Source organism: Nitrospirota bacterium (assembly GCA_035516965.1).
Taxonomy (GTDB): domain Bacteria; phylum Nitrospirota; class UBA9217; order UBA9217; family UBA9217; genus MHEA01.
In genome coordinates this window covers 1-57,671 of record DATIZR010000064.1, presented here as the reverse complement: position 1 = coordinate 57,671, position 57,671 = coordinate 1, and the positions used below count along the sequence as shown (strand labels likewise).

Here is a 57,671-nt window from a genome sequence, read left to right as displayed (position 1 = left end):
CAGGCAGGGCCGGCCGCGGAATAAGGCAGCGGCGGAGAGTGTGACGCTGTCTGTCCGCATCCAGCCGCGCGCTTCGAAGAACGAGGTCGTCCGCAGGGAGGACGGGGGCATCAAGATCAGGCTGACTGCCCCGCCCGTGGACGGCGCGGCGAACGAGGCCCTGATCCGGTTCCTCGCGGATACTTTTTCCGTATCAAAGTCCCAGGTCGAGATCGTTTCCGGTCATACGTCGCGTGACAAGATCGTCAGGATCATCGGGATCGGTACGGAAGTTGCGGAGCGGCTGTTGAATTGTGCCGGGAAATAGAGTACTATATTATTGTTGGAATAGTGATTTGGACGCGGGCCGCGCTGAGAGGCACAGGGATAACTTCCCTCCCCTAACAATTATCCCTTCATGCGCCTGTTGACGCTGTCTGTGTCCGGACTCTTGATTCAAGCGGCAAGGGCCGTATCCTGTTCATCAAAAAAGGGGGCGACAGGTTTCGACGGGGACACAGAGGTCAGGAGTTGCATGCCGAGGTGCCATGGGGCTCGTAAAACACATGGTAAATAACAACTGCCAATAACGAACTGGCACTCGCTGCCTAATTAACTAGTCAGCGCGTTCCGCGGCCGGCGCCTGAACTGCCGCAGGGACGTCACAAACCAGGCTGGTCTTCCCGACTTCGTCCGGGGCGGGAGGATAAGATAAACCGGGCTGGCTGACTCCGGAGCTTTCCCTGAGGCGCCGGAAGAGGCGACAGCTATAAATGAGGGGATAAGCATGTATGAGCTTCTGGCTGACGGTTTTCGGACGTGGGTTCGAATCCCACCGCCTCCACCATTTAACATCATCGAGAGTCACGCGCGGCGACCGATGGCAAACAAAAAGGAGATAAGAACATCTTATCTCCTTTTTTATTTCAGCGGGACCTGTGCCGCGCCACATGAAGCGGGAAGTTCATTGCAAGCGAACGTGCTCATGCTTCGGACCGTTTGCGGTCCAGACCACACGCGATCGATCTTCTGTTTCGCATCGCACGGCTCTGATGAACAGCGAACGCCCTTCCCGGTGGAGAGTCTTCGCAAAACGACATGCATGCTGCCGGACCGGACGCTGGCAGATTCCATTCAACCTTATTCCTCTCTCGGTGTCCCATTATATGCAAAAAATACCCGTACAAGAAGGAGAGAACAATGGATGCACGAAATCAGCCTCGGAACATGAAGATTGTGTGGGTTTTGGGAACGATCGTTGTGCTCGGATTATCGTTATCCGCGCTTCCTATGGCCTTTGGCGAATCAAGGCCGTGCGCGGATGACATCGCCAGGTTGTGCAAGGACGTACAGCCGGGCAAGGGCGGAATCGCACGATGTCTGAAAGAACACGAAAATGAGTTGTCTCCTTCCTGTAAAGAGAGGATTGCTGTTGCGAAAGAGCGAAGAACGGAATTCCGGGACGCCTGCACCGGTGATGTCCAGCAATTCTGCAAGGACGTGCAGCCAGGCAAGGGCGGCATTGCGAAGTGTTTGAAGCAGCATGAGAATGAGCTGTCGCCGGCCTGCAAGGGAATGGTTGCACAGTTCAAGGACAGAAAATAGAGTGTGCCGCTCCCTGATGTATGCCGGATACAGAGCAAGGCGGCATTGAAGCGGGTACTCCCGCCTGCTTCTCCGGGGTAACCGGCACGCGGAGCTGGTCTCATCATAGTTCTTGCGCCCGATTCACAGCAGCAGGATGCCGGCGCGTGCGTGGGATGGGTTCCCGCGGAAGACCGGTCTTGTTCCCGCCTTGATGCCGGCATTGTCAGTGCCATGATCAATATCCCTTCCACGCTCAAGATCTCATTCCGTGCGCTCCGCGTGAACAAGATGCGCTCGGCGCTCACCATGCTCGGAATCGTCATCGGCGTCGCTGCGGTGATCGCCATGGTCGCAGTCGGCACGGGCGCGAGCAGGCAGATCGCTGAGCAGATATCGAGCATGGGAAGCAACCTGCTCATTGTCATGCCCGGATCCACGACCTCGGGCGGGGTGCGGATGGGGGCCGGGACGCAGTCCACGCTGACCATGAACGACGCCGAGGCCATCGTGAAAGAAAGCTCATCGGTGGAAGAGGTCGCGCCCACGCTGGGGGGCGGCGCACAGGTGGTGTACGGCCACATGAACTGGTCGACCACGGTGACCGGCACAACGCCCGGTATGTTGACGGTCAGGGACTGGTCGCTGGCCATGGGACGGCCATTCACGGACCAGGACGTGAGAAGCGCGAGCAAGACCGCGATCATCGGCCAGACCGTGGCCGACAACCTTTTCGGGGACCAGAACCCGATTGGCCAGAGCATCAGGATCAAGAACGTTCCCTTTATCGTTACGGGAGTGCTGTCAATCAAGGGCCAATCGAGCCAGGGGCAGGACCAGGATGACGTTATCTATATTCCCGTGACGACGGCGCAAAAAAAACTCTTCGGCGCACAGTTCCCGGGCATGGTCAGGATCATCATGGTAAAGGCCAAGAGCGCGGAAGACCTGGCGTCGGCCGAAAAACAGATAACCGACCTGCTCAGGCAGCGGCACCACATCGGCCAGAAGCAGGACAACGACTTTACCGTGAGGAACCTCACCCAGATCATGCAGGCCCGGGAGCAATCCACGCAGGTGATGACCTTGCTGCTGGGCGCGATCGCGTCGGTTTCGCTCCTCGTCGGTGGTATCGGTATCATGAACATCATGCTCGTTTCGGTCACCGAGCGGACCCGCGAGATCGGGATACGCATGGCTGTCGGAGCGAAGACGATGGACATCCGTCTCCAGTTCATCGTCGAGGCGCTCACGCTCTCCCTTATCGGCGGTACCATAGGGATTCTCACGGGATTGTCCGCGGCAATGATGCTCTCGTACCTCTCCGGCTGGCCCACGGTCGTTTCTGCCCTCTCCATCGTGCTCGCCTTCGGCTTTTCGGGATTCATCGGGATCTTCTTCGGCTTCTACCCGGCGTACAAGGCGTCGCTGCTGAACCCGATCGATGCGCTGCGGTATGAGTGAAGCATCTGACATTGACAAACAGGCGCGTTCGAGGTAGCATCACCAGTGCCTCCCGCGGAGGTACCGTTCCTCGATACAGCGAAGAGCGCAGCCTCGATCCCGTACCGCAGAAACGTGAAAACGAATATACCTCATGAGGGCAGAGAATGAATATGCAGCAGGATACCGGGAACAACAAAGGGTCGGAACGAAACCGTCTGGCAGCACTCCTGACGCGCAAGAGGGTCGGGGCGCTTGCGATCGTCCTTCTGGTCATCGGGCTGGCTGTCTTTTTTGCAAAAGGCGGTCAGAAGGCGTCGCGCGCTGCCCAGAGTCCGCAGGCCTCGCCCGGCACACCCGTCACGGCGGTGCCGGTGAAAAAGGAAGACCTCGGAGTATACCTTTCGGGCCTCGGCGCGGTCACGCCGCTCAACACGGTAACGGTGAAAAGCCGGGTTGACGGCGAGCTGATACGAGTTCTATTCAGGGAAGGCCAGGTCGTGAACAAGGGAGAGCTTCTGGCCGAGATCGATCCGCGGCCTTTCGAAGTGCAGCTTACCCAGGCAGAAGGAGCATTGGCCCGCGATCAGGCGCAGCTGCAGAACGCCCAGCTTGACCTGGAGCGATATAAGGACCTGGTCAAGAAGGACCTGATCCCCAAACAGCAGCTCGATACCCAGGAGTCCCTGGTCCACCAGAATGAAGGTGCGGTCAAGGCCGATCAGGGCCAGATCGATAACGCCAAGCTTCAACTTGTCTATGCACGGATCACTGCTCCGTTCAGCGGCCGCATCGGCCTGCGCCAGGTGGACCCGGGCAACATTGTACATGCGAACGACGCCGGCGGGCTTGCGGTTATCACTCAGATGCAGCCGATCTCGGTGATCTTTTCCCTGCCCGAAGACAATCTCTCGCAGATATTGGGCAAGCTCAGGAGCGGCGCACGGCTTGTGGTCGAGGCGTATGACCGGGAGCAAAAGCGGAAGCTCGCTACCGGAACACTTCTGACCGTTGACAACCAGATCGACCCGACGACCGGCACGGTAAAGCTCAAGGCCGAGTTCCCGAACAGCAATTATGAGCTCTTTCCCAACCAGTTCGTGAACGCACGCCTGCTGGTCTCGGTCGAGCGCAATGCCATGATCGTTCCGGCGGCGGCCATCCAGCGGGGCCCGCAGGGGACCTCCGCATTTGTGGTGAAGTCCGACCAGACCGTCGAGATGCGCCGCATCATCCTGGGAGTGGTCCAGGAAGGCAACGCAGCCGTCACGTCCGGCTTGTCGGCGGGCGAGCTCGTCGTGGTGGACGGCGCGGAGCGGCTCAGGGACGGCAGCAGGGTGGAGCTGAAGAGCCAGAACACGGGCACGCAGCAGCAAAGGCAGAGCAAATGAACATCTCGCGCATCTTCATCGAGCGGCCGGTTGCAACTACGCTCCTGATGATTGCCATTCTTTTGGCGGGTGCGGTAGCGTACAAGCAGCTGCCGGTCTCGGCCCTGCCCGAGGTCGATTACCCCACGATTCAGGTCCGTACGTTCTATCCCGGCGCAAGCCCCGATGTCATGGCATCCTCGGTGACGGCCCCGCTCGAGCGGCAGTTCGGCCAGATGCCGGGGCTCACGCAGATGACGTCGGCAAGCTCCGGCGGCAGCTCGGTCATTACCCTCCAGTTCAGCCTGGACCTCTCCCTGGACGTTGCCGAACAGGAAGTCCAGGCGGCCATCAACGCGGCCTTCACGTTCCTGCCGCGGGATCTTCCCACCCCGCCGGTGTACAGCAAGGTCAACCCCGCGGACACGCCGATCCTGACCCTGGCCCTCACCTCGGACACGCTGGCGCTTCCGCAGGTCGAAGACATGGCGGACACGCGCTTCGCGCAGAAGATCTCCCAGCTCCCGGGCGTGGGGCTCGTCTCGATCAGCGGCGGCCAGCGCCCCGCGGTCCGGGTCCACGCCAACCCCACGGCCCTGGCGGCGTACGGGCTCACGCTTGAAGATTTGCGTACGGCCATCACCGCCGCGAACGTCAACCAGGCCAAGGGGGGCTTCGACGGGCCGCGCCAGGCGTACATCATCGGCGCGAACGACCAGCTCCTGACGAGCAAGGACTACCGGCCGCTGATCGTGGCATACCGGAACGGCGCGCCGGTGCGGCTGTCCGATGTGGCCGACGTGATCGACGACGCTGAGAACGTGAACCAGGCGGCCTGGGTCAATACGTCCCCCGCCGTGATCGTCAACATCCAGCGGCAGCCCGGCGCCAACGTCATCGAGGTCGTCGACCGGATCAAGAAGCTCCTGCCGCAGCTCCAGAGCGCGCTTCCCTCATCCATCAGGGTCACCATCCTCACGGACCGCACCACGACCATTCGCGCGTCGGTACGGGACGTGGAGTACGAGCTTTTGCTGGCCGTGGCACTGGTCGTGCTCGTCATCTATCTTTTTCTCCGCAACCTTCCGGCGACGGCCATCCCGGGCGTCGCAGTTCCGCTCTCCCTCGTAGGGACCTTCGGGGTCATGTACCTCGTGGGGTTCAGCCTGAACAACCTCTCGCTCATGGCGCTCACGATTTCCACGGGCTTCGTGGTCGATGACGCTATCGTCATGATCGAGAACATCTCCCGCTATGTCGAGGAAGGGGAGCCGCCGAAGCAGGCGGCCCTCAAGGGAGCGAAGCAGATCGGCTTCACCATCCTTTCGCTCACGGTCTCGCTCATCGCCGTGCTCATCCCGCTCTTGTTCATGGGCGACGTGGTCGGACGGCTCTTCCGGGAGTTCGCCATCACCCTGGGCGTAACCATCCTCATCTCGGCAGTCGTGTCGCTGACTCTCACCCCTATGATGTGCGCGCGGATCCTGAAGCACGTGCCCGAGGAGAAGCAGGGTAGGTTCTACCATGCCTCGCAGCAGTTCTTCGACCGGGTCATTGCCGAGTACGGCAGAACGCTGCGATGGGTGCTCAAGCACCAGACGGCAACGCTTGTTGTCGCCGCGGCCACGCTGGTCCTGACGGTGCTTCTCTACCTCGTCGTCCCGAAGGGCTTCTTCCCGGTCCAGGATACGGGCGCCATCCAGGGCATCTCGGAGGCTCCGCAGTCGATCTCGTTCACGGCAATGGCCGAGCGGCAGCAGGCGCTCGCCCGGGTGATCCTGAAGGACCCCGCGGTCGAAAGCCTCTCGACCTTCATCGGTGTCGACGGGACCAATACGACGCTGAACAGCGGCCGCATCCTGATCAACCTCAAGCCGCTCGAAAAGCGGGACGCCAGCGCGACCGAGGTGATCAGGCGGCTCCAGCCGGAGCTCGACAAGGTTGAGGGGATAGCGCTCTATATGCAGTCCGTGCAGGACCTGACCGTGGATGCGCGGGTTAGCCGCACCCAGTTCCAGTATACCCTCGACGACCCCAATACCGATGAGCTGAACGACCTCGCGCCCAGGGTGGTCGCCATGCTGCGCCAGCGCCCCGAGCTGCGCGACGTGAGCAGCGACCAGCAGGACCGGGGCCTCAGGGTCGCGCTTGCCATCGACCGGGCGAGCGCGTCGCGGCTCGGCATCACGCCTCAGCTCATCGACGATACGCTCTACGACGCCTTCGGCCAGCGCCAGGTGTCCACGATCTTCACAGAGCTGAACCAGTACCGCGTTGTGCTCGCGGTCAAGCCCGAATTTAACCAGGGCCCCGGGGGGCTGCAGTCGATCTACCTACGCGGCGCGGGCGGGGGACAGGTGCCCCTGGGCGCGATTACCACGGCGCAGGAAACGACTGGCCCGCTGGTCGTGAACCGGCAGGGGCAGTTCCCGGCCGTGACCACGTCGTTCAACCTGGCGCCCCGTGCATCGCTCGGCGAGGCGGTCGACGCGGTCGAGGACGTGGCACGGGAGCTCCAGCTTCCCGCGAGCATCCGGGGGAGCTTCCAGGGAACCGCCCAGGCGTTCAAGGCCTCGCTCACCAATGAACCCCTCCTGATCCTTGCCGCGCTGGTGACCGTGTACATCGTGCTCGGCGTGCTGTACGAAAGCTATATCCATCCGATCACGATCCTCTCGACCCTGCCCTCCGCGGGTGTTGGTGCCGTGCTGTCGCTCATGCTCTTCCGCTCGGAGCTCTCCGTAATCGCGATCATCGGCATCATCCTCCTGATCGGCATCGTGAAGAAGAACGGCATCATGATGGTCGACTTCGCGCTGGAAGCCGAACGCAAGGAAGGCAAGGGTCCGGAAGAAGCGATCTACCAGGCCTGCCTCCTCAGGTTCCGTCCGATCATGATGACGACCATGGCCGCGATCCTCGGGGCGCTGCCCCTGGCCGTGGGACACGGCGTGGGCTCCGAGCTCCGGCGTCCTCTCGGCATCTCGATCGTGGGCGGGCTTGTCATCAGCCAGGTCCTGACGCTCTATACCACGCCGGTCATTTATCTCTGGTTCGACCGGCTGGCGAGGCGTTTCAAAAGAACGTAGGGGTCCCCGGGCCTCGTGCCCGCCCAGGGGCAACAAAAGCGCATACTGTGCCCGCCAGGGGCAACCACGAGGGTTGCCCTACGAGTTCATCGTAAGAGAAGACATGAACATCTCCGAGCCCTTCATACGAAGACCCGTCGCGACAACGCTCCTGACGATCGGCCTGATCCTCTCCGGCGTTATTTCCTTCCGGCTTCTCCCGGTATCGCCCCTGCCCCAGGTGGATTTTCCGACGATCTCGGTCCAGGCGGCCCTGCCCGGGGCGGACCCGGAGACCATGGCCACCTCGGTGGCCGCGCCCCTGGAGCGCCAGTTCGGCCGCATTGCTGGCGTGGCGGAGATGACGTCGACGAGCAACCGAGGCTCGACCAGCATCACTCTCCAGTTCGACCTGAACCGTGACATCAACGGCGCGGCCCGCGACGTGCAGGCGGCGATCAATGCAGCGCGCGGCGATCTCCCGTCCAATCTTCCCGCCAATCCGACCTACCGCAAGGTCAATCCTTCGGACGCCCCGATCCTCATTCTGGCGCTCACGTCCGATACAACGAGCAGGGCCCAGATGTACGACGCGGCCTCGTCTATCCTTGCGCAGAAGCTGTCGCAGGTGGAGGGCGTGGGTCAGGTGTTCGTGGGGGGGAGCTCTCTTCCCGCGGTCCGGGTGGACCTGAATCCCATGGCGATCACCAAATACGGCATCAGCCTTGAAACCGTGCGGAACGCGCTGGCCAGCACGAACGTTAACCGGCCAAAGGGACAGGTATCAAGGGATGATGCGACCTGGGAGATCCGCACGAACGACCAGCTGAGGGGGGCGGAACAGTACCTGCCGCTTGTCGTCGCCTACCGGTCGGGCGCGGCAGTGCGGCTGGCGGACGTGGCGAACGTCCAGGATTCGGTGGAGGATGTGCGGGCGGCCGGGTTCGTGAACGGCAAGCCGGCCGTCATGGTCATCGTGTTTCGCCAGCCGGGAGCAAACATCATCGAGACCGTAGACAGCGTCCGGTCCCTGCTGCCGCAGCTCGAGGCGTCGCTGCCGGGCTCGGTCAGACTGTCGGTGGTTCTCGACCGCACCCCGCCGATCCGGGGCTCGCTGCATGACGTGGAACGAACGCTGCTCATTTCTGGCGCGCTCGTGATCCTGGTGGTGTTCTGGTTCCTGCGGAACCTCCGGGCCACGATCATCCCGGCGGTCGCCGTTGCCGTGTCCATCATCGGCACCTTCGGGGTCATGTATCTGTTCGGCTACTCACTGGACAACCTGTCCCTCATGGCGCTCACCATCGCGACGGGCTTCGTGGTCGACGACGCCATCGTTGTGCTCGAGAACGTCACGCGGTACCGGGAAAAAGGGGAGTCGCCGTTCCAGGCGGCCCTGTCCGGGACGAAAGAGATCGCCTTTACCGTCCTGTCGATGAGCGTCTCGCTCGTCGCCGTGTTCATCCCGATCCTGCTCATGGGCGGCATGGTCGGCCGGCTCTTCCGAGAGTTCGCGGTCACGCTCTCGGCGGCGATCACGGTCTCGCTCCTGGTCTCGCTCACCGCGACCCCCATGATGTGCGCCACACTCCTGAAGCCCGAACGGAAGCGCGAACACGGGGCCCTCTACCGGGCGAGCGGGCGGATGTTCGACTGGATGCACGGCAGCTACGAACGGAGCCTGCGCTGGGCGCTGGGGCACGCGCGCCTCATGCTGGCGCTGATCGCCCTGACGCTCGCGGCCAATGTGATCCTGTTCGTCCTCGTTCCGAAGGGCTTCTTCCCGGAACAGGACACCGGCCGCATCGCCGGCACGATCCAGGCGGCGCAGGACACGTCGTTCCAGGCCATGCAGGGGAAGCTGCTCCAGATTGTCGACATCATCAAGGACGACCCGGACGTGGACTATGTGATAGGGTTCACCGGCGGCGGGGGCGGGGGCGGGTCCACGACGAACACGGGGCGGATGTTCATCTCGCTCAAGCCCTTCGACAAGCGAAAAGCGACCGCGGCCGAGATCATCACGCGGCTCAGGAGGAAGCTCGTGAGCGTGCCCGGCGCGCCGGCCTTTCTCCAGCCCGTGCAGGACCTGCGAATCGGCGGCAGGATCAGCAACGCGCTCTACCAGTACACACTCCAGGGGGAGAACCTGGCCGAGCTGAACGACTGGGGCCAGCGGGTGCTCCAGAAGATGCGGACCCTTCCCAAGCTCGTCGACGTGAGCAGCGACCAGCAGAACCGGGGGCTGGAGGCCACGCTGATGATCGACCGTGCCACGGCCTCGCGGCTCGGGATCACGCCGCAGCTCGTGGATGACACGCTCTACGACGCCTTTGGTCAGCGCCAGGTCTCGATCACCTACACGCTCCTGAACCAGTACCACGTGGTCATGGAGGTCGATCCCCGGTTCTGGCAGCGTCCCGACACGCTCAAGGACATCTATATCCCCACTTCTGGCGGCTCACAGATACCGTTAAGCGCGTTCACCCATTACGAACCCACGGCCACGTCGCTTGCCGTGAACCACCAGGGCCAATTCCCGTCGATCACCACGTCGTTCAACCTGGCACCCGGCGTGGCGCTTGGCGAAGCGGTCACCTCCCTCGAGAGCGCCAAGCGCGAGATGGGAATGCCCGTGAGCATCAGGGGCAATTTCTCCGGTACGGCCCAGGCGTTTAAGGATTCCCTCGTGAACGAACCGCTGCTGGTCCTCGCGGCACTCGTGTGCGTCTACATCGTGCTCGGCGTCCTGTACGAAAGCTATGTCCATCCGGTCACCATCCTTTCGACCCTTCCCTCGGCCGGCGTGGGGGCTGTGCTCGCCCTGATGCTCTTCCGCACGGACCTCTCCGTCATCGCGATCATCGGCATCCTGCTCCTGATCGGCATCGTGAAGAAAAACGGGATCTTGATGGTAGACTTTGCCCTGGAGGTCGAACGCAGGGAGGGAAAGAGCCCGGAAGAGGCGATCTACCAGGCCTGCCTCCTGCGGTTCCGGCCGATCATGATGACGACCATGGCTGCGCTTCTGGGGGCGCTGCCCCTTGCGGTAGGCCACGGCGTGGGGTCCGAGCTTCGGCGGCCGCTCGGCATTGCCATCGTGGGAGGGCTCATCTTCAGCCAGATGCTCACGCTCTACACCACGCCCGTTGTGTATCTCTACCTTGACCGGTTCAGGATCTGGTTCGGCCGGGTCCGCGGAGAACATCGGCAGCGGACGAAAAAAGGAGTACCGGATGCCATGACGTGACAAGCGATCGTCTGTTCTCCATGAAGAAACCCTACTCAGTAGCCTTTTTCTCACGACTCAGCCATAACGCTCTCTGCCTGTTCACGCCCTTCTTTCTTGAACCTGCTATACTGGTTTATAAATAACTCTTCAGCCGGGAGGCTCCGATGGCACAGAACAGAAAGATCCGGAAGGTATTCAAAAGCAAGCCGACGATCGAGGGCGCGGGGGTTCACTTGAGGAGGGTCTTCGGAAACAGCGAAGTGCCGCATTTCGACCCGTTCCTGCTGCTCGACGACTTCCGCAACACCGATCCCTATAGCTATATCAAGGGCTTCCCGTGGCATCCGCACCGGGGCATTGAAACGATCACTTACATCCTGAAGGGCGACGTCGAGCACGGCGACAGCATGGGCAACAAGGGCGTGATCACCACGGGCGATATGCAGTGGATGACCGCGGGGAGCGGCATCATCCACCAGGAAATGCCGAAGGGGGACGACGACGGCGCGATGGAAGGGTTTCAACTATGGGCCAATCTTCCGAAGTCTCACAAGATGATGGGCCCCCGGTACCGGGATATCAAAAGCGCGCAGGTTCCGGAGGTGGTGACGAAGAGCGGCGCGAAGGTCAAGGTCATCTGCGGGACCGTAGATGGAAAGCAGGGACCGGTCCGGGACATCGTGATCGACCCCGAATATCTCGACGTGACCATGCCGGCCCTCTCCGAATTCGTCCACCCGACCAAGCGAGGCCACACGGTCTTCGCCTATGTGATTGGCGGGAAGGGCGTGTTCTGCAACGAGAAGAACCCCTTTGCCTATGACGTTGAGGGGGTCAACTACTTTGACATGGAGCGCGAGCCCTACATCCACAACGGAACGGCGGTTCTCTTCGGCGACGGCGATCAGGTAACGGTTTCGGCACAGGGCGAGCCGCTCCGTTTTCTGCTCATTTCAGGCAGGCCGATCAAAGAGACGGTGGCGTGGTACGGTCCGATCGTGATGAACACGGAGGAGGAGCTGCGCGTTGCCTTCGAAGAGTACCGCGACGGCACCTTCATCAAATGAAATAACCCGCCATGGCATTCAACGGGTGCCTGACGTTGAACCGGGAGGCGGGAAGAATGGTTGACTGCATCGCAAGACTTTGCAGCAATTAAACTGACTTGATAATAAAGCGTCATCCCCGCGCGTGGGATCAGGGTACTGCTTTCGAGAGGTGTCGCTTGAGTCGCCTGGCTCTCCTTCACGCGGGAATGACCGTTCCTCGAAATTCACCAATCCTTTGTAGCACAACCCCGGTCTGTTTTATAACAGGACTCAATAGCTCCTCTCTATTTAACGATAGCACCGCCCCCGATGGCTGTCAAGGCCGGGTGAGGCGGCATTGAAGTATTCTCCATAATTCCAATGCTTATACGAACTGTTTCAGGGACAGCCTAAGGCGATCTTCTGCGAAGGAGCTTTAAAGAGCGCCCCCGAGTGTTACAAAAGTGCGACATCCGTAAAAAGAGTACGCGCGCGCAGGTAAGCCATTTCTTTTCCCAGGCCGCTATGATATAGTTCAGAATGCACTGCTGGTCGTAATCAGGCAGGGAATAGACAAAACAGGGGGCCGGAATGAGGAAAATGTCATGCCGCAAAGGATGCGGCGCCTGCTGCATCGCGCCGTCGCTGTCGTCACCGATTCCGGGAATGCCCAAAGGAAAGCCGGCAGGAATCCGGTGCGCGCAGCTTACCGAGGACAATTGCTGCGGCGTCTTCGGCGGCCCTGAGAGGCCGCTGGTGTGCAATTCGTACCAGGCGACAGGAGAGTACTGTGGCACGACCCGCGAAGAGGCAATCAACCTGCTGAACGAGCTTGAACTTTTGACCAGCTGAACAAAAAAATAATCCGGAGAGATGCCGCGGAGAGACGGGTAGATCGAAAAACGAGCGGAGGGCGGAGCAATGGGTTTTATCGAACGTGCGGTCAATCTGTTGAAGGGTAAAGAGGAGCGCCCGTTGACAGAAAAACCGGGCAGGAACGACCCCTGCTGGTGTGGAAGCGGTAAGAAGTACAAAAAGTGCCATCTGTCCGAAGACGACAGGGAGCCGGCAAAAAGCTGCTCACTGAACTGCGGACCGTCGTGAGGCTCATGAGGGAGCTGAGTTTCAGCTCTGTGTGAGAGGCCGCAAGGAGGATATCTTCATGGAAGGCAAGCGGGTTCAGGACAGCACCGTGACCATGGCGCAGATGATGATCCCCCAGGACGCCAATCCGACGGGCAACGTGCACGGCGGGGTGGTCGTGAAGATCCTCGACGAGGCGGCAGGCGTGGTTGCCGCCCGCCACGCGCGGGCGAACGTCGTGACGGCGTCGATCGACCGGATGGACTTTCATCATCCAATATTCGTCGGCGACCTCCTGTTCTTCAAGGCGAGTCTGAACCTCGTGGGCAGGACTTCCATGGAGATCGGCGTACGCGTCGAAGCGGAGAACCTGCTCACCGGCGAAGTGCGCCATGCGGCATCCGCCTATCTGACCTACGTGGCGCTTGATGAGCGCGGCAGGCCGAAAGAAGTTCCGCACCTCATCCTGGATTCGGAAGAAGACCGCCGCCGGAACCGGGAGGCCTCGAAACGGAGGGAAGTGAGGCTTGCGGAAAAGAAGAGCGAAGCCGGATGCCAGCGGGAGCCGGACCGCTGCAAATGACGTCGGATGGAAGGTTGCACAAAAAAACTTTTTCGCACGTCGGTTACATTTCAGGCTGTGCTACAAATCTTGGCAAGGTGGACGGGATCCTCTGCCAGGCCTTGAAAGAGAATAGCGACCGTGCCTCGCGCCAAAGACAGAACGCTCGATGAGCTATCGTATTTGAGGGCCGAAAACAGACGGCTTCGCGCGGCCCTCAAGCGCCTCACCCCAAGCCTCGCCATGCTCCTGAAGCGGCGGGGCTTCCTCATCTACAAGAAAGAACCTTCCGAAGACCTTCTGATCCCGGCAAAACGTCATATCAACCGTTTCTATCAGATGCTGTACAAATACTCCTTCCGTCTCTTTCTGCGCGACGTGATCAAGCATCAGGAAAAGTTCACGCTGGAAGACGTGACCCGGTATGCAAGTGCGGGAGTCACGAGCAGCTATCTCGAGCACCTGCTGTCCGTGAAGCTTGTCCGGAAAAAAACCGGAGGCTACATCCTGCCGAGGAGGCCGATCAGGAGCTTCGGCACCACGCTGGAATGGTACGCAGCCGAGGTGCTGAAGCAGGAGTTCGGCGCCGAAGTCGTCTGGGGAGTGAAGTTCAGGCGGCCGAAAGTCGGCGGCGATTATGACGTGATAGCGAGGATCGACAGCTCGCTCTTCTACCTCGAGGTGAAATCATCGCCACCCAAGCAGATCTACGACCGGGAGATCGCGGCGTTCCTGGACCGGGTGGATGACCTGGCGCCGGAGGTCGCAGTCTTCCTGATGGACACGGAGCTGCGGATGAAGGACAAGATCGTACCCATGTTCGAAGCGGAGTTCGCCCGAAGATACGCGTACCCGCCTGAGACGGTGCGCATCGAGCGGGAGCTCTTCCAGGTCATGGACCGGATCTTCATCATCAATGCCAAGGAGGATATCGTGCAGAACATCCGGACGGTCCTCTCCCGATATTACCGGATGAGGCGCGGGGGGCAATGACGCAGGGAGACAGGAGGCTAGGCAGCGGCCAGTTTTTTATCGACATAGTCTCGAACAGAAGCCACTGCCAACGCTATATCCTCTTTTTGCGGAAGGGTCTTCGCGATCCCGTCTATAATGGACCGTTCCCGGACAAGCTCAAGGGAGCGCACGAAGTTCAGGTCGAAGATCCAGGCAAGCTGGAGCAGCTTGAAATCGTTCAGGGTCCTGAGGGACTTGAGCAGCACGAGTTCCCTCTTCCTGAGCGACGAAAGCGCCTCGGCTGAGTATTCGGGCGTGTCGGGCAGGCCCAGGGCCGCGGCATTTGCCCGGTCCTCGTTCCGCTGCGCATAGTAATCGATGAACACGCGCCAGATGTCGAGCTTGTCCGCATCGCGGACCATCCTGAGGAAGAGAAGGGTCTCTACGTCGAGGCCTTCGGGTACCGCCAACGCGTTATGGAGCGTCACGGCGTGTACAACGAGGTCGCGCTTGTTTCGGGGAAGGTTCCTGAGGACGTTTTCCTTCACGAGCACGCTTGCGCCCAGGGCCGCATGGTTTGTCGAGAGGTCGTCGCGAAAGGTTTTGTATCGATGATATTGGGGAAAGCGGCCGACATCATGAAAGAGCGCGACGGCCTCGGCCAGGGCGGCCCTCCCCGGGTCGAGACCAAGGTGTCGCCCAATCTCGGCCATGTTCTCGCATACGCAGCGCGTGTGCTCTTCCTTGAGCACGATGTTCTTCTGGTCTTCCGGGACAGGCGTGTAGAATGACCTGCAGTATTCGGAAAACCATTTCCTTAGGTTGTGTAATTCCTGCCGGTCCATGGTGGGACTCAGTGTACTGGAACAGGAGCGCGGCGTCAAGCAGCAGGAGTGAAGGCCGAAGGCGAGGTCAAAAGCATCTCACGCGGAGGCGCGAAGTGATAAGCAAGTGTCAGCTCCGTGCCCTCTGTGGTAAAAAAAGGAGGTTCTCGTCATGCTCATCAGAGAATTGAAAGATTGCCCGGAATTCATCGCGGGTGATAACTGCATCTTGCGCGAGATCCTGCACCCGGACAAGGCGGACCTCTCGCTCCGCTACAGCCTTGCCCACGCAATCGTGAAGCCCGGCCTCACGACCTGGAAGCACCGCCTCCGAACATCGGAAGTCTACTATATTATTGAAGGCGAGGGCGTCATGTACATCGATGATGAGGCTTCCCCGGCCAGGCCGGGATCAACGATCTATATCCCGCCGAAGGCGATGCAATGCATCCAGAACACCGGGGGGAAAGATCTCGTTTTCATCTGCATCGTGGACCCCGCGTGGAAGAAAGAGGACGAGGAGGTCGTGAGGGAGGCATGATCCGTTCAGGAAGTATTGGTCCATTCCCAAACGCCTGACAGAGACATCGGTCGTTATGGCAGAAAAGAAGCGGTTTGAGAACATCCTGTAGGGGCACCCCTTGTGGGTGCCCATCATGACTTATTGCATTGTTGTGGACGGATGCGATTCCATCTTTCCTGCCTGTCCATCGCGTATAGTACACTTTTCCACGAACTCCTTCTTTGGATCCGATAGATCATAACAGGCGAATCGAAAGCCGACAGGCCAGTAAATGTATGCATAGGGGGGCCAAAAGATTGATGTGATCCTGAAACCGGACGGCAGCTTATCTTTTTTAATGATCTTGTCATCCTGCAGGAGAGTGTATTGTATCCCGGCGATCGAGTTCCAGAAAAACGGTCTTCGTTCGAGCTTCGAGCGCCCTTCTTCATCGTGTGCATTAAAGACAACGCGTTCGCCGTTAATCATCAAATCTGTATCCGGCGGAAGGATGAAGCTTGCCGCTGTATGGCAGCCGGAAAGAACAACTATCATGAGCAGCGTTGAAAAAGCATATCCTTTCATAAGTCCTCCTACCGTTTTATTCTTATTTAAAAAGCAACCACAGAGAACGTCGAGGAAATACTGAAATAGTAGTCGGGTGCGAGAAAACATATACCTCACCCCTCGGCGCCAGCGTAGTTTTGGAGAAGTTCTAGCCACAGAGTTCATAGACTTTTTTGAACATCTAAGAGATTTCTTCTCAGTGTTCTCTGTGGTTAAGTTTGTGGTTTCAACCTCGCCGGGGCACTACACTGATCGATCCGCTATTTTCGAGTATCGCCGACTGGACCTCCTCAGAGGAAGCGCAGCCCGCCTTGCGTAGAGCAGCATTCAGCTCATGGTGTGTGAGCTTTGCGGCCGCCATGACCTCTTCAAAAAGTTTGCCGTTATGGATGAGGACCTGCGGACGTCCCTCGATGATGGCCTCCAGCTTCTTGCTGCGCCACGTGGCGAGGCTGACGAGGTAGTTAAGGGCGATGAGCGTCGCGGCGGAAATGAGGCCGCCGATCAACGAATTGTCCCCCGCGTTCATCGAGTTCTGGACGGCGTTCGACAGCACGAGCAGCAGGACCAGGTCGAACGGCGCCAGCTGGCCGACCTGCCGCTTGCCGGTAATGCGCAGAAGAGCGAGAAGGAAAAGGTAGACGACAATGCCTCTCAGGATCAGTTCCCACCACGGTACGGACATGTTGAACATATGGCTCTTTCTCCGGAAGGTAGGTTAACGTGCGGCATGACGAGCGCGGGTTATAGCGCCCATCTCGATGCGCCCGTTGGATTAGTGTCGATTCGGGCTGCCCTCGACCTCCAGCAAAAAAGTTCTGAAACGCGATAATCTCATTACGTTCATTGAGAACAGTGGATTTTATTTTGATCAATCCTATTCTTTTCCTTAATTTCTTTTAATCTTTTTTTGTTATAGGATCAATGATAGGAGCAAGTAATTTTGTCATCTCATTATATATATCTAAAACAGCCTTTATTTCTTCCGGATTTCCATGCCAAGTTACTTCGTAATATTTTGAGTTAACAGTTAGACCGAGTGACGCACTTATATTGCTTGGCTGATGGTATTCAATTTTTTCAAAATCTATCTGCCTTAAACGTGAATATAAATGCTTTGCATCTTCGATATTTACTTTTCCTACTACTTCTTCTCTATTATTTTGTGATGGCATGACAAAAGAAATTATTTTTCTCGTAACGACGCCATCCTGATTAACTGAAAGAATATGGTGTGTTGCTGCAAAGCCACCACCAGAACTTTTTGAAATAGTAAAAGTATCTGCTGCACCACTGAGACTTACTAAAAAAATGAAAATCATAATCGGTGCAGAAATCAATCCCAAAAATAATCGCATTTTGCCTCTCTGGATCTAACCGTATATCAAGCGACAAAATGAGTCTATCAGAAATCAATTTATTGCACAACGAAATTGACCATCCTATTGCTATTGTTCTCTTGACTTGTCGGTCATTGCTGCTTGGAGCGCGGCAATCTCGCGGTAAAGATTATTTCATCGCTTCGCTCCTCGCATGACACGCGATGAAGTGCGCCATGCCTCGATTTGATAATAATGGCAATAAATAATTTTCATGCTATAATCCCGCATGCGTTTCATCGCCGACCTCCACGTCCATTCTCACTACTCCCGCGCAACGAGCAAGGACATGTCGCCCGAAGGCATCTGGAAATGGGCACAGCTCAAGGGTATCTCCGTGATCGCGACCGGAGACTTCACGCATCCCCAGTGGCTGAAGGAGCTTGATCAGAAGCTCGAACCTGGAGGCAGCGGCCTCTTCACGCTCAAAAAGGAATATCAGACCGATGATGTTCCTGCCTCCTGCAAGGCCGATGTCTCGTTCATCCTTTCGGCGGAGGTCAGCTGCATCTACAGCAAGAACGGGAAGACGCGGAAGGTCCATTCCGTCATCCTCGCGCCGGACTTGTCGGCCGCTGCCCGGCTGAATCTGGCACTCTCGAAGATCGGGAACCTCAAGGCCGACGGCAGGCCGATCCTCGGGCTGGATGCCAAGGAGCTGCTCAGGATCACGCTCGAAGCCTCGCCGGAGAATCTCTACATTCCCGCCCATGCCTGGACCCCTCACTTCTCGGTCTTCGGCGCGGCATCGGGGTTCGATTCGCTCGAAGAATGCTACGAGGAACTAACACCGAACATTCATGCCATCGAGACAGGGCTCTCGTCGGACCCGCTCATGAACTGGCAGCTCTCCGCGCTCGATAGAATCACCCTCGTTTCCAATTCCGATGCCCACTCGGCGGCCAAGATCGGACGCGAGGCGAACATCTTCGACACGGAGATTTCCTACCCCGCGATGATGGAGGCCATCAGGACAAGGAAGGGGTTCCTCGGCACGATCGAATTCTTTCCCGAAGAGGGCAAGTATCACTCCGACGGACATCGGGACTGCGGCGTGAGCCTCACGCCGAAGGAAACGGTTCTTCATAATTACCGCTGCCCGACCTGCGGCAAGAAGGTGACCGTTGGTGTGATGCACCGCGTGGAGAAGCTGGCTGACCGCGAGCACGGTTACCGGCTTACGAATGCCCCCGGCTTCACCTCGATCATCCCCCTGCCTGAGATAATCGCCGAGGGCTTGCAGTGCGGGCCGAACACCAAGAAGGTCACTGCACTCTATTTTGCCATGCTCGAGAAGCTCGGGAACGAGTTCTTTATCCTCCTGAACGCGCCGCTCGAGGATATCGAGCAGGCAAGCTCCCCGCTTGTCCGGGAGGCGATCAGCCGCATGCGGAGCGGGAACGTGAACATCGCCCCGGGGTACGACGGCGAGTACGGCAAGATCAGGATCTTCGAGGACGTGGAGCGCAGAGAGATCAAGGGGCAGATGAAGCTGCTGTAAGGAAAAAACTATGGACAGACGCAAAAGGCATGGAGGACGTTCTTGATGTTATGTTACGGAGTAGTACGGAATTTGTGTGCTCGGGTTTTTTAAACGAAGACCTTACTTTTCAATACCGATATCATCGAGCAGGACCGTGCCATCATTTTCGCTATTAAAGAGAAAATCTATCTCATGCAATCGCTTCAGATTAAACAATGGGTTCGATCGCAAGAAGCGTGAGAAAGGGATCGAAACTGTTTGCAGGATAATTACCGGCGAGGGTTTTTCAAGAAAATCGAACTTTGTCAGCGAGTAATGAAGAGGCTTTTGAAGTGTAATAATGTCACTCAAGGGTAGTTTCGATGTCCTGCCTCGGGAATCGCTCAATTGGATGCTGATATCCGGCAATCCTTTCTGATCCGGACAGAAGAGGGAAAACGTGAGATTGTCCGATGGCTTCAGCCTCAAAGAATGTACTGCGTTTGCGGGGAGCCTGATTCCCCACATCGGAGAGCTTTTCTTTCTTGCCTCCCAGCCGATCGATACGACCCTGTTGCCGCGGCTACCAAAAGGCAAAAAGTAATGATAGTCGATGTCTTGCTCGTGCCACTGGGAAAGATCGCGGCCTATGACTTCTCCGCCGGGGATTGTCGCTGTCGCCGGGTCGATATCTTCATCAAAATCGGCAAGAGCCCGGAAGGCCGAGTCCTGGAAGCGGCTGATATAAGCAGTTCTCGGCAGCCACTCGTCAATGGTACGGTAATCGCGGAAGAACGAAATGTAACGCTTATCGTCTTTCAGTGTGGCATCGAGAAACGAGGAGACACACACTTTAACTATTTGATGCTGTTCATCAGCGCTCAGTTGGTCTTTCATATTCGTAAAAAGCCGGTACAGCCACGGGAAGTCATAGATTCCCCAGTCTGTATTGAATTGACTGTGATTTCCGCCGTGGATATACAGTGCTGCCTTCATGTAATAGGGAGAGATTGCTCCGGGATTGCTGAAATGCACTCGCTGATAAACCCGGCTGCCTAGTATGCTGGGTACTTGCCTGTCATGGGTCCCGAGAAGGAGAAGGTAATTCACATCTCTGATTTCAGCAGGCGTTGTCCGTTCATAAGCAGGCTGGTATATGTCGCTTGGTGCGAAAGCGATCAGAGTTTTGATCTTAAAATTAAAGCTGAATTGCACACTGCCGAATCCTGACTCCACCAATCATGTTGCCGCCATCATAGAGCTTGATGAAAGACGCATACAGCGTTCAATCCATCTCACTTTGATTGTTGGCTTTTTTGCAATGGTGTTTGCTGCAATTGCGGCATGGCCTGTAATCCAAAGGTGGATTCAATCTTCTCAACCCTCGCCCGCAATTGTCGTGTCCCGACCATTACAATCACATTCAACACCAACGATACAAACACAACCCAAAAAATTGCTTTCTGAATAGTTGCGTTTGTCATCTATATAATTCCGAAAGAATTGATACGCCTGTGAGAAACAGGGTGCCTCCGGAAAGGATCCGTTCTCGACGTTCCGAACCTGATTGCCGTTTGGATCAGTCCGCCTATCATGAACCATCTTGAAACCTCGAATAGCACTTAATCTGAAAGGCAAACAGGGGAGGCTTACGACTGCTGATCGACTTCCTCATAGACGAGTTTTGTAATGTCGTGGATGATCCTGGTGAGCGTGTTTGCGTCATCTCCCCGCACCATGATGCCGATGAGAAAAGGACGGCGGGGATGATAGATAATTCCGAACTCGTGCATCTGATGAAGCTCTGTTTCCTTTCCCTCTATCGTGGTTTTAACCGTTCTCTCTCCGAACTTGCCTGCGATGTCAATGTTCAACGGAATGCCAGACGCCATGCCATGCTTCAAGGAAGATCTTGCGAGATACATGAGAGCCTTTTCAGACATTTTTTCGCTGAGATAGGATGCGTTAAAGAGAACCCGGTAGAAGGAAGCAAATGCCCTGAGTGACAAGGAATCATCTTCAGTATGGGGGTCGTATTCGACATTCAGATCCTTGAACACCTTATCGATCCTTTGACGCGGTATGTTGGCAAACAATAGTGAATAGGCGTCATTATCATCCTCGGTCATCATCCGGTAGATAAGATCGTTTACCGTATACGGTCTGTCTGATTCCAATCCTGTTTTTCCCCTGTTCGGTTCCGGATCGAGGGGGCCCTGGGAAGCGTTATAAGTAAGCCTTTTCCGTAAAACGAGTGGATTCGATTCCGCCCACTTGAAATAGGCTAGCATGAGAGGCAGTTTCAAAAGACTTTTGGGCGAGAACTTCTCTTTTTCTCCGATGCCGAACCAATTACCATTGTTAAGATCGCGGAAGTAAACTGATGCAGCTTTTACCTCATTCCGATTGATCTTCTCATCTATCAAAGCCTTGATCTTATAGCGAAAGGGCGCAAGCTCCATGCTGTGACGGTTTTCGCCACCTTCCTTCAGTGCCATAGCAGTGCGAATAAATCTGAAGTTTCCATCCGGGACAAGGGGAGCTGTTTTCTCCGTTTGACCAGGAGTGGTCAGTGCTATAAATCCGCTGCCGATAAAGACACCGATCGCGAAAGCGGCCAGGACGGCGCTCAATAAGATGTTTCTGTTGACCGAAAGCATGTATGTCCGATCTTTCTTGTTCATAGGTAATCAGGCACCATAAAAAAATCAGCGCGATCGCGTTCTCCTGGACACTGATTTTGCAGGCTTGTTCACTTCAGACGAGAGGATGAGTTTCGGGGGTATTCCCTGCGCACCCAGAATCTCGACCAACTGGTCCAGGGCTGCGGCAATGGTTTTCAGGTTCTTTGTTTTCAGTTGTTCGAGCCCTGAAACCAGGAGCCCCTGCGCCACTTCGGGAGATTTCTTTACGAGGTTTTCTCCCTGGGCGGTCAGTTCGACACGAACGACACGGCGGTCCTCTGTTGAACGGACACGACGCACGAGGCCGCGGGTCTCGAGGCGGTCCAGTATTCCCACCACAGTTGCAGGGTGGAGATGCATGCGCATTGCGATTTCCGATACCATGATCGGGGCGCCCTGGGCGATGGTCTTGATCGCCCAGAGCTGAGGTCCGGTAAGGCCAGTCTTATGTTCAGCAAGCTTTGATTGTTCGTTCACGACCTGAAATACCCTGCGTATGTTGTCTATGATCTCAGCCACAGCATCGTTTTTTTCCGCCATCGAAACCTCCAAATTGACTCTTGACAACGGGAAAGCCCTGTGATACAAATGGTTGGTATAGAAACCATTGTAGCACAAAACAGTTATCTGTCAAAGTAATATTTAAGATCGATTATAGGGTCAATACCAGGTAAAAAACAACTCTTAATTGAACGGACCGCCAGAAATGGACGGGAATTACGGCCCAAAACTGTCGCTTCAGGTCAATTTCCGAATACTTATCCAAAGAAAAGGAGGTCTGATTATGGCCATTGCAAACCGTAGAACCTATTCACTTCTCGTATTGCTTCTCCTTGCTTTATTTTCGATCTGGGGTTGTCCTAAAAGAACGGAGATAACGTCCGCACCACAATCACAGGCGACGATTACGAAATCCCAGAAAGAGACGCCGAAGGAAAAAGGGTCTCAAGTAGCGAACCCTGCCACGAAACCAGGGGAGGCTTTGAAAAAGTCGGATGCAACGGCCGCAGATGCCTTGAAACCCATTTATTTTGATTTTGAATCGTCCGTTATTCGCGAAGACGCTAAGGACGTGATGAAAGCGAATGCAGCCTGGCTCAAAGCACATCCGAACGTGAAGATCAAGGTTGAAGGCAACAGTGATGCAAGGGAAGCCAAAAAGTATAACTTCGCACTGGGGCGGAAGCGCGCCGAGACTGCAAAAAAATATCTTACGTCCATGGGGATCTCCGGCAGACGCCTCTGGCTCGTCGGTTACGGTAAGGAGAAGTCGGTTTGCACCGAGAACACCGAGAGCTGCTGGCAAAAAAATAGACGAGTCGAATTTGTGGTGAACAATTAACTGATGGTTCGCCTGTCGATGGTATCGATACGGATATTCTTCATTCGTGGAGTAACTCGATGAGCATCCTTGCACTTGATCACAGAATATCTCCTTATCGTTATCACTGTTAATCTTAGAGCATAGTGGGAATAGCTACGTGCCTCGGCGGTTTTCGTCGCCTTTGTAAGACAAATCGGCTTTCGTACAAAGTAATATTTGGAATCAATTATAGATATAAGGGTCAATGTAAGGGAAATAACAATTCTTAATTGAAGAGACAGCCGTGTATGAACAGAAATCACAGCCCTTAAATTGCCGTTTCGGGTCAATTTTCGAATACTTATTCAAAGAAAAGGAGGTCTCTTATGACCATCGCAAGCCGTAGAATTTATTCCCTTGCCGTACTGCTAGTCATCGCTTTATTTTCGTTCACGGGCTGTCCAAAAAAAACAGAGGTAACGTCGACTCCCGAGGGGCAGGGGTCAAAAAAGGAAGCGGTAACTCAACCGTCGACTCCGTCACCGGAAACCGGCAAACAGGCTACGGCGGCAGGCTCTGAAGAAATGAAAGAAAAGTCAGCCGCAACGGAAGCTTTGAAACCGATCTATTTCGATTTCAATAAACCCCTTATTCGCGACGATGCAAAGGACGTGATGAAAGCGAATGCAGCCTGGCTCAAGGCTCATCCGAAAGTGAAGATCAAGATCGAAGGCAACTGTGATGAAAGGGGAACCAAAGAGTACAACCAGGCGCTCGGCGAGCGGCGCGCCGCCAGTGCCAAGAGATACCTTACGGATATGGGGATCTCGGGCAGTCGCATCTCGCTCATTAGTTACGGTAAGGAGAAGCCTGTTTGCACCGAGAGCGACGAGAGCTGCTGGCAAAAGAACAGAAGGGATGATTTTGTGGCCAACGAATAACCGATCATTCACCGGCTGACGGTATAAACAGAGGTCTTCTTCATTCGTGGAGAATCTCGATGAGCATCTTTGCATTTGACTCTATAGTGCTCGCGGTCGCTCTCCTCATCGTTGGATATAGTGAATTGAAGAAATCCCGGGATCGCGACAGACCGACAAATCCAGCCGCGAAATCGAATGTCCGGACCCGTTGAAATAACGGTACGGCGAATGATTCTATCGCCGGGAGGCCTGGATGAATAATTTCGAAAACGCTAGATGGGGCAGGTTGCGGACTGATCTGGCAAAAGGACATACGCAAGGATTGCTGGGAATCACAAAAGGTGCAGTAGTACCTAAAAAACGGACGGACCTATCGACGGAACAAGACAAACGTAACTACAAAATCATTTCTCTCAAGTTAAAAGTGCATCGGGGCATTTCGGACCTCGGTGCCCGCGTGTATTCGCTCATGTGGTCCAGGAAGAAAAATCCGGGACTGGATCCGCGCGTAAAAGATATAACCGCCCGGATCAAAAGATACGAAACGGAGATCGAGTTCATGGAAAAGGACTTGAAAAGCGCAGTCCGAAAAAGGATGGAGAAGGCGACATAATTTACTCCCTTATTTAGGTCGTCTTCTCATTGGGTGCCGAAGGGCTGCCATTCTCCTTCGGCACCCGTTTCTTTTCATCATAGACAGAGATGCAGAGGTCGGTCATAATGATAGCATAGCACGCAATGCGTGACGCTGAAATGCTTACTAACTATAACAAAGATAAATCCAGGCATATTTTGCGAATGTCATCCAATCTGCTGGGGATATGTTTCGTAATCCTTAACTTTTTTAAATTATGGAAAGTCGGAAGGATTGAAACAATCATCGTAGATAAATTAATCGGCATTACAATGGTATTCTTTCTTATCGCTAGTATTCTATCGTACTTTTCCACGCGGTCACATTTTAATGCTGACAAATATGAAAAATAGCTGATATTATCTTTCTGCTCGGGCTAACCTCGCTGATGATGATTGCTTCGATATGTACATTTGAAATCATGTAACGTCTTAGGATTCTATGCGAAAGAAAATTGTAGAGGGCTCGGTCCTTTTCATCAGCATCCTGAAGTGGCTCTTTCTTGCTGCTTGCATCGGGATCATCGTCGGTATCTCCACAACCGTTTTTCTGAAAGTACTGGGCTTCGGTATTTCAACCACTGCACGATACCAGTACTATTATCTTTTACTTCCGGCTGCGCTGTTTGTGAGCGCGCTGATAGTAAAGGTCTTTGCGCCTGATGCGGAAGGCCATGGCACGGAAAAGATCATCGAGGCCGTACACCGCCATGCCGGGAAGATGAATCTGGCGGTCGTACCTGTCAAGCTCGTGGCAACGGTCATAACTATCGCTTTCGGCGGATCTGCAGGAAAGGAGGGTCCGGCAGCCCAAATCGGAGCCGCCCTATCTTCGGGTTTTTCGCGCTTGCTGCGCTTCGGCGATCGCGACCGCAAAAAAATGGTCATCTGCGGGATCAGCGCTGGTTTTGCCACGGTCTTCGGTACCCCCATTGCAGGTGCTCTCTTCGGAGTCGAAGTATTGTTCGTCGGCGCCGTGCTGTATGACGTGCTGTTACCTTCCTTCGTTGCAGGTATCGTAGGGTATCAGGTCTCCACAACATTAGGTCTCACCTATTTCCATGGCCCGCATTGCATGCTCCCCGCGTTCAGCAGCTTTTTCTTTTTGAAAGTATGTCTTGCCGGACTGTTTTTCGGCCTGTGCTCACTTATTCTCATTGAAATGCTGGGCCTGTTTCATCGACTGAGCCGTGGTCTGAAAATCTGGATGCCATACAAGGGCATCATAGGCGGCGGCGTTCTTGTTGCGCTTTCTTTTCTGTTTTCGACGCATTATCTCGGTCTCGGTCTTGACACGATAAAGAACGTACTAGAAGGAAGAGAAGCGCCTGCTGGAGCATTTGTCCTCAAGATGCTGTTTACGGCGATCACCCTCGGGTTCGGCGGCAGCGGCGGCATAGTCACACCCATATTCTTCGTCGGCTCAACGGCCGGCAGCGTTTTCGGCAGAGTCCTGGGATTCGACACATCGGTGTTTTCGGCTATCGGCATGGTCGCTTTGCTTGCCGGAGCTGCAAACACTCCGATCTCCGCGAGCATCATGGCTATAGAACTTTTCGGGCCTGAGGTCGCGCCGTATGCCGCGGTTGCGTGTATCATAAGCTATCTGATGACCGGGCATCGGAGCGTCTATCCAAGCCAGGTTCTGTCGCAAGCGAAATCATCTTCCCTTAATGTCGCTACGGGCAGCGAGATGAGAGATGCGGGAGACGTTCAGTTCCATGTTCGGAGCAAAACCGTGAGCAGCAGCATCATGGCCGGTATTGATAGATTCAGAAAACAAAAGCACTAGGACTAACAAATTCAGAAAAGCTTAACCAAAACCACCAAACATTGTAAACGAATCTATTGCGTCGCGGACTGAATTTGTATATAGTTATTCCCGTCTAAGTCACAATCCGTATTGCCGCATTTTCCAGCCGGGCTGATCCGGCTTGTCCGGAATCCCTCATTAAGATAGATTTCCCCCAGCTTCAAGCATGCCGGCACAGCGCAAGGAATCGCGCTATGCTTGCCACAATGACGAATATGCGGCGAGGTGTGTTCTCGTGAAAAAATACGTTGTTGCTTTGATGCTGAGCGCCATTCTCCTGGGTGCGCTGTTCGCTGTCATATCCACGAACCGGAAGCCCGATGCGGTGCGGTTCGATGTGAATTACGTGTGGCATGTCGAGTACGATCCCGGCACCGGGACCGGGCTCCTCGTCCGCGGAAGCAGGATCGACCATATCAAGAATAATGTCCAGGCACTGGTGCTGGCGCTGAACATGACAACGACCCGGGACGATCCGGCGCGCAGTCAGGGCGAAGGAGCGAGGTCCAGACTCCCGAGGATCATTCTGCAGAGGGTGGAACAGCAGACTGCGCGTGTCGACATCGCGAACGACCGATACCTGACCGAGAGCATGGGCTCGGCAGGGGCGCAGGACTTTCTCGCCGGGGTGACCTATACGCTCACGGAGAACCCCGGCATCAAGGCGGTCGACTTTGCGTTCAGGGCCGGCGAGCACGCGATGCCGGGTGTGTATACGCGCGGGGACTTCGCGGCGAACTACCAGATCGAAGCCGGCAAAAAATAAGGGGCCGGGGGTCAGTCAAATCGCAACTCCCGATAAAACGATGGTCATGCAGCTCACTCACTCAATCATTCTCGAAGGTCTGAACGCCGCGCAGCAGCAGGCGGTCCTGACCATCGATCGCCCGCTGCTCGTCGTCGCGGGGCCGGGCACGGGCAAGACCCTGACCCTGGTGCGCAGGATCGCATACCTCGCGCATCGGGGCGTGCGGCCCGAGAGCATCCTTGCGGTCACGTTCACGAACCGGGCGGGCCGCGAGATGAAGGGACGGGCGGAAGAACTTCTGGGGGACCAGGCATCGGAAATCTTCATCGGCACCATTCATCTGCTCGGACTCAGGGTCATCCGGGAAAGGATTGGCAGCGGGTTCACGGTCCTCGGCAGGGAAGAGCAGGCCGGGGTGCTGAAGACCATCGTCAAAGTGCCGGCAAAGAAGATGCTGGATATCGCAGAGCGCATATCGCGGGTCAAGAACGATCTCGAGCCTCCCGATGCCGGCCTCAGGGAAGTTCTGGCGCAGTATCAATCGGCATTGCAACGGCGCAGGGCCTTTGACTTTGACGACCTGATCCGCGTGCCGATCGAACTGCTGCAGGACGAGGCTGTCGCGCGAGACTATCGGGACCGGTTCAAGCACATCATGGTTGACGAGTACCAGGACATCAACCCGGCCCAATACCGTCTCGTGAGGCTCCTGGCAGGCTCAGCGAGAACGCCGTGTGTAGTGGGCGATGCGGACCAGGCGATCTATTCCTTCCGGGGCGCGGACCTCGGGAACTTCCTGAAGTTCGAGCAGGATTTTCCCGGAGCGGCCCGCGTGAACCTCATTGAGAACTACCGCTCATCAGGCGCCATCCTGAGGGCGGCGGACAGCGTGATCAGGAACAATCAAAAGCGCCTCAGGAAGGATCTCACGGCGACCCGCGACGCGGGGGTCCCGGTATCCGTTCTTTCCGTTCCCGATGACCGGGCCGAGGGAGCGGTCATCATCCGCGAGATCGAAGCGCGCATGGGCGGCACGAGCCATGAGCAGCACCGGAACACCGGTATAGACCGCTCGGCAACGGGCCGCACGCACCGGTTCTCGGATTTCGGCGTTGTCTACCGGACCAATGCCCAGGCGCGGGCGCTCGAACAGGCCTTTGCGGCTTCAGGCATACCTTTTCAGGTGGTCGGGAAGCGGGGCGGCAGTCAGCGGTCGGAGGTCGAAGAGATGGTCGCCTTTCTCAAGACCCTCGCTTCTCCCGAAGACGGCGAAGAAACGGGTCCCGATGGACCGGATTCGGCCGAGAAAGCGCTGCTGACCGAGGCCGATTTCTTCGACCCCCGGGCGGACGCGGTCACCCTTATGACCCTGCACATGGCAAAGGGCCTCGAGTTCCGCGTCGTGTTCATTGCGGGGTGCGAGGACGGCCTGCTCCCGTGCACCATCATGAAGGACGGCTCGGACAGCGAGGAGGAGAGGCGGCTTTTTTACGTCGGCATGACGCGCGCGAAGGAGGAGCTACTCCTGATCCATGCACGGAGCCGGTTCCTCTACGGCAAGGGCCTTGGCCCGAAGGCCTCGCCGTTCCTGGAGGAGATTCCGGAGGACCTGAAGGTGAGCAGGGTCGTCGCGGATAAGATAAGGAAGCGGAAGCCGGAAGACAAGCAGATGGGGCTGTTTTAAGACCTGCCCCGAAAAGCACGCGGGGTCCTTCAGGCCATCGGAGGTAAAGCATGAGAGGAAAACGGTATTCAAAATCCAGCAGTATCGCGGTCGTCCTGTTTCTGATCATTGCAGCGGTGTATGTCTTTTCCCAGGGGCCGGATCTCACCCAATACGAACCGCTGAAGTCTCCGCGCATTACGAACATGACAACGCAGAAGATGATCGTCGTGACGGCTCAGGGAGACCCGAACCGGGTCGCGAAAGATGCGTTCGGGCTGCTGTTCAAAACCTACTATAAAATCCCGGGGGTATCAAAAAAAAGGAAGCTGGCGCCGCGTGCGCGATGGACGGGAGACGCCAAGGACAAGTCCTCCTGGACCGGGTACTACGGCCTGCCGGTTCCCGCGGACATTGCAGCTCTGCCGGAGCAGGATGGTGCGTCCGGGATGATGGCGGAGCTGGCGACCTGGGAGTACGGAGACGTCGCCGAGATCCTTCACATCGGCCCCTACGGCGAAGAGACCCCGACCATCGAAAAGCTGCACGAGTTCATCAGGCAGCATGGTTACGAGATAATCGGGCCGCATGAAGAAGAATACGTGAAGGGGCCGGGGATGTTCTTCAAGGGAGACCCGAAGAATTACTATACCATCATACGATATCGCATCAGGAAACCAGCTTAAGCGGAGAGCATCCCGCTGGCCATACCGCCTACCCCTGCGTCTTCGCACCTCGCATGAGCGCAGCAATCGGATGTTACGAAAGGAATGTGGAAAATCGTCCCCATGCCGAGCCTGATCTCAATAGAGGATAAGTAGTTCACCCCGAGATGGATCATAGCATCGATCATCGTCAATGCCATCATCAACACGCTGATAGCCGTCATTCTTGCCCAGGAGATGGACGTCGTAAAAAATTATCTCGATGTTTTCTCGGTCCGCACGGGTGAGCGGCTCGCCTACCGGATCGACATTCCCGACAACCTCAGGAATTTCATGATCCCGCCGTTGCTCATCCAGCCCCTGGTGGAGAACGTCGGGTTCCACAGTAAATCTGGAGTTCCTCTATAACAGCCAGGGATATGATGACGCGGAAGCCACCGCATATTATGCGCTGAGACAGAACGCGAATGACCATTTTTTTGACGGCGGACTGCTGTCGGGCCTGTCTCAGATGACGCTGGCCGAAACGCTCAACACAGGATTGCCTTTTTTGAAACGGTATTACGTTATGGGGCAATTCCAGGTGCGGGAGATCAAAAGCGTGCTGGACGTCATTGTGAGATATATTTACGGACTGGAGGAGCATGCCGGACAGGCGTCGACAATCGTCGAGTGGCAGGTCTCGGATCGCATCCAGTTGTTTAACATCAACACTGCTGCCGTCGATCACGGCAGTCAAAACGAGTTCAACTCGCTTATCAATAAGAGTTTCATGGCAGGGATTGAAATTCACTTTTAACCTTTGATCCGCTGCCAAGCGCCGGCTCATGGGAGAGAATGTGGATTTCTCATTGACAAGGAGCTGCAGTTCACTTATATTTTTTTAAACATGATGCCGAATGACCTCCTCGCTGTTCAGCCTGTTCGCAAGGCGGCAGGGCATCTCATTGCCGTGGCTGTGGCAACGCGATGAACCGGTTCTGAACTATCGAGGGATAGAGAACACTCACCAGGCCGCGGAAGATCAGGTTCCGCGGTTTTTTGTTTTCAGAGGGCCTTTGCAGCCGCAGACTCGGTACCGCCTTGAGCGTTAACCGGCGTTGTTCCAGCGCAAAGAAAAAGGAGTTCCTATGAAGGATACCTTAAAACCCGGGATCGAAGCGGAGTTCACCTTTCGCATTCCCCCATCAAAGACCGTGCCCGCGCTCTATCCCGAGTCGCCGGAATTCCAGGAAATGCCGATGGTCTTCGCAACAGGATTCATGGTCGGCTTTATTGAGTGGGCCTGCATAAGGGCCGTAAATCCTCATCTTGACTGGCCGGAGGAACAGACCGTAGGGACGCATATCAATGTCTCGCACACCGCGGCAACTCCCCCCGGTGTCGAGGTGACGGCCCGTGTGAAGCTCGTCGAAGTGGACGGCCGGCGCCTGGTCTTCGAAGTGGAGGTGCACGATGCACTCGAGCCGATAAGCACGGGGACCCATGAGCGTTTCGTTATCAGCAAGAGCAGGTTTGATGAGAAGGTGAGCAGGAAGAAAGGCGCCTGATGCAAAAGGACAGCAGGGTAAGAGTGATCACCGCTCTCGCGACCCTCTATCTCGCATGGAGCTCGACCTATCTCGCAATACGGTTCGCCCTCGAAGGCTTTCCGCCGTTCTTCATAGCGGGGTTCCGGAACGTGCTGATCGGAGCGGGAATATACATCTATCTGCGGGCAAAAGGCGCCGCGGGACCAAGCCGGGCCGAGTGGGGAGGCTCGGCAACGGCAGGGGCTTTTCTGCTGCTCGGCGGGACCGCGGGCGTTGTGTACGCGGAGCAGTGGGTGGGCTCTGCCGTCTCCGCCCTGGTGCTGGCCACGACGCCGCTGCTGACCGTGCTGTTCGCGGGAATCTGGAGGCAGTGGCCGGAGCGGCGCGAATGGATCGGCCTCATGCTGGGCCTCGCCGGCATCGCGCTGCTGAACCTCGACGGCGATCTGCGCGCGCATCCCCTCGGAGCGGCGCTGCTCGTTCTCGCTGCCCTGTCGTGGTCCTTCGGCTCGGTCCTGAGCCTGCGCCTGCCCATGCCCTCGGGCATGATGGCCAGCGCGACCCAGATGTTCTCCGGCGGGCTGCTGGTGATGCTCGTAGGTACAATCTCGGGAGAGCGTTTGCCTGCCCATCCCTCCCTGCGTTCGCTCGGAGCGCTCATCTACCTTGCGATCTTCGGTTCGCTCCTGGGCTACACGGCCTACACCTATCTGCTGAAGAACGTCCGGCCCGCATTGGCAACCAGCTATGCCTATGTGAACCCGGTCCTAGCCATGCTGCTCGGCGTCTGGCTCGGCGGGGAGCATATGACGACGATTGGCCTCCTGGCCATGGCAATCATCCTTGCGGGCGTCGTGCTGGTCATTATTGGCCAAAGGCAAGTCAAGCCGTGAGCGCCCGTACATCAACTTCTCATCCGGACCTTATCACCGCACCTAACCCTGGCATCAGTAATATTTGATCAGCATCAGAATAAATACCCTCATTTTACTTGACAATTCGGGATCGTTAATTTAACATATCAACATTGCTTGATTTGATAAGTGGAGGGCGCATGCAGGACCTGGTCTCTTTATTCAAGGCCCTATCTGACGAGACGCGGCTACGGATCGTAAAACTGCTGGAGCAAGGCGAGCTTTGCGTGTGCGATATTGTTGCCGCGCTTGCCATGGCACAGTCCAAGGTTTCCTTTCACCTTGGTGTGCTGAAAGAAGCGGGGTTCATTCAAGACAGGAAGCAGGGGAAGTGGATACATTATCGCCTCAATGATTCGGATATGCTCAAGCGGCTCCTCATGCTGAGCGTGATCGAGAGAATTTCAGAGGATGCAATGAAGGAAGATAAGAAAAGACTAGCCCTGTTTAAAAAGGAGAAAACCGCAAAGGCGGTCATCACCAGTCTGCGCGGGAAGGCAGCCTGTTGCGGGAGATGACGCATGAAGCTGGCTATATTCGGAGACATCCACGGAAACAGTGAAGCCCTCAATGCCGCATACGAAGAGGTACTCCGCATCAACGTGGATCAAATATTTCACCTCGGGGACCTTGGGGGATATGCCCCCTTTGTAAACGAGGTTGCGGACTTCCTGATCGATCATGGAATTGCCGGGGTTCAGGGTAACTATGATGAGGCCGTGGCGAATGACCGTGAACACTGCGGATGCAAATATGAAGACCCTGTTCAGGAGCAGATGGCCACGCTCTCGTTTGAGTGGACAAAGAAGCACGCAACCGGGAGGACGAAGGAGTTCTTGAAGCATCTTCCGACGGAAATCAGCTTCACTGCAGACGGGAAAAAAGTCTCCCTCTTTCATGCGTCGCCGCGCAAGAACAATCTCTACTGGTATGAGGACCGGCCGGAAAAGTTCTTCAAAGAGATGTCCGACAAAACCGACGCAGACGTCCTGATCTATGGCCATACTCATAAGCCTTATCGCAAGGACATCGACGGGAAAATGTTCATCAATGCCGGGAGTGTCGGCAAGCCGAAGGACGGAGACCCGCGCGCGTGTGTTGCCGTGTTAGAGATCACGCCGGACTCGGTGGCCACGGACTTCATCCGGGTCCCGTACGATGTCGAAAAAACGGCAGCAGCTATCACAGCGGGCGGTCTGCCAATTTATTTCGCGGAGAAACTGAGACAAGGCAAGTAACGATGGGGAATGAAGGATGATGAGGCCGATTGCCGGCGGGGCAGAATGGTTCATTCGGTGTCCCTTAAGCTCAACTTGCCGCCTCCGAGGAGGAGCAGCATATGATAACCCCGGGGTTCACTCAGCAAAAAAGCAGACTCTATTCCTTTGCCTCCGCACTGGCGCTCATCACCATCGCATACAATATTGTTGAAGGCGTGGTCTCCGTTTTTTTCGGTCTCGAAGACGGCAGTTTGGCGCTCTTCGGATTTGGAGCGGATTCCTTCGTTGAAGTTATTTCGGGCATCGGAATCTGGCACATGGTGCGAAGGATCAGGAATAACGACAAAGAGGATCCCGACACGTTCGAGCAGACGGCGCTCAGGATAACGGGAGCCGGATTCTTTGTTCTGACGATCGGGCTGTCGATCACTGCTGCTGTCGACCTGTACCGGGGGCATAAACCGGATACTGCGTTCTGGGGCATTGTTGTGTCCGTCATTTCCATTGCCACGATGTGGCTCCTGGTCCGCTATAAAGTAAAAGCAGGGAGACAGCTCAATTCCGAGGCTATTTTATCCGATGCCGCCTGCACCCGCGCCTGCTTGCAGCTCTCAATCGTTCTGCTCATAGCAAGCGTTGGATACGAACTCACCCATATAAGCGGGATCGACTCCATCGGCGCATTCGTGATTGCGGGCCTCTGCTACCGGGAGGGAAAAGAGGCTTTCAAGAAAGCGAAGGCAAAAAGCCTTGCCTGCGTGTGCGGCGGGTCTTGCCGGGCGGGCGCGGCTGAGAATGAATAATTCATAGTCTAAGGACCAGAGGGAATCGATGAACGACACAGCGGCTAAAAGACTTTCTTTCCTGGACAGGTATCTGACCCTCTGGATATTCAGTGCAATGGCGCTGGGAGTCGGTCTCGGCTATTTCATCCCCGCAATGGAAAAACTTATCAACCGTTTTCAGATTGGGACGACCAATATTCCCATTGCAGTCGGCCTCATTTTAATGATGTACCCGCCCCTGGCGAAAGTAAAGTATGAGGAGCTCGGGGAGGTATTCAGGAACAAGAAAGTGCTTGCCCTTTCGCTCGTGCAGAACTGGGTGATCGGTCCGATCCTGATGTTTTTGCTGGCCGTTATTTTTCTGCACGATTATCCGGAATACATGGTTGGACTTATCATGATCGGCCTGGCCCGTTGCATCGCAATGGTCATCGTCTGGAATGACCTTGCATGCGGAGATACGGAATACGCCGCCGGCCTCGTGGCTTTCAATTCGGTATTCCAGGTTCTGTTCTTTTCCGTATATGCGTATGTCTTCATCACGATCCTTCCTGCATGGCTCGGGCTGAAAGGTGCGGTCGTACCTGTTTCAATCGGCCAGATCGCCGAGAGCGTATTTATCTACCTCGGCATTCCGTTCCTCGCGGGATCGGCAACAAGGTTCAGCATGGTGAGGGCCAAGGGTCGTCAATGGTACGAACAGGCATTCATTCCCAAAATAAGCCCACTGACGCTGATATTTCTCCTTTTTACGATCATCGTAATGTTCTCGCTGAAAGGCAACTACATCATCAGGCTTCCCCTCGATGTTGTAAGAATAGCGGTTCCGCTCCTGATCTATTTTGTGGCAATGTTCCTGGTGTCGTTCTACCTGGGGAAGAAGATCGGGGCGGACTATCAAAAGACGGCCACCCTGTCATTTACCGCTGCCAGCAACAACTTTGAGCTCGCCATTGCCGTTGCCGTCGCCGTCTTTGGACTTAACTCGGGGTCAGCATTTGCCGCGGTCATCGGCCCGCTTGTCGAGGTCCCTGTCCTGATAGGCCTGGTGAACGTTGCTCTGTATTTCCAGAAAAAATATTTTATCGTAGAGCATTGCAGGATCAGGGAATCAAAGCCCGTATGAAAAAGACATCACTTTCCGACAAAAAGAGGTGAGCGATGCAGACATTGAAGTTCGTGAAGAAGGAAATGCCCGGTTATGTTAAGGGCACCGTCAATTCATCCGTTGGCATGGTAAGTCGTGTCTCTTCCGACTGGGTACGCGCGGACTACTGGGGCATGATCAAGAGCCGGGTGAGCGCGTTCCGGATGAACTATCCGGTCCATCCGGGTTTGTACGCAATCGGAGGGCCGACGAAGGGTTCCGACGTCTTCGTCACCGCCAATTACAAACTGACCTTCGATATCCTGAGGCAATCGCTCAGGGGCATGGACGCCTGGGTGTTGGTGCTCGACACGAAGAGCATCAATGTGTGGTGTGCGGCAGGCAAGGGGACCTTCGGGACGGACGAGCTGGTGAAACAGATCTCGGAAGTGAAGCTCGACTCCGTCGTGAACCACCGTCGTATCATCCTTCCCCAGCTCGGAGCGGTCGGTGTGAGCGCGGCAGCGGTCCAGCAAAGAACGGGCTTTCGCGTATCCTTCGGCCCGGTGCAGGCCCGGGACATTCCCGCCTATGTCAGGGGCGGGTATAAGAAGACGAGGGAGATGGGAACGATAACGTTCGCGATGAGTGACCGGCTCATCCTGACACCGATGGAGATCAATCCGGCGATGAAGAGGTATCCCTGGTTCGCGGCCGGCGTGCTGCTCTTGTTCGGGCTCGAGCCCACGGGCCTTCTGTTCAGGCAGGCGTGGTTTGGCGGCCTGCCGTTCCTGGTGATGGGCCTGATCGCGGTCTTTGCAGGCGCCTTCGTGACGCCGGTCTTACTTCCTTTCGTTCCGTTCCGGTCCTTCGCGATCAAAGGGTGGATCATGGGACTGGCCATGGCCCTGCTCGCGATGCAGGTCTTCGGCATCGTCGATCGCGGCAGCATGCTTCTAATCGCTGCCGCCTACCTGCTTTTTCCCGCGTTCAGCTCCTATATCGCGCTCCAGTTCACGGGCTCCACGACCTACACGGGCATGTCGGGCGTGAACCGGGAGCTGAAGATCGGCATCCCGGTGTATCTCGGCACGGCAGTCGTTTCGGCCGTCCTCTTGGTGCTGTACAAGCTTCAGGAATGGAGGGTACTGTGAAATACCTCGCGAACGTGACAACGCTCAATTATATCGCTGACAAATGCGCCGGCTGCGGCAGGTGCGTCGAGGTCTGCCCGCGCGGCGTCTTCGCCATGCGGGACAAACGGGCCGCGGTCCTGGACCGGGACCTCTGCATGGAGTGCGGGGCCTGCGCCCTGAACTGCGAATTCGGCGCGATCACGGTCAGCTCCGGCGTCGGCTGCGCCTCGGCCATCATCAACAGCCTTATCAACGGCGGACCGCCGACCTGCGACTGCAGCGGCGGCAGTGCCGGAGGATGCTGCGGGTAAGAACTATCGGCATCGAATGCCGCACCCGGTCTCGCAAAAGATGCAAAAGTACGCAGAACAGCAAGACCCGGTCTGATTCTCGTCCATGCTATCGCCTCAACCCCGTCCTGCACATGAACTTGCAAGTCATGCGATCCGCAGCGTTACCGGCCGCTGTCGCAGCGTGGTGCGCAGCGGCATTCGACTGTCCCGGGTTTTGAGGTCACGATGCGAATCCGGTAGCCGGCCTCGAGGCCGCGCTCTTCCGGCCCGTGGTGCGGGTTGCACCCGTGCAAAAAGCAAAAGGCCTGTCAGATCTGACAGGCCTTCTGGTGTTCCTCATGTATGGCTTTTGCCGCCCGGTATAATGAAATGGCGGTATGCAGTCATGTGCTGCTCATGCTGCTACTTCGTGGTGGGAGCTGCCGGCGCTGCTGCTTCCTGTTTGTGCTTCTTGACGTGCTTCGTCTTCTTGGCTTTCTTCGCCTTAGCGGGGGCCTTTTCCGATGTTGCCGGCGCCTTATCCGCCGCGGCCGGCGCCTTATCCTCAGCGAACGCAACGCCGAGGGTCAGGGCGAACGCCACTGCCGTGAACAGAGCGACTATCCTTTTCATAGGGATTCACCTCCTTTCCGGTTTTGCTGTCTCATATTATGAGACACGGCCGGATTAAGAAGGTTGAATGGGAAATATAAATGTGATGGCGCTGAAGGGGGATGCGGGACCGGGACGGGTCTCATCCCGCCTCCGTCAAGATGGACAATGGAGCCATGCTTTTTTCTCCCCGCGAGCGCTTTCTTCACCGGAGGGAACGCGTCTAGGTCCGTGCGCGGCGAATGGTGGCAGCCTCTTTCGTTGGATGCACGTTCGGGAACGCTTTACTCAGGCTTGTACCAGTTCCTTCCGCGCTTCATCTCCTTCTTCACGGTGGGGAATGCGTCAAGGTTCGTATGGGGCAGGAAGAGGGCGGACATGTACTCGTCCATGAAGCTGCGCGACACGGACAGCTCGATGTAGGTCATCTTCTTCGCGATCTCCTCGGCCTCATGCCGGAGCCGGTCGCAGAGGAGCGCGTAGTAGGCCCCCATGATCGAGGTGTTTCCGAGGAACTGAAACTTGTTCACGGGCATGTCGGGCAGCATGCCGATGGTGATCGCGCGCTCCACGTCAATGTAGCGTCCGAATCCGCCGGCGATGTAGAGCTTCTGGATGTCGTTGAAGGTCATTCCCATGTGCGACAGCAGCGTGGCGAACCCGGCGTAGATGGCGGCCTTGGCCCGGATGAGATTGTCCAGGTCAACTTCGGTGATCACGATCTCCTTGTTGACGGCGCTCTCGACCCGCCACGAGAGAACGAACTCAAGCCCGCTCTCGCCCCGCCGGATGCGCTTGGACTTGATCTCCTCCCTGATCTTGCCTTTCTGGTCGATGACCCCGTTGAGGTACATCTCGGCAAGGGCGTCGATCATTCCGGACCCGCAGATGCCGATCGGCTTCGTGTCGCCGATGACCCGGTAGTTCACCTCAAAGGTCAGGGGATCGATCTCGACCTCCTCGATCGCGCCTTCCATGGCCCGCATGCCGAACTTGATGCCGCTCCCTTCGAAGGCCGGTCCGGCCGAGCACGCCGCCGTCACGAGCCATTCCTTGTTGCCGAGCACGATCTCGCCGTTCGTACCGATATCGATGAACAGCGATACCGGGTCCTGTCTGTGGATCTGGGACACGAGCACGCCGGCGGTGATGTCGCCGCCCACGTAGCTTGCCACGTTCGGCATGGAATAAATGATCGCCTGCGGGTGGATCTGGAGACCCACGCTCTTGCCGCGGATGAGCGGGAAGAAGGTCGCCGCCGGTATGTAGGGCTCCTCGCGGATGTTCGCGGGATCGATGCCATAGAAAAGGTGCTCCATGGTCGTGTTGCCGGCAACGACGATATAGTCGATCATGCCCGGGGAGACGTTGTGTTTTTCCGCCAGCTCGGAGAGCATCGCGCCGATGTTGTCCACTGCCAGCGCCTGGAGCTCCTTCAGCCCGTTGCGTTCGGTCGCATAAACGATCCTCGTGATCACGTCGTCGCCGCACTTTGTCTGGCTGTTGTAGGTCGAGGCGGTGCCGACGACGTGGCCGTTCGACATGTCCACGAGGTACACGACGATGGTCGTCGTTCCGATGTCCACGGCAGCTCCGTAGCGGCTTTTCGTAGCATCGCCCGCATAGATGTCGAGCACCTCGAGGACCTCTCCCATACTGAATACCGAGGCCGTCACCTTCCACTTCCCCTCGCGCAGCACATGGGGCAGTTTGCTCAAGACCATGTAGTTCAGGTGAAGGTGCCCGGCGTTGAAACCGGCGCCGTCGAGTGCGCGGCGAACGCGTTCGAGATCGGCGATGTTGTCATCGATCGTCGGCTGACTGATCTCGAGATAAATGCGGTTGATGCGGGACTCGAGGCAGCCGCCCGCCTGCTTCATGAGCCTGAGCAGTTCCTCCGTGTTCGCGCCTGTCGCGATCTTGTGCTTCGCCTGCATGCGCGATTCGGGAGGGATTTCCACGGTGAGTCCGCTCTTCACCTGGGAGACGCAGGCGAGAGCGTACCCGCGGCTGGCCTCTTCGGCGGTCAGGAACGACCGGGACTTTTCGCTCTCGATCTTCCCTTCCTTGATGATGACCTTGCACTTGCCGCAGTTGCCCTTGCCGCCGCAGGACGAGAGCACGTACAGGCCCGCCGCTTTCACGGCCTTGAACAGGTTTGTACTGTCGTCGACGTCAACGGTGACGTTGTCCGGGAGAAAGGTGATTTTATGTTTCATGGGCTGAATATAACAGGGACCGTGAGGGGGGTCAAGGGGATTGTAAGCGGAGCACGCACAGGGATCCGGATAAAAGCGCTCTGCCGGTCATCCTCATGCCGAATGACAACCTGTCCTCATTGACAGGGGAGCAGAAATCTACTACACTGGAGCCGCTGGGAGGGGGTTGGATGCGGTTACCGATGGCGTGCTCGCTAGTGCTTCTTGCCGTGATATTCTCCGCCTGCGCCTCGGCTCCGCCGCCGGGGCACGTCAGCGGCTATTCCTTCCCGGTCGCGGACAAGGCCGCGAAAACGGCGCTGGCCCTCGTCGGCAGGCCCTACAAGTTCAAGGGGGACAGCCCCCAGGGGTTCGACTGCAGCGGACTCGTCCGGTACAGCTACCTGACGGCCGGGCTTGACCTTCCCCACGGCACCGCCGCCCTCAAACAGAGGTCCTCCCCCATATCCTTCCGCGACATCCGCAAAGGCGATCTGCTGTTCTTCACCCAGTACGGCAAGAAGTATTCCCATGTGGGCATCTCAACCGGCCAGAACGAATTCGTACACGCGCCGAGCAGCGGCAAGACCGTGCGTGTCGACAGCCTCGACGATCCCTACTGGAAGGACCATTTTCTCGGCGCCCGAAGGCTGTGACCGAGAACCGGTTCTCTGACGACCTTCCTCCGAAACAGTGCCGCATACTCCCCAAAAAAGATCCTGCCCTTCTTCCTGAGCGACAAGGCGCTATCCTCAAACCAACATGAAAAGCACACAGCCTGTCACTGCCAGGCCGCGAAGAGCACGAAGGAGACCAGGTTATTGTAAAAGGGGAATCTGCAGGAGATGCTTTCTGAGTTACTCTGAGGCGGGTTCTTTACTTCTTCTGCTTCTTTGCCGACTTTCTAACCTCGGCCCGGAGGGCCTTCTTTTCCTTTGACTTCTGCGCCACGCCGCTCCAGAGGCCGTAGAGCAGGACCTGCACGAGGAGGACCGCGGCGAAGCCGACGTGGATGCCGTATCCGAAGGAGGCGGCCATCTGGTTCGCGGCCTCTTCGATCCTGCGGTAGAGCATGAGCATGTTCGTCATTGCCGTGATGAACGTTACCGCTGCCCCGGCGACGACGCCTTCAAGGATGGCCTGGCCCTGGGTGGTGTTCCCGATCCAGAGCCCGGTGCCGATGCTGGTCAGCAGCGCGATCAACCCGAGGAGGATGAGGCCGTCGGTCCCCATGAGCCAGGGATGGTCGCCGCGCAGGAGCCGGCCGACCGTGTCGACCCCGAAGTTGCCGTAGAGGCTCTCGAAGCTCTGGCCCGTGGTGGAAATGAACAGCGCCACGAGCAGGGTCTCGGCAGAGAACTTGATGGCAAAACTGACGGCGACGTCGGTGATGATCCGGCCCGGGGTGATATTCTTGAAGAGCGCCTTCGCGCCGGCCCTCATCTCCTCCCTTGCCTGGGACGGGGGGATCGTCTGCGACTTGCCGGTCTTCCTGCGTTCGAGGACCTCGTAGATGATCGCGTAGAGAATGGGGATGAGCGGGAAGACGCGGCTGGAGTACGTTTCCAGGTCGAACACCCTGCTCAGGGTGACCAGGCCGATGGCGCCGCCGATGGCTATGGTGAAGCTGAGGAACAGGTTTCCCATGGGTTCAGATTATATCACGGGGAGCATTGTAAATCCATCCTGAGTGCAGTTTTGTCCGGAGCCCGCCGGCCGGTTATTTCCTGGGCTTCTTCCCGGCATGGGCGTCGAGCGCCTTGTAAAAGTCCCTGCCCAGGAACGTCTCGATGGTCTTCTTGAGGCTCTTGTACATGGGCTCGCCCTTGGGCTTCTGCATGCAGGGAATGTGGTCGAGGTAGGGGGTGTCCTGGATCGAGAGCACCTGCCTGCCGTCCGCCAGAGTGTAGAAGGAGAGGGGGTACTGGACGCAGTCCGCGAACTTGAACTCCTCCCAGACGAGGCCCTTGTCCATGGCAAAGGTGTGCACCGCGCAGTAGCGGAATCCCTCCTTGTTCGTATAGAGCAGGGAGCAGGTCTTGTTGTGGATCAGGACGCAGCGGAAGTCCTTGCCGCCGAAGGTCCTGCGGATGGCCTTGGCCTCGTCCTCGTGGATCTCGCAGCCGCTGGGGCACTGCTTTTTGCAGTCGGCGAGGATCGTGCCGTTCTTTTTCAGGACCTCCCGGTTCTCGGAGCTTAAATAAGAAAGAATGGCCTCGAAGTGCTCCTCGATCTTCTTCGTCTCATGGTCCGGCACGATGCAGGCACGGTAGCAGCACTGGGATTTGCAGTCATATCCTTCCACGTCGCAGGTGTAGGGGCGGGTGAAGATCTCCGGGTTCACGAGCACCGAGGCGACCTCGACGAAATTCTTCTCTGAAGACATGGACGATACCTCCGGTCGGCAGAAATGCCTGAAGCTCTCTTCTATATATAGTGGTAACTCGAAAAGGCCGGTCCGCCCTACATCTTGTGGTGCGTTTGGAGCGTCCAACCCTTCAAAATCAGAGCCCAATATTAAAACTATCGGCTCCGGATGTAAAGCATTTTTTCTCGGCTCGGGAAAGTCCCGGAGAAGGTGCTCTCCGCGGGCTTTCTTCTCGAACTCTCCGATCGCTCCAGCGTCCCTTTCCTTGGACGCCAAACGCCGCTCTGGACGGCGCTGATGAGCGTTCCCGCACAGACGCGCACCTGCGCGATGCCCGGAGACGGCAGATCAAGGCTCGATCGGGGAGTTGCCGGAGCGTTGGCGTTGACGAGAGCCTCTCCGGAGAGCAGCAGACGGCGTCCCGCCCGGAAAAGTTCGCTCCCTCGTCCGCCCCCGTGAGCGGAAAATCGCGCTCGTCTTGTGGTGTCAGACGCGAGTGATGCTCCCGCGAGAAAAAAATGCAGCTCGAGGAGATTTTTTCTTGACAAAGAGAATCAATTTTGATAAATGACACATTAAATTCAGTGTGTGATCGCGCCGTCGGAAGTCGCGGCGGATTTGGACTTGAACACCAACCCTTCCGTGGGAACGGAAGGCGGTGCTCGCGGGGTCCCGGCAAGCCGGGAAGCAGGATCTGCGGGCGGAGAAGGAGGCAAACAGGTTGCACGCGTTGGGGACTCACCTGTTGTTGGAGTTGAGGGATTGCAACCCCAAGACCCTAGGCAGCTTACAGTTTGTACAGGACACACTAAAAAATGCCGCCCTGGAGGCAAAGGCGACTATTGTTGAGGTCGCCTTCCACGAATTCAGCCCCTTTGGCATCAGCGGGATGGTGGTCATCGCCGAATCCCACCTTGCCATCCATACATGGCCGGAATACGGCTATGCCGCAGTCGATGTTTTCACCTGCGGGGACCTGATCGATCCTCGGGTTGCCGCAAAATTCCTGATCGAAAAGTTTGAGTGCAAGAACCCGTCTATCATCGAGATGAAGCGGGGCATCCTCGGCGCCGAGAAGCTGCCGCACAAGCCGCTTGCCCAGGGAGAACCGGTCTTAGCATGATAGAACCCAAGAATTTCAAGTGGTTCATCGAATATACGAGTCCCCAGGAGGGTCATATCCACGGGATCCGTACCATTCATTACGCCAGCCATACCAAGTACCAGACAATGGAGATCATGGAAAGCGGGAGCTATGGCCGGTGCCTCGTCCTGGACGGCAAGATGCAGTCGTCCCTCACCGACGAGTTCATTTACCATGAGGCACTGGTCCATCCTGCGCTCCTGACCCATCCGAACCCGAAGCGGGTGTTCATCGTGGGCGGCGGTGAAGGCGCGACGCTGCGCGAGGTCCTGCGCCACAAGAGCGTCGAGTACTGCATGATGGTGGACATCGACCAGGAAGTGGTCGAAAAGTCAAAGGAGCTGCTTCCCGAGTGGCACCAGGGCGCCTTTGACGACCCCAGGACCGACCTCCGGTTCATGGACGCCCGCAAGTACCTGGAAGAGACCACCGACAGCTACGACGCCATTATCATCGACATTTCCGAGCCCGTTGAGGAAGGCCCGGCCTACCTCCTGTTCACGCGCGAGTTCTACGAGATCGTGAAGGAGCGGCTTTCCCCGGACGGGACCATCGCCCTCCAGGCCGGCACCACGGCCCTGCACCAGTTGCTCAACTTCACCGCGGTGGACAAGACGCTGAACGCGGTCTTTCCCGTGGTCGCACCCTATAACGTGTGCATACCATCCTTCGGACTCCCCTGGGGCTTTACCCTCGCCTCGAAGAACCTCGATCCCCGGAAGTTCGACCCCAAGCATCTTGACGAGATGATCAGGAAGCGGATCAAGGGCGAGAACCGCTACTACGACGGCATCACCAACCAGGGCATGTACATGCTCCCCAAGCACATCCGGAAGGCCATGGCCGAAGAGACCAAGATCATCGAAGATAATGCACCGCTCTTCACCTACCACTAGCGGCTTCGGCAAAAGTCCCTCTGCCGCGTTCTACCCCTTTTCTTGCGGTGTCCCTCAAGGTACGCCTCATACTCTGAGATCCGAGCGCCTGGCATTTGTTGTCCCTTCCGGACGCGGAAATGATATCATAACAGCATGACCGCCCCCAACCGGATAGAGGACGAGCAGTTCCGCACCCCCCTGTTCGACGCGATGGTGAACCTCGCGGAAAGCCGCAAGGTCTCCTTCCATACCCCCGGACACAAGAGCGGCAAGGGCATATCCACGCGGTTCCGCAAGTTCGTGGGGCCCCGCATCTTTTCGATCGATCTCACGACACTGGATGAGGTCGATTCGCTCCAGAACCCCACCGGCGTCATCAAGGAAGCCCAGGAGCTTGCTGCCAAGGCCGCCGGCGCGGACCGCTCCTATTTCCTCGTGAACGGCACCACCGTGGGGAACCACGCCATGGTGGCGTCCACGACCGGTCCCGGCGACAAGGTCCTGATCGCGCGCAACTGCCATCGCTCGGTCCTGACCGGGCTCATCATGAGCGGCGCCCAGCCGATATTCTTCCAACCCTCCTTTGACCGGGACCTGAAACTCACCCTGAACGTCAAGTTCGAGACCGCGAAGCAGGCCATTGACGCAAATCCGGGCGCCCGCGCCCTTTTGATCACAAGCCCGAACTACTACGGCCTGTGCGCGGACATTGAGAACATCATCCCCTATGCCCGGGAGAAGGGCCTGCTGGTCTTCGTGGACGAGGCACACGGCCCGCACCTCAAGTTCAACCCCAAGCTCCCGAAGTGCGCCCTCGAGGTCGGGGCCGACCTCTGCGTGCAGTCCACCCACAAGATCGTAGGCGGCATGACCCAGGCGTCCATGCTGCATGCAAAGGCAGAGCGCATCAATATCGACGATGTGACGAACACGCTGAAGCTGCTCCAGACCACCAGCCCGTCCTACATCCTGATGGCGTCCCTCGACCTTGCCCGGATGCAGATGGCTACGGAAGGGAAGAAGCTCCTGAACCGCACCATCAAGCTTGCCGAGGATGCGAGAGCGTCGATCGACAAGATCCCGGGCATCACCTGCTTTGGCAAGGACCGGGCCAGGCAGGCGGGCATGGCGGACATGGACGTTACGAAACTCACCATCACCGTGTCCGACATGGGGCTCTCAGGCTACCACGTCTCCCAGATGCTGAACACCCGTTTCGGCATCCAGGTCGAGATGGCGGATCCCTTCCACGTGCTCGTGATCGTTTCGATCGGCGACCGGCAGGACGACCTGAACCGGCTCGTGGAGGCGCTCCGGGTGATCTCTGCGGAGACCGGTCTCCAGGGCGCGCTCTTGCCGCTCGACAGGGTCCATCCTCCTGTCCTGAACAACAAATTCGCCATGACGCCACGCGACGCCTTCTACTCCGACAGCGAACTGGTGAGCGTGAACGACTCCGCGGGCCGGGTCTCGACCGAGATCGTGACCGTGTACCCTCCCGGCATCCCGCTCCTCGTCCCCGGGGAGGTGATATCCCAGGACGCTATAGACTACCTCCAGAACATGGCCGGCCTCGGCGCCATCATCGACGGCATGAACGAGAACAACACCCTCGTTCGTGTGGCGAAGGGGTAGGCCGAGGGCCTTCGCTCAGCCCCAAAATGAGGTGAATCAGAAAGCCCGCTCTCAGCAGAGCGGGCTTTTGTTTGTCAGGATCGACGAGTTTTACCAGAGTGCGCGGCAATCCGCCCTGTGCCGGGGGGCCAGGTCAGTTCGGCCCCTGTCCGGCGATATGGCCCGCAAGGTCCAGGAGGCGCCGTGCATAGCCGTATTCATTGTCATACCAGGCAAGCACCTTGACGACGCGGTCCCTCAGGACCCGCGTTGACTTTGCGTCCACGATCGCGGAGTGCTCGTCTCCGACGATGTCGGCGGAAACCAGCTCGTCCTCGCTGTAATCCAGGATGCCTGCCATAGGCCCGCCTGCCGCGGCCTTGAACGCCGCATTCACCTCCTCGCGGGTAGCGTCCCTTCCGAGATGGGCCACGATGTCCGTGAGCGACCCGTTCGCGACCGGCACTCGCACCGCGATCGCCTCCATCCTGCCCCTGAGCTGCGGCAGCACGAGTTGCGTTGCCGCTGCTGCGCCGGTGCTGGACGGGATCAGGGAGACGCCGGCCGCCCTTCCCCGCCGCCGGTGGCCGGGGGCCGAACGGTCGATGATCGCCTGGCTCGAGGTGTAAGCATGCACGGTCGTGGCCATGAGATAGTCGATGCCGAAGGCGTCCAGGAGCACCTTGGCCGTGGTGGCCAGGCAGTTCGTGGTGCAGGAAGCATTGGAGATGATGTGGTGCTTCGCGGGATCGTAGGATCGCTCGTTCACCCCGAGGACGATTGTCAGGTCCTCGTTCTTGGCGTCGGCGCTTATGATGACCTTTCCAGCGCCGGCCCGCAGGTGTTTTTCGGCCTCCTCCCGCTTCCGGAAGAGTCCCGAGCATTCCAGGACGATATCGATGCCCTGCCTGCGCCAGGCCAGCTTTTCCGGGTCTGTTTCGTGGGAAACGGCTATGCGGTGGGGCCCGATGTCCAGATAATCCGGTCCCGTCCTGATCTCAAAGGGCGCCCGGCCGTGGACGGAGTCATACTTGATCAGATAGGCAAGGTCTTCGATCGGCGCCGGGCTGTTGGCTGCCACCAGCGCCACGTTCTTTGGCGGCCGCTCCACATAGAGGCGAAGAGCCAGCATCCCTATGCGACCCAGGCCGTTAATGGCTATGGTTTTCATGAATTGCGTCCTTTCTCCGCGAGGCCTATAGTTAAAGCCGACCACCGAGAACACCGGGAAAATACTGAAATAATAGTCGGGTGCGAGAAAACATCTACCCTCTCCCTCTGCGCCCTCATGATATTATCCGTCCCGTAGCGTCCTTAAATCGAAACTCTTCTGGAGTAGACAGAGGATACCTCTGTGACCCCAGTCGTTTCATGTTTCATGCTATTTTTTCACGAAAAATTATTACACTGCCCCCTGAAGTGCGTCATGGCTGATACCTTGTCGTCTGGGCAAGGGTAAACCACATATGACGTCTCTGTCTCTAGTATAGCAAGAGAGATTATTTCTCCGCGCGGGATCCTCGGTGGGCGTTGATCAGGACCGTTCCTTTGCCGGCCGGCAGGTCCCGGAGAAGACCAGGCCTTTCTTGCCGTCAAGGCTTAAAGGGCTTCCTTCCCGGATGCGGGTGGTCCCGATCATGGCAAAGGGCCGGCCAGCTTCATCGACATCCACCGTGAGGTCAGCGCACGAAACGACCGCGGTAAGCCCGAATTTGAGCGCCAGGACCGACGCATGGGACGTGACCCCTCCGGCTGCCGTAATGATCCCCCTGATGACCGGCATCAGCGAGACATCTTTGGTGTCCGCGGTTCTGCGGATGAGGATCACGGGCAGGCCCGACTCGTGAGCCAGCCTTGCGGCCTGGTCAACCGAGGGGGCGAAGGATGCCACGCCGCTCAGCGCACCTCCGTTCACGCCGATGCCGCGGCCGATCACGCGGGATTCCATGCCGCAGCCCGCCGGGAACGCGGCGTCGGCCCCATCCCCCTCTTCCATGCTCCTGGACTGGAGCACGTACAGCATGGGGGCCTTGTCCCTGCCCCGCGTATAGGTCACCTCCACTTCCTGGGGCAGCCCGTCAAAGGCGGCTTCGATCGTTCGCGCGAGCTCCTGGTGCAGCCGGAAGAGCCCGGGATCGAGGTCTTCGAGGTTTTTTTGCCCGGCCGCTGCCTGCCTGCGCGACAGGGGGACGCCGGATTTCCTTCCCGACGCAAGGTCGTCGCCGCTGGCATTCTCCCGGACCTCTCCGAAGATCGCCTCCTCGTGCGTGGAGGGGTCCCTGGTGAAGAACACCGAGGCGCCGGAACCCTCCTGGTTGCCGGGGATCATTTCCATCAGCGTGACCGAGGTGCCCCATTCCTCAGACGTCCCCGTGGCGGCCCGGAACTGGCGAGCCCGGTCGCTCTGCCAAGAGGCATACACGGCATGCACGCAGCAACGCAGCTGTTCGTAGACGTCATCCGGCACCTGAAGGCCGAGCGAGCGGAGCCGTTCCTGATAGCGGCTTACGAGCGATCTTGCGTGCTCCGCGTCCGGGTGGACGTCGGCGCCCGAGCCGCGTCCGGGGCCCCCTGCGGCCTGCTCGAAGAATTCGATATCCAGCCCCAGGACCGCGGTCCCGTAATGCTCGATGAACCTCCGGTAGGAGTCCCAGCCCAGCGCCGGGTCGCCGGTCTCGTTGATGAACGCATGGGCAGTTCGCTCGTTCATGCCACAGTAGAGAATGGACGACAGTATGCCGGGCATCGAGAGGTACGAACCGCTCCGCACGGAAAGGAACAGCGGCCTGTCAATCCCGCCGAACACTCTGCCGGTTTGTGCCTCAATTGCCCGCACCCCCTCCCTCAGGACCTGATCGTCCGGGCCCTGCTCCCTGCCCGGAGGTCCGCTCCGGGTCTGCCCCGCGGGAAGGACCACGCCGGCAGGGACGGGGAGCCCCTTTTCCTTGAGCAGCACAAGGTTCTTCGCCTTTGCGCCCAGAACGGGACCGAGCCTCCATGCGTCCGCTATCCCCAGAGCATGGATGTCGTAAAAACCGGGCTCACGCGGCAGGGTCCCATCGCTATACCGGCTAACGAATATCCCATCAGGCAGCGTGCGGAAAATCGAGATGAGCGAAGCGAGCAGCCGGTCGGACTCGACGAGGCCGGGAATGCTGCTCAGGATGTCCCGCATGACCACATCGGCCGCCTTGCCGGCAAAATCCGGTGAAGACACATCCAAAACAAGGAGATGCTCAGGGAGGTCGTTCCTCGGAAGCCGTTCGATGACGTCCATGAGGGGGCCATGGAACATCCTGCTGAGCGAAGACACCATTCCCGCCAGCTCCTTTTGCCACAGCTTCAGCAGGTCTATAGTCTGCGTTGGATGAAGCCTGTCCTGCTCCAGCACGACAGAGAACTCGTCGATCCGGATGTTCCGCATGCCATACTGCCGGAGGGCCTGCCATGCCGCGGCAAGAGCAGCGAGCCATTGCCGGAGGTCGCCGCTGTTCGCCGTTGCTCCCTTTTCTTCCATCCGGGACAGAATAGCCTCGAGCAGGACGGGGACCTCTTCTCCTCGGCGCATCAGGCCGCAAAGCGCATCGAACTTCGGCTCGTGGTAGGTTCCCAGCACCGAGGGGATGCCGAAAGCGATATGCCTCTTGAAATACAGCGACTCCTGCGCCTCCGTCCGTTCCGGGGACAGGATGATGCCTTTGTACTCCTGAAGCGCCTCGACGACAGCCTGCAGGCCGGCGTTGACATCAACGACCGCGGTATCCCGGACCAGCAAAGCGTACTTCCGCGAGACCTCCTTGTACAGCTTGCTCAGGAGCTTTACCTTCCTGCGGGCCTCGCCGTCCCTGTCGTCTCCTTCGGGAAGAAGGCGGTCGATCGTTTCGTCGGTGAGCTCAAGGAGTTTTTCCAGGTGCAGCCCCCCTTCGTCCTCCACGCCGGAATCCCGGAAAAATCCTCTGATGACCGGGCTGTACCCCGCAATGAGCCCTGGCCTTGTTTGCGCGTAGATGTCAGGAGGCACGATGGTCTGCAGGAGCGTAGGATCGTTTTTGGCCCAGGACCGCAAAACGGCCTCGATCAGGCGCACGTTCTGGCTGCTGGCGTTCACGTGGACCTGTTTCCGGACAAAGTAGATCACCGGGTCGTTCCCCCGGGAGTCGATCTCCGTTGAATAGTCCCGGACCTTGCTCACCGCGCCCACATCATTGAAATACACGGGAAGCCGCGCGAGCAGCAGCTCGTTCAGGAGAAAGGGTCCCTCCATGGCCGGGGAGTTTAGAAAGGCCGATACCTGGCGCTGGAACAGCCGGTCATCGGGGATCAGGACGCCGCCAACCGACAGGTTCGCGATCACGTGGATCAGGACCCCCTCCAGCGCTCCGGTCCCCGAGCCAAGAAGGTCCATGAATTTCATCAGGAGATCGAGGTGCCGGGGGTCGACGATCTCGGCCCACGAGTCCGGTGAGAGCCCCTGCACGCGGGCTGCGGGAATGGTAATGCGCTTCACCGCGTCGGCATACGCGGCGATGAGCGGGTCCTGGCCGGATTGCAGGACCAGTCGGGCGATGCGGCCGTTCAGCAGGATCCGCTCCATGGCGCCTGACCCGCTCTCACTGATCCCGCGCACAAGAATGATGCATTCGCCGGCCAGGCCCAGGCCGAGCATCCTGTCCATGATCCGGGGCAGGGAAAAGCCGATCGATTCGAGCATGGCGCCGGACAGCCGGGCAGCAGAAGCCAGGTAGGCGGCGATGACCTGCAACACCGGGCCGGCCGATGCGGGGGTGAGGTCCTTTTCCGCAATGTCGAACAGGAGCTCGACTGCCTTCCGGTCATCCAGCACATCGAAATCGAGGCCAACGAGCACCGCGAGCGCCCGGGCCAGATCATCCCCCTTGAGCAGCCGTTCGGCTTCATCAAGCTCACGTTCCATCCGCCTCCGTCCCGCTTCCCCGAAGCGGGACAGCAGCATAACGTCTTCGCCGGGGATGAGGCCGGCAAGCGGTTCCAGTGCCCTGCTGTCGAGGAACGGGACCGAGGCGATTCTCCCCTGGATGGACCTGATCAGAACGAGCGCCGCTTCCCGTATACCGAGGCCCGGAAATCGATCAAGGAGCCGCCGCAGGGACGTAGCGGAGCGGCGTGCCTGCGGGGCAAGGTCGAGTGAAGACCGTGACAGGGCCTGCACCCAGACCAAGGCCAGGGGCTGGAGTGTCGCATACGCCCCCTTGTCCAAGCCCAGCAGGTCCAGGAGGTCGATATAATTGGATACCGGCTTGCTTCTGTCTGCGCCGGCCGTGCGTTCTGCGGCCAGGAGCATGAACCGGACCAGGACGCCGAAGGCCCTTTCAAAACCCGCTGGTTCGCTCCAGGAAAGGTCCCGCGCGAATACGGCCAGATCTTCGGAGAACGCAGCCCAGTCCTTCTTGGTGGAAAGTATCCGGGAAACGATATCCTCCGCCTTCCAGAGCAGCCCCGGCTTGTCCTTCACCGGCGACGTCAGCCGCGTGAGGTCCATACCGGCCAGATCTTCCGAGAGTTCGACAGCCGACAAATAGAGCCCGCCATTGTTCTCCTTTTTCAGCAGAAACGTTCCGACATGTCTTCCGGACCGGACAATGTCGATCTGGAGGTCCCGCGTTGCGGCAATGCGCCTGCTGTCCGCGCTGAACGAAAAGACGCCGCTTCTCAGCACAGACCGTGACAATTCGGCCCCGCTTTGGTTCAACACAGCCTCATACTCTCCTTGGGGCATCGCAAGGATCGTGCCCTGAAACGACGTTTCGTTCCCGTCGTCGGTCATGCAGAAATCCTTTGCCACCAGCGACCCAATATTCCCTTTGTACGCGGTTGCGATCGTCCCGACGAGATAGTCAAGACGACAAGCAGCATTCTGTGCTCTTACGGTTTGGACCATAAATATTCCGCTCCCCCGTTGCCCGCTCTGTCACGGGGCATACAATTGCTTTCCCTGCTTCAAGGATAGCACCGGCTCAATGGCATGGCCGCGGGCAATGGATGGAGTTCGGAATAAAGGATGAGAAACGGGCGAGTTACCGTGTTCGTCTACAAATGCCGCATGCAATGAAAAGGAAGAAACAGGCATGGCCGGGCACTTCCTTTCCGGCAGTCTGAAAAGAATTACGTAAGATGCTATCATTACACTACGAGACGTCGTTTTTCGCGGACTTGGCCGACTATTGATCACAACGCCAACGGGTATCGAATAGAGGAGGAATGATATGATCACGGTTGTTAAGCCAGAACTGAAGTACCGGTCCGGAGTCGCAGGCTTCCTGTTCTTGGCAGTGTTTGCGTTCGCTGCCTTCCCGTACCCTGCGAATGCCGAGGATCTGCCAGTGTTCCGTCAAGGCATGTGGGAATTTCAGCGTACAGCCGGTCAGCAAAAGATGGTAAACAAGAAATGCACAAGCCCGACCGAGGATATGAAACAGCAAAACGCCATGCTGGCAAACATGGGCTGCCGCGTCTCTCCCCTGACGAAAAAGGGCAATGCGTACACCTTTACCGCAGAGTGCGCGGCCGAGGGCTCGGCGGGCGGCCAGGTGAACAGCCATACCACGACGGTTGTCACGGTTGAAAGCGACAGCGCCTACACGGTGCAGGTGGACGGAACGATCAATGACCGGCCCACGAAGGAGCTGCTCGCCGCTCGGCGCATCGGCGACTGCAAGCGGTAGCCGGGGACAAATTTTGAGCCCAGGTTCAAGGTGTGCTGTATTCAGACCTGCGGGGGGGGACCGCAGCGCTGGCTCCCGCACAGAGTGCTCCGCGTTCCAGCCGTCTCACTGATTCGAAGGAAAAAAAATGGTTACATTTGCAGGCGTATCTGCGCCAACCTCGCCTCCTCCCGGACAGGACAGCGGCAAGGGGCAGAAGCGGCAGCACATGCAGCACATGATGAGGCAACCGTCATGAGGACGCCTTCTTTTGCATTGAAAATTGCTTCCCGGCATGGCATAATCGCGAAAAAATACGGCAGACAAACAGTCGTTAAGGAGCTTCTCCATGCTTTTTCAAGCGTCGCTCGGCCTCCTGGTATTCACCGGGATCGCATGGCTCGTGAGCGAGAACAGAAAGAAAGTCAAATACGTAACCGCACTGACGGGCGTCGCCCTACAGCTCGGCATCGCGGCTATTCTTCTCTATTTTCCATTCTTCAAAAGGCTCTTCCTGCTCCTGAACAATGTCGTGCTCTCCCTCGAAGCGGCGACCAGGGCGGGAACGTCCTTCGTGTTCGGCTACATCGGCGGCGGGACGCCCCCGTTCCTGCTCCAGGACCCGGGGGCAAGCTTCATCCTCGCGTTCCAGGCGCTCCCGCTCGTGCTCGTGATCGGCGCGCTCTCGGCCCTGCTGTTCTACTGGCGGATCCTGCCGCACATCGTGCGCGGCTTCTCACTCGCTCTGCAGAAGACCATGAACATCGGTGGCGCGCTCGGCCTCGGCTCGTCCACCACGATCTTCCTCGGCATGGTCGAGGCGCCGCTCGTGATCAAGCCCTATCTCAAGGATATGACGCGGAGCGAGCTCTTCTCGCTCATGACCGTTGGCATGGCATGCATCGCCGGCACGGTGATGATCCTGTACGCCACGTTCCTGAACGGAGTGATCCCCGATCCGCTCGGCCATATCCTGACGGCCTCGTTCATCCACGTTGCCGCCGCGATCACGATTGCGCGGATCATGGTGCCCGAGACCGGGGAGGAGACATCCGGGAGCTTCGCACCGCCCCGCGCCGCGACGAGCTCCATGGACGCCGTTGTTAAGGGGACAATGGACGGTCTGCATCTGCTCCTGAACATCGTCGCCATGCTCGTGGTCATGGTCGCGCTGGTGCACCTGGCGAACCTGCTGATCGGCATCCTTCCCGATGCCGGCGGCAAGCCGCTCACGCTCCAGCGCATCCTCGGGTTCATCATGGCGCCGGTTGTCTGGCTTTTCGGCATACCCTGGGCGGAGGCGCAGACCGCGGGGCAGCTCATGGGTACGAAGACGATCCTGAACGAACTGCTCGCCTTCCTCGAAATGGCGAAGCTTCCGGCCGGCGCGCTCGACCCGCGGACCAAGCTGATCATGACCTACGCGCTCGCGAGCTTTGCCAACTTCGGCAGCCTCGGCATCCTGATCGGCGGGCTCGGCAGCCTTGCGCCTGAACGGCGGGACGAGGTCGTCGGCCTCGGCATGAAGGCGCTCCTGGCCGGCACGCTGGCCACCTGCATGACCGGAGCAGTTATCGGGATTTTCACCTAACGTCAATCTGAAAGGCCAGAACCACGAAGGCGTATAGAGTGTGAAGACAGGCGGTTTTATGGATTGCTGCCTCGAATTCCATCATTTCCGCCTGAGTGATGATGGACTGGAGACACAAATTTATATTGAAAGACGCCATGAAGGAGCGCGACGGTGGCATGAAAGTATCATGGGAATTTTCGGTGTTCGTCTATGCAAAGGTGTCTTTCACGCTCTTCGATGATATCCGCATCCAATAACACCAGGGTTTTTCTTTACGGAAAGGGCCCTACTTTTTTGATCGATATGCTTCCCCGTCCCAATCTGGTATAATCCAACCATGCGCCTGTTCAAATACCGCGGAAGGTTCTTTCAGGGCGTCGGCCTCTTTCTCCGGGTTCTCCTGAGCTACAAGCTCCTGGGGCTCCGGAACGTCGCCGCCACGCCGGAGACCAGGAAATCTCGCCTTAAAGCGCTCCATGCCGCGAACGCCCGCATGATCCGCGAGCACATGATCGAAATGCGCGGCGTCCTGATCAAGATCGGCCAGTTCCTGTCCTCCCGCGTGGACATCCTGCCCGAGGAATACACCGATGAGCTGTCAAAGCTCCAGGACCAGGTGCCGCCCACGCCCTTCCCCGAGATCGCGAAGCGGGTGGCCGAGGAGCTCGGTCCCCTGGAGGAGGTCTTCTCGTCCTTCAACCAGGAGCCCATTGCGTCTGCCTCGCTCGGCCAGGTCCACCGGGCCTGCCTCAAGGACGGGGAATGCATCGTCGTGAAGGTCCAGTACCCCGGCATCGAAGAGGTGATCGCCGCAGACATCAGGACGCTCAGGTTCGTGGTCAGGATCCTCCGGCTCCTCTATCGCCAGATCAACCTCGACGTGATCTACTCCGAGTTCTCCCGCATCGTAGCGGAAGAGCTCGACTACATCCAGGAAGCGAAGAACGCCGAGACCTTCGCCCGGAACTTCGCGGACAACGACCGGATCAAGATCCCCATCGTGTACTGGCCGTTCACGACGTCGAAGGTGCTGACGCTGGAGTACCTCGCGGGGACCAAGATCACCGATTTCGACGCCATCGACCGGGAGGGGATCGACCGCAGGGAGGTCGCGCGCGTCCTCGCCGAGGCCTATGCCCAGATGTTCTTCCAGGACGGCCTGTTCCACGGCGACCCGCATCCGGGCAACATCTTTGTCCGGCCGGGGCCTGAGGTCATCCTCGTTGACTTCGGCATGGTGGACCGCATCTCCTTGCCGAAGAAGGAGGGTCTGCGCAGCGCCTTTACGGCCATCGTGGACCGCAATGCGCTGAGCCTCGTGCGTGCGCTCGTGGACATGGGGTTCATCCCGCTCACCCGCGACATCCAGCCCCTGGTCCAGTTCGTGGACCGGATCCTCCAGAAGTATCGCGACATCTCGCCCTCCGAGTTCAAGGCCATGGACATCGAGGAGATCGGGAAGGACATCATGGAAGCGCTGCAGATCAGCCCGTCGATCCAGATCCCGAACGACTTCATTCTCTTCGGCAGGGTGATCGGCATGCTGAACGGCCTCGCGTCCCGGCTCGACTCCGAAACCAACCTCATCGAGATCGCCGCTCCCTACGCGAAGCGCTTCATCAAAGCCGGCGAGTTCACGATGGAAGGCGTGCTCAAGCAGGCGGGCATATCCGCCCGGTCGGCCCTGAAACTGCCCGAACTCTTGAACGATTTTCTTGTGACCACGGGCCGGGGCGAGCTGCGCGTGGAGATCGCGTCCCGGGATATCGTGCGCATGCTCCAGCATATACACAATATCGGCCGCGGGTTCATCCTCTCGATCTTCTCCGCCGGGTCGGCAGCGGCTGGCGTTGTCTTCCGCATCAACGGGTTCGACAGGGATGCCCTGTGGTGCGCGGTCGCGGCCGGTGCCCTGCTGGCAGGGGCCGTCTATTTCATGAGAAGATCCCGGAAGGAGTTCGAATGACGCACGCCGGTAACCATCTCTCAACTCCCGTTGCTTTTAAGCTGAAGTGACTGCACTCAGCCTGGTCTCATCCTTCCTGCACTCCCTCAATCATTTCGGGGACAGAAAGCGGGCTTGGACCCTGGCGGTGCCGCTCTCCTGTTCCTCTGGGTACTTCGCATCCTGGCGAAGAAGCCCCAGGATCGCGGCTAGGCCGGAGTTCCCCGTTCTCTTCCAATCGCTTCCTCTCGCCGCCCTCTCTATTTTATTTTACGTCGTCAGTGAGCCAGGCGCCGCGCCATGCGTCAACGGAGATGCCTTCGGCACACCCGGGTTCCGATTCTCCAATTGACAGGCACGGACATCCTGCTATACAATGCACCATCTTTTTCACGAAAGGGGCTTTTCCCGTGCCGGACATCCACAGCGAACGCATTCTGATCCTCGACTTCGGCTCTCAGTATACCCAGCTCATCGCGCGTCGGGTGCGCGAGGCAAAGGTGTATTGCGAGATATTCCCGTATAACGCCGGGATCGAAAAGGTGAAGGCCTTCCGGCCGAAGGGGCTGATCCTGTCCGGCGGGCCGTCGAGCGTGTATGACGCGGGGGCTCCGCTGATCGACAAGGCACACCTCGAGATCGGCGTACCGGTGCTCGGCATCTGTTACGGCATGCAGCTTCTGACGCACGTGCTTGGCGGTCAGGTGGCCAAATCGACCAAGCGCGAATACGGCAGGGCGGAGCTCTCCATCCATAAGAACGAAGGGATCTTCAGCGGGATCGGGGAGGGAGGCAAGGCCTCGGTCTGGATGAGCCACGGTGACCGGATCGAAAAGATGCCGGAGTGCTTCACCGCCATCGCGCACACGGGCAATTCGCCCACGGCTGCTATGGCCGACGAGAAGCGGAAGTTCTACGGCGTCCAGTTCCATCCCGAGGTCGTACACACGCCGCAGGGCGTCGAGATCCTCAGGAACTTCGTTTACACGATCTGCGGATGCAAGCCCTCCTGGACCATGGCGTCCTTCGTCGACTATTCCGTGGGGGAGATCCGGAAGGCCGTCGGCAACAAACAGGCGGTCTGCGGGCTCTCGGGCGGCGTGGACTCCTCGGTGGCCGCCGTGCTCGTGCACAAGGCAATCGGCAGACAGCTTACCTGCATCTTCGTGAACAACGGCGTGCTCCGGAAGGACGAGGCCGGGAAAGTGCAGCATTCCTTCAAGGACATGGGCCTGAACCTGAAATATGTGGACGCCTCGCAGGAGTTCCTGGCTAAGCTTGCAGGCGTCGAGGACCCGGAGAAGAAGCGGAAGATCATCGGCAACACCTTCATCGACGTCTTCGAGCGGGAGGCCCATGCCGTGGGCGGAGCCGAGTTCCTGGTCCAGGGCACGCTCTATCCCGACGTGATCGAGAGCGTTTCGTTCAAGGGCCCGTCGGCGGTGATCAAGTCCCACCACAACGTGGGCGGCCTGCCGGAGAAGATGAAACTGAAACTGGTCGAACCGCTGCGGGAGCTGTTCAAGGACGAGGTGCGGGCCATCGGCCGCGAGATGAAGATGCCCGACGACATCATCGACCGCCAGCCCTTCCCGGGGCCTGGCCTGGCCATCCGCATCCTGGGCGAGGTGACCGATCCCCGTCTCAGGATCCTGCGCGAGGCCGACGCCATCGTGATCGAGGAGATCAAGAAGGCGGGTCTCTACAAGCAGATCTGGCAGTCCTTCGCCGTGCTGCTCCCGATCAAGACCGTGGGCGTGATGGGCGACGAGCGGACCTACGAGAACGTCGTCGCGATCCGCGCGGTCACGAGCCAGGACGGCATGACGGCGGACTGGGCGAAGATCCCCTATGAGCTCCTGGGCATCATGTCCAATCGCATCATCAATGAGGTAAAAGGCGTGAACCGGGTCTGCTTCGATATCTCCTCCAAGCCGCCGAGCACCATCGAGTGGGAGTAGGCGGGCTTTGCCGGGCGGGACTTCAATAGAACCCGCGATGGACCGCGGGCAGCGAAACGAAAAGAATCCGGAGAGAGGATATGAGGGACCATCTCCGTTTTTTCGATGACGAGAGCCCGCTCCGGTCCCTGCTGTACAATAATTAAAATGATCAGAAAGGTCCCATGGGAGTTCTGGACAGCATAGGCAACACGCCGCTCGTGAAGCTCGAGTCGCTCAGCCCCAACCCCAGCGTTCAGGTCTTCGCGAAACTGGAGGGGAACAATCCGGGCGGCTCGGTCAA

At 57.9% G+C, this 57,671-nt stretch carries 52 protein-coding genes, 1 other RNA gene and 1 pseudogene (2 of these 54 only partly in view); 41 read left to right on the top strand and 13 right to left on the bottom strand.

The annotated features are described in order from the left end of the window. A protein-coding gene (locus tag VL197_10375) for a DivIVA domain-containing protein (GenBank protein HUJ18383.1) crosses the window boundary here: on the top strand, window positions 1-24 show its final stretch. It extends 456 nt beyond the left edge of the window; the window shows 24 of its 480 coding nt (coding positions 457-480); the start codon falls outside the window, past its left edge; the stop codon is at window positions 22-24. Next, window positions 1-307, top strand: partial view of a DUF167 domain-containing protein gene (locus tag VL197_10370; protein ID HUJ18382.1) — the 3' portion only. Its footprint begins 8 nt before the window's first position; the window shows 307 of its 315 coding nt (coding positions 9-315); its start codon lies off the left edge, out of view; the stop codon is at window positions 305-307. The genes VL197_10375 and VL197_10370 overlap by 32 nt, the downstream gene beginning before the upstream one ends. Window positions 308-471: 164 nt before the next feature. Further along, window positions 472-826, top strand: a transfer-messenger RNA (tmRNA) gene (gene ssrA / locus VL197_10365). Between the two features lie 353 nt (window positions 827-1,179). Next, window positions 1,180-1,584, top strand: coding sequence for a cysteine rich repeat-containing protein (locus tag VL197_10360; protein HUJ18381.1), 405 nt, complete (start codon window positions 1,180-1,182; stop codon window positions 1,582-1,584). Between the two features lie 213 nt (window positions 1,585-1,797). Beyond that, a complete protein-coding gene (locus VL197_10355) occupies window positions 1,798-3,027 on the top strand; it encodes an ABC transporter permease (GenBank protein HUJ18380.1) in 1,230 nt (409 codons plus the stop codon). A gap of 146 nt (window positions 3,028-3,173) precedes the next feature. Continuing rightward, window positions 3,174-4,397 (top strand): MdtA/MuxA family multidrug efflux RND transporter periplasmic adaptor subunit, encoded by a 1,224-nt coding sequence (locus tag VL197_10350; protein HUJ18379.1) that lies wholly within the window; start codon window positions 3,174-3,176, stop codon window positions 4,395-4,397. Continuing rightward, window positions 4,394-7,465 carry an MdtB/MuxB family multidrug efflux RND transporter permease subunit gene (locus VL197_10345; protein HUJ18378.1) on the top strand — a complete coding sequence of 1,024 codons (3,072 nt, stop codon included), beginning with the start codon at window positions 4,394-4,396 and terminating at the stop codon, window positions 7,463-7,465. Before VL197_10350 ends, VL197_10345 begins: the two co-directional genes overlap by 4 nt. 103 nt (window positions 7,466-7,568) lie before the next feature. Further along, the gene (locus tag VL197_10340) at window positions 7,569-10,694 is read left to right on the top strand and encodes a multidrug efflux RND transporter permease subunit (protein ID HUJ18377.1); all 3,126 of its coding nucleotides are present in this window, start codon (window positions 7,569-7,571) and stop codon (window positions 10,692-10,694) included. Between the two features lie 146 nt (window positions 10,695-10,840). Beyond that, window positions 10,841-11,743, top strand: a complete 903-nt coding sequence (locus VL197_10335) for a pirin family protein (GenBank protein ID HUJ18376.1) — start codon at window positions 10,841-10,843, stop codon at window positions 11,741-11,743. Window positions 11,744-12,304: 561 nt separating this feature from the next. Then, a complete protein-coding gene (locus VL197_10330; protein HUJ18375.1) occupies window positions 12,305-12,556 on the top strand; it encodes a YkgJ family cysteine cluster protein in 252 nt (83 codons plus the stop codon). 69 nt (window positions 12,557-12,625) lie between these two features. Beyond that, window positions 12,626-12,766: pseudogene (locus VL197_10325) on the top strand (SEC-C metal-binding domain-containing protein). 100 nt (window positions 12,767-12,866) lie between these two features. Continuing rightward, window positions 12,867-13,370: an acyl-CoA thioesterase gene (locus tag VL197_10320; GenBank protein ID HUJ18374.1), complete on the top strand. Its 504-nt coding sequence runs from the start codon at window positions 12,867-12,869 to the stop codon at window positions 13,368-13,370. 120 nt (window positions 13,371-13,490) lie between these two features. After that, window positions 13,491-14,342 carry a hypothetical protein gene (locus VL197_10315; protein HUJ18373.1) on the top strand — a complete coding sequence of 284 codons (852 nt, stop codon included), beginning with the start codon at window positions 13,491-13,493 and terminating at the stop codon, window positions 14,340-14,342. Between the two features lie 17 nt (window positions 14,343-14,359). Here the strand turns inward: VL197_10315 and VL197_10310 are convergent, their stop codons facing one another. Next, a complete protein-coding gene (locus tag VL197_10310) occupies window positions 14,360-15,148 on the bottom strand; it encodes an HD domain-containing protein (protein HUJ18372.1) in 789 nt (262 codons plus the stop codon). A gap of 151 nt (window positions 15,149-15,299) precedes the next feature. Here VL197_10310 and VL197_10305 point away from each other — a divergent pair, with 151 nt between their 5' ends. Continuing rightward, window positions 15,300-15,668 carry a cupin domain-containing protein gene (locus VL197_10305; GenBank protein ID HUJ18371.1) on the top strand — a complete coding sequence of 123 codons (369 nt, stop codon included), beginning with the start codon at window positions 15,300-15,302 and terminating at the stop codon, window positions 15,666-15,668. 120 nt (window positions 15,669-15,788) lie between these two features. On the opposite strand, the gene VL197_10300 is transcribed toward VL197_10305, so the two are convergent. The 3 genes from VL197_10300 to VL197_10290 form a co-directional block, all read right to left on the bottom strand. Then, window positions 15,789-16,214 carry a hypothetical protein gene (locus VL197_10300; protein ID HUJ18370.1) on the bottom strand — a complete coding sequence of 142 codons (426 nt, stop codon included), beginning with the start codon at window positions 16,212-16,214 and terminating at the stop codon, window positions 15,789-15,791. 208 nt (window positions 16,215-16,422) lie between these two features. After that, window positions 16,423-16,890, bottom strand: coding sequence for a YetF domain-containing protein (locus tag VL197_10295; protein ID HUJ18369.1), 468 nt, complete (start codon window positions 16,888-16,890; stop codon window positions 16,423-16,425). Window positions 16,891-17,095: 205 nt separating this feature from the next. Further along, complete coding sequence (locus VL197_10290) at window positions 17,096-17,554, bottom strand: hypothetical protein (GenBank protein ID HUJ18368.1); 459 nt, start codon at window positions 17,552-17,554, stop codon at window positions 17,096-17,098. A gap of 250 nt (window positions 17,555-17,804) precedes the next feature. On the opposite strand from VL197_10290, the gene VL197_10285 reads away from it, so the two are divergent. Next, window positions 17,805-19,076, top strand: coding sequence for an endonuclease Q family protein (locus tag VL197_10285; GenBank protein HUJ18367.1), 1,272 nt, complete (start codon window positions 17,805-17,807; stop codon window positions 19,074-19,076). A 102-nt stretch (window positions 19,077-19,178) separates the two neighbouring features. Here VL197_10285 and VL197_10280 read toward each other — a convergent pair whose 3' ends face one another. The 3 genes from VL197_10280 to VL197_10270 form a co-directional block, all read right to left on the bottom strand. Then, window positions 19,179-20,252, bottom strand: a complete 1,074-nt coding sequence (locus VL197_10280) for a hypothetical protein (protein HUJ18366.1) — start codon at window positions 20,250-20,252, stop codon at window positions 19,179-19,181. 434 nt (window positions 20,253-20,686) lie between these two features. After that, the gene (locus VL197_10275; protein ID HUJ18365.1) at window positions 20,687-21,721 is read right to left on the bottom strand and encodes a serine hydrolase; all 1,035 of its coding nucleotides are present in this window, start codon (window positions 21,719-21,721) and stop codon (window positions 20,687-20,689) included. Window positions 21,722-21,745: 24 nt separating this feature from the next. Further along, entirely contained in the window at window positions 21,746-22,261 is a 516-nt protein-coding gene (locus VL197_10270; protein ID HUJ18364.1) for a MarR family transcriptional regulator, read from the bottom strand. Window positions 22,262-22,505: 244 nt separating this feature from the next. Here VL197_10270 and VL197_10265 point away from each other — a divergent pair, with 244 nt between their 5' ends. From VL197_10265 to hgcB, 17 genes are all read left to right on the top strand, one after another. Further along, on the top strand, window positions 22,506-23,063 hold the full coding sequence (locus VL197_10265; protein ID HUJ18363.1) for an OmpA family protein: 558 nt from the start codon (window positions 22,506-22,508) through the stop codon (window positions 23,061-23,063). Between the two features lie 347 nt (window positions 23,064-23,410). Then, the gene (gene pal / locus VL197_10260; protein ID HUJ18362.1) at window positions 23,411-23,965 is read left to right on the top strand and encodes a peptidoglycan-associated lipoprotein Pal; all 555 of its coding nucleotides are present in this window, start codon (window positions 23,411-23,413) and stop codon (window positions 23,963-23,965) included. Window positions 23,966-24,200: 235 nt separating this feature from the next. Then, a complete protein-coding gene (locus tag VL197_10255; protein ID HUJ18361.1) occupies window positions 24,201-24,560 on the top strand; it encodes a hypothetical protein in 360 nt (119 codons plus the stop codon). Window positions 24,561-25,022: 462 nt separating this feature from the next. After that, complete coding sequence (locus VL197_10250; GenBank protein ID HUJ18360.1) at window positions 25,023-26,372, top strand: chloride channel protein; 1,350 nt, start codon at window positions 25,023-25,025, stop codon at window positions 26,370-26,372. Window positions 26,373-26,628: 256 nt separating this feature from the next. Further along, on the top strand, window positions 26,629-27,159 hold the full coding sequence (locus tag VL197_10245) for a hypothetical protein (protein ID HUJ18359.1): 531 nt from the start codon (window positions 26,629-26,631) through the stop codon (window positions 27,157-27,159). A 46-nt stretch (window positions 27,160-27,205) separates the two neighbouring features. Continuing rightward, entirely contained in the window at window positions 27,206-28,825 is a 1,620-nt protein-coding gene (locus VL197_10240; GenBank protein ID HUJ18358.1) for a UvrD-helicase domain-containing protein, read from the top strand. 50 nt (window positions 28,826-28,875) lie between these two features. Then, window positions 28,876-29,490 carry a hypothetical protein gene (locus VL197_10235; GenBank protein ID HUJ18357.1) on the top strand — a complete coding sequence of 205 codons (615 nt, stop codon included), beginning with the start codon at window positions 28,876-28,878 and terminating at the stop codon, window positions 29,488-29,490. Window positions 29,491-29,706: 216 nt separating this feature from the next. After that, a complete protein-coding gene (locus VL197_10230; protein ID HUJ18356.1) occupies window positions 29,707-29,877 on the top strand; it encodes a hypothetical protein in 171 nt (56 codons plus the stop codon). A 103-nt stretch (window positions 29,878-29,980) separates the two neighbouring features. Then, complete coding sequence (locus VL197_10225) at window positions 29,981-30,268, top strand: hypothetical protein (protein ID HUJ18355.1); 288 nt, start codon at window positions 29,981-29,983, stop codon at window positions 30,266-30,268. Window positions 30,269-30,599: 331 nt separating this feature from the next. Next, window positions 30,600-31,019: a thioesterase family protein gene (locus VL197_10220; protein ID HUJ18354.1), complete on the top strand. Its 420-nt coding sequence runs from the start codon at window positions 30,600-30,602 to the stop codon at window positions 31,017-31,019. Then, complete coding sequence (yedA, locus tag VL197_10215; GenBank protein HUJ18353.1) at window positions 31,019-31,894, top strand: drug/metabolite exporter YedA; 876 nt, start codon at window positions 31,019-31,021, stop codon at window positions 31,892-31,894. The genes VL197_10220 and yedA overlap by 1 nt, the downstream gene beginning before the upstream one ends. A 161-nt stretch (window positions 31,895-32,055) precedes the next feature. Further along, window positions 32,056-32,433, top strand: coding sequence for a metalloregulator ArsR/SmtB family transcription factor (locus tag VL197_10210; protein ID HUJ18352.1), 378 nt, complete (start codon window positions 32,056-32,058; stop codon window positions 32,431-32,433). A 3-nt stretch (window positions 32,434-32,436) separates the two neighbouring features. Continuing rightward, window positions 32,437-33,153 (top strand): metallophosphoesterase family protein, encoded by a 717-nt coding sequence (locus VL197_10205; GenBank protein ID HUJ18351.1) that lies wholly within the window; start codon window positions 32,437-32,439, stop codon window positions 33,151-33,153. Between the two features lie 101 nt (window positions 33,154-33,254). Beyond that, the gene (locus VL197_10200; protein HUJ18350.1) at window positions 33,255-33,938 is read left to right on the top strand and encodes a cation transporter; all 684 of its coding nucleotides are present in this window, start codon (window positions 33,255-33,257) and stop codon (window positions 33,936-33,938) included. Window positions 33,939-33,966: 28 nt separating this feature from the next. Next, window positions 33,967-35,046, top strand: a complete 1,080-nt coding sequence (gene arsB, locus VL197_10195; GenBank protein HUJ18349.1) for an ACR3 family arsenite efflux transporter — start codon at window positions 33,967-33,969, stop codon at window positions 35,044-35,046. A gap of 35 nt (window positions 35,047-35,081) precedes the next feature. Then, on the top strand, window positions 35,082-36,161 hold the full coding sequence (hgcA, locus tag VL197_10190) for a mercury methylation corrinoid protein HgcA (protein ID HUJ18348.1): 1,080 nt from the start codon (window positions 35,082-35,084) through the stop codon (window positions 36,159-36,161). Further along, window positions 36,146-36,454: a mercury methylation ferredoxin HgcB gene (hgcB, locus tag VL197_10185; protein HUJ18347.1), complete on the top strand. Its 309-nt coding sequence runs from the start codon at window positions 36,146-36,148 to the stop codon at window positions 36,452-36,454. The genes hgcA and hgcB overlap by 16 nt, the downstream gene beginning before the upstream one ends. Before the next feature lie 384 nt (window positions 36,455-36,838). Here hgcB and VL197_10180 read toward each other — a convergent pair whose 3' ends face one another. Together VL197_10180 and VL197_10175 are read right to left on the bottom strand one after the other, a co-directional pair. Further along, window positions 36,839-37,048 (bottom strand): hypothetical protein, encoded by a 210-nt coding sequence (locus tag VL197_10180; protein HUJ18346.1) that lies wholly within the window; start codon window positions 37,046-37,048, stop codon window positions 36,839-36,841. 263 nt (window positions 37,049-37,311) lie between these two features. Beyond that, window positions 37,312-39,246, bottom strand: coding sequence for an ASKHA domain-containing protein (locus VL197_10175; protein ID HUJ18345.1), 1,935 nt, complete (start codon window positions 39,244-39,246; stop codon window positions 37,312-37,314). 182 nt (window positions 39,247-39,428) lie between these two features. Here VL197_10175 and VL197_10170 point away from each other — a divergent pair, with 182 nt between their 5' ends. Continuing rightward, window positions 39,429-39,881, top strand: a complete 453-nt coding sequence (locus VL197_10170) for a C40 family peptidase (GenBank protein ID HUJ18344.1) — start codon at window positions 39,429-39,431, stop codon at window positions 39,879-39,881. Window positions 39,882-40,101: 220 nt separating this feature from the next. On the opposite strand, the gene VL197_10165 is transcribed toward VL197_10170, so the two are convergent. Together VL197_10165 and VL197_10160 are read right to left on the bottom strand one after the other, a co-directional pair. Next, entirely contained in the window at window positions 40,102-40,872 is a 771-nt protein-coding gene (locus tag VL197_10165) for a hypothetical protein (protein HUJ18343.1), read from the bottom strand. 73 nt (window positions 40,873-40,945) lie between these two features. Beyond that, window positions 40,946-41,611 carry a DUF3109 family protein gene (locus VL197_10160; GenBank protein ID HUJ18342.1) on the bottom strand — a complete coding sequence of 222 codons (666 nt, stop codon included), beginning with the start codon at window positions 41,609-41,611 and terminating at the stop codon, window positions 40,946-40,948. Between the two features lie 703 nt (window positions 41,612-42,314). Between VL197_10160 and speD the strand changes: the two genes are divergently transcribed. The 3 genes from speD (at window position 42,315) to VL197_10145 (ending at window position 45,250) form a co-directional block, all read left to right on the top strand. Continuing rightward, entirely contained in the window at window positions 42,315-42,716 is a 402-nt protein-coding gene (gene speD / locus VL197_10155; protein ID HUJ18341.1) for an adenosylmethionine decarboxylase, read from the top strand. Then, a complete protein-coding gene (gene speE / locus VL197_10150) occupies window positions 42,713-43,633 on the top strand; it encodes a polyamine aminopropyltransferase (GenBank protein HUJ18340.1) in 921 nt (306 codons plus the stop codon). Before speD ends, speE begins: the two co-directional genes overlap by 4 nt. A gap of 135 nt (window positions 43,634-43,768) precedes the next feature. After that, window positions 43,769-45,250, top strand: a complete 1,482-nt coding sequence (locus VL197_10145) for an aminotransferase class I/II-fold pyridoxal phosphate-dependent enzyme (GenBank protein HUJ18339.1) — start codon at window positions 43,769-43,771, stop codon at window positions 45,248-45,250. A gap of 133 nt (window positions 45,251-45,383) precedes the next feature. Here VL197_10145 and gap read toward each other — a convergent pair whose 3' ends face one another. After that, complete coding sequence (gene gap, locus VL197_10140) at window positions 45,384-46,400, bottom strand: type I glyceraldehyde-3-phosphate dehydrogenase (protein ID HUJ18338.1); 1,017 nt, start codon at window positions 46,398-46,400, stop codon at window positions 45,384-45,386. 363 nt (window positions 46,401-46,763) lie between these two features. After that, entirely contained in the window at window positions 46,764-51,146 is a 4,383-nt protein-coding gene (locus VL197_10135; GenBank protein HUJ18337.1) for a PEP-utilizing enzyme, read from the bottom strand. Window positions 51,147-51,471: 325 nt separating this feature from the next. Between VL197_10135 and VL197_10130 the strand changes: the two genes are divergently transcribed. The 5 genes from VL197_10130 to cysM form a co-directional block, all read left to right on the top strand. After that, window positions 51,472-51,930 (top strand): DUF3617 family protein, encoded by a 459-nt coding sequence (locus tag VL197_10130; protein HUJ18336.1) that lies wholly within the window; start codon window positions 51,472-51,474, stop codon window positions 51,928-51,930. 328 nt (window positions 51,931-52,258) lie between these two features. Continuing rightward, entirely contained in the window at window positions 52,259-53,500 is a 1,242-nt protein-coding gene (locus tag VL197_10125; GenBank protein HUJ18335.1) for a nucleoside transporter C-terminal domain-containing protein, read from the top strand. Window positions 53,501-53,819: 319 nt separating this feature from the next. After that, window positions 53,820-55,448, top strand: coding sequence for an AarF/ABC1/UbiB kinase family protein (locus tag VL197_10120; GenBank protein ID HUJ18334.1), 1,629 nt, complete (start codon window positions 53,820-53,822; stop codon window positions 55,446-55,448). Between the two features lie 389 nt (window positions 55,449-55,837). Beyond that, on the top strand, window positions 55,838-57,388 hold the full coding sequence (guaA, locus tag VL197_10115; protein HUJ18333.1) for a glutamine-hydrolyzing GMP synthase: 1,551 nt from the start codon (window positions 55,838-55,840) through the stop codon (window positions 57,386-57,388). Between the two features lie 164 nt (window positions 57,389-57,552). Further along, window positions 57,553-57,671: cysteine synthase B (gene cysM, locus VL197_10110; GenBank protein HUJ18332.1), on the top strand; the 119-nt coding region annotated here is incomplete at its 3' end.

Coding starts and splice junctions, on each gene's coding strand:
- VL197_10360 (HUJ18381.1), top strand. CDS start 1,180: ATGGATGCACGAAATCAGCCTCGGAACATGAAGATTGTGTGGGTTTTG.
- VL197_10355 (HUJ18380.1), top strand. CDS start 1,798: ATGATCAATATCCCTTCCACGCTCAAGATCTCATTCCGTGCGCTCCGC.
- VL197_10350 (HUJ18379.1), top strand. CDS start 3,174: ATGAATATGCAGCAGGATACCGGGAACAACAAAGGGTCGGAACGAAAC.
- VL197_10345 (HUJ18378.1), top strand. CDS start 4,394: ATGAACATCTCGCGCATCTTCATCGAGCGGCCGGTTGCAACTACGCTC.
- VL197_10340 (HUJ18377.1), top strand. CDS start 7,569: ATGAACATCTCCGAGCCCTTCATACGAAGACCCGTCGCGACAACGCTC.
- VL197_10335 (HUJ18376.1), top strand. CDS start 10,841: ATGGCACAGAACAGAAAGATCCGGAAGGTATTCAAAAGCAAGCCGACG.
- VL197_10330 (HUJ18375.1), top strand. CDS start 12,305: ATGTCATGCCGCAAAGGATGCGGCGCCTGCTGCATCGCGCCGTCGCTG.
- VL197_10320 (HUJ18374.1), top strand. CDS start 12,867: ATGGAAGGCAAGCGGGTTCAGGACAGCACCGTGACCATGGCGCAGATG.
- VL197_10310 (HUJ18372.1), bottom strand. CDS start 15,148: ATGGACCGGCAGGAATTACACAACCTAAGGAAATGGTTTTCCGAATAC.
- VL197_10305 (HUJ18371.1), top strand. CDS start 15,300: ATGCTCATCAGAGAATTGAAAGATTGCCCGGAATTCATCGCGGGTGAT.
- VL197_10300 (HUJ18370.1), bottom strand. CDS start 16,214: ATGAAAGGATATGCTTTTTCAACGCTGCTCATGATAGTTGTTCTTTCC.
- VL197_10295 (HUJ18369.1), bottom strand. CDS start 16,890: ATGTTCAACATGTCCGTACCGTGGTGGGAACTGATCCTGAGAGGCATT.
- VL197_10290 (HUJ18368.1), bottom strand. CDS start 17,554: ATGCGATTATTTTTGGGATTGATTTCTGCACCGATTATGATTTTCATT.
- VL197_10285 (HUJ18367.1), top strand. CDS start 17,805: ATGCGTTTCATCGCCGACCTCCACGTCCATTCTCACTACTCCCGCGCA.
- VL197_10275 (HUJ18365.1), bottom strand. CDS start 21,721: ATGAACAAGAAAGATCGGACATACATGCTTTCGGTCAACAGAAACATC.
- VL197_10270 (HUJ18364.1), bottom strand. CDS start 22,261: ATGGCGGAAAAAAACGATGCTGTGGCTGAGATCATAGACAACATACGC.
- VL197_10265 (HUJ18363.1), top strand. CDS start 22,506: ATGGCCATTGCAAACCGTAGAACCTATTCACTTCTCGTATTGCTTCTC.
- pal (HUJ18362.1), top strand. CDS start 23,411: ATGACCATCGCAAGCCGTAGAATTTATTCCCTTGCCGTACTGCTAGTC.
- VL197_10255 (HUJ18361.1), top strand. CDS start 24,201: ATGAATAATTTCGAAAACGCTAGATGGGGCAGGTTGCGGACTGATCTG.
- VL197_10250 (HUJ18360.1), top strand. CDS start 25,023: ATGCGAAAGAAAATTGTAGAGGGCTCGGTCCTTTTCATCAGCATCCTG.
- VL197_10240 (HUJ18358.1), top strand. CDS start 27,206: ATGCAGCTCACTCACTCAATCATTCTCGAAGGTCTGAACGCCGCGCAG.
- VL197_10235 (HUJ18357.1), top strand. CDS start 28,876: ATGAGAGGAAAACGGTATTCAAAATCCAGCAGTATCGCGGTCGTCCTG.
- VL197_10230 (HUJ18356.1), top strand. CDS start 29,707: ATGGACGTCGTAAAAAATTATCTCGATGTTTTCTCGGTCCGCACGGGT.
- VL197_10225 (HUJ18355.1), top strand. CDS start 29,981: ATGACGCTGGCCGAAACGCTCAACACAGGATTGCCTTTTTTGAAACGG.
- VL197_10220 (HUJ18354.1), top strand. CDS start 30,600: ATGAAGGATACCTTAAAACCCGGGATCGAAGCGGAGTTCACCTTTCGC.
- yedA (HUJ18353.1), top strand. CDS start 31,019: ATGCAAAAGGACAGCAGGGTAAGAGTGATCACCGCTCTCGCGACCCTC.
- VL197_10210 (HUJ18352.1), top strand. CDS start 32,056: ATGCAGGACCTGGTCTCTTTATTCAAGGCCCTATCTGACGAGACGCGG.
- VL197_10205 (HUJ18351.1), top strand. CDS start 32,437: ATGAAGCTGGCTATATTCGGAGACATCCACGGAAACAGTGAAGCCCTC.
- VL197_10200 (HUJ18350.1), top strand. CDS start 33,255: ATGATAACCCCGGGGTTCACTCAGCAAAAAAGCAGACTCTATTCCTTT.
- arsB (HUJ18349.1), top strand. CDS start 33,967: ATGAACGACACAGCGGCTAAAAGACTTTCTTTCCTGGACAGGTATCTG.
- hgcA (HUJ18348.1), top strand. CDS start 35,082: ATGCAGACATTGAAGTTCGTGAAGAAGGAAATGCCCGGTTATGTTAAG.
- hgcB (HUJ18347.1), top strand. CDS start 36,146: ATGGAGGGTACTGTGAAATACCTCGCGAACGTGACAACGCTCAATTAT.
- VL197_10180 (HUJ18346.1), bottom strand. CDS start 37,048: ATGAAAAGGATAGTCGCTCTGTTCACGGCAGTGGCGTTCGCCCTGACC.
- VL197_10175 (HUJ18345.1), bottom strand. CDS start 39,246: ATGAAACATAAAATCACCTTTCTCCCGGACAACGTCACCGTTGACGTC.
- VL197_10170 (HUJ18344.1), top strand. CDS start 39,429: ATGGCGTGCTCGCTAGTGCTTCTTGCCGTGATATTCTCCGCCTGCGCC.
- VL197_10165 (HUJ18343.1), bottom strand. CDS start 40,872: ATGGGAAACCTGTTCCTCAGCTTCACCATAGCCATCGGCGGCGCCATC.
- VL197_10160 (HUJ18342.1), bottom strand. CDS start 41,611: ATGTCTTCAGAGAAGAATTTCGTCGAGGTCGCCTCGGTGCTCGTGAAC.
- speE (HUJ18340.1), top strand. CDS start 42,713: ATGATAGAACCCAAGAATTTCAAGTGGTTCATCGAATATACGAGTCCC.
- VL197_10145 (HUJ18339.1), top strand. CDS start 43,769: ATGACCGCCCCCAACCGGATAGAGGACGAGCAGTTCCGCACCCCCCTG.
- gap (HUJ18338.1), bottom strand. CDS start 46,400: ATGAAAACCATAGCCATTAACGGCCTGGGTCGCATAGGGATGCTGGCT.
- VL197_10135 (HUJ18337.1), bottom strand. CDS start 51,146: ATGGTCCAAACCGTAAGAGCACAGAATGCTGCTTGTCGTCTTGACTAT.
- VL197_10130 (HUJ18336.1), top strand. CDS start 51,472: ATGATCACGGTTGTTAAGCCAGAACTGAAGTACCGGTCCGGAGTCGCA.
- VL197_10125 (HUJ18335.1), top strand. CDS start 52,259: ATGCTTTTTCAAGCGTCGCTCGGCCTCCTGGTATTCACCGGGATCGCA.
- VL197_10120 (HUJ18334.1), top strand. CDS start 53,820: ATGCGCCTGTTCAAATACCGCGGAAGGTTCTTTCAGGGCGTCGGCCTC.